We start from the raw sequence: 56,581 nt of genomic DNA on the forward strand, positions 1-56,581 counted from the left end.
GACGCCTGTGACGGGCCCACGCCGGAGATCGTCGGCGGGGCGCGGCCGGGCGACGTCCGGCACGTCGTCGCGTCACCCGCGAAGGCGTTGGAGGTGCTGGGCTTCGAGGCCCGCGTCGGGTTCGAGGACGGTGTGCGGGAGTTCGCCTCGGCCGCGCAGCGGGAGCCCGTCACCAGTTCGTGAGCACGAGGTGGTTCACCGCCAGGGCCGTGATCGCCTGGGCGGTGAGCCACCTCCTGGGGTGGTCGAGCTTCGCGGCGCCGACGAGGAGCCAGACCGCGAACGGCAGCCAGATCCGCTCGGTCTCGGCCTTGCTCAGGCCGGACAGGTCGGCGGCGAGGATCGCGACGCCCGCCGCGAGCACCCACCTGTCCCCGCGCAGTCCCTTGATCCCCGCGGGGCCGATCACCAGCGCGAGCGCGGCCAGGTTCGCCCACACCCAGTACCAGTACGGCCTGCTGTCGCCGATGCCCTGGTAGTAGCGGAGTTTCACGAGCTCGTAGCCGTCGAGCCACCAGAACCCGCTAAGGGCGAACGCCACCACGACCGCGAGCGCGCCCGCGACGGCCCAGCCGATCCTCCTGCCCACGGCGACGAGCGCGAGCGGGGCCAGCAGGACCAGGCCGTAGGACAGGAACAGGCACCAGCCCAGCACGATCCCGCCGAGCAGCGGCTTCCTGGTGAGCAGGTAGATTCCGACGGCCGCGACGCCCATGAACATGCCGTCCGCCGACGCCCCGACCCACACCGCTCCGGGGAACAGCACCAGGAACGGCAGCAACGCGGTGTTGCCGACGGTCTTGGGAATCGCGACGACGGCGAGCGAACCGACGAGGACGCAGAAGATGGACGCCGCCGCTCCCCCGCCGAGACCGACGCGGTCGAGCGCCACGAACGTGAGCAGCGCGCCCGGCGGATGGCCCGAGACGTGCGTGGTCCACGAGTCGGGCTGGAAGTCGGGGATGCGCGCGGCGAACCCCCGGATCATCGCGGGGACGTCGGTGACGCCGGGAACCTCGTGCAGGTACTCGTCGTCGGTGGTGAGCCGGGTGACGAACCTGCCCCAGCCGTCGACCATCGCCAGCGAGAAGGTGAACGCCACCGACGCCGCGTAGGCGATCGGGAAGGCGAACCGGTGCCGCGCGAGCTCCGGTCCCTTGGCCACGACGAGGAACGCGATCAGGACCGCGGCCGGGGTGCCCGGCCCCAGATGTGGTTGCCAGTCACCGAAGAGCGGCGCCGCCGCGGCGACCAGGACGCCGGGGTCGCGGAGGTTGACGACGATCCCGGTGACGACGGCGGCGACGACGAGCAGGCCCGCGATGACTAGACGCACCGCGCCCAACCTAGGGGGTCCGCCGGGTGCCCGCCGACCGCGCAAGACAATCGTAAGAACTCTTTCGTGTGTCACAATTTCGTAAGCACCACAACGCTTTCCGGTGGTCCAGGGTGGACCGATGGATGTCGTGTTGCCCTGCCTCGACGAGGCCGCCGCGCTGCCCGCGGTGCTCGCCTCCCTGCCTCCCGGACACCGCGCGATCGTCGTGGACAACGGGTCCTCCGACGGTTCGCCCGAGGTCGCCGCCGCGTGCGGTGCCCTGGTGGTGCACGAGTCCCGGCGCGGTTACGGCGCCGCCGTACACGCCGGTCTGCTCGCGGCCACGTCCGACCTCGTGGCGTTCGCCGACGCGGACGGCTCGCTGGACCTGGCCGAACTTCCCGCGATGGCCGAACTGCTCGCCGACGCCGATCTGGTCGTGGGCCGGCGACGGCCCGTCAGCGCCGCCGCCTGGCCGTGGCACGCGCGGGCGGGCAACGCCGTGATCGCGTCGTTGTTGCGGCGCAGGGGTTTGGAGGTACACGACATCGCTCCGCTGCGCGTGTGCCGGCGGGAAGCGTTGCTGGCGCTGGACGTGCGGGACCGGGCGTTCGGCTATCCGCTGGAACTGCTGGTGCGCGCGGCTTCGGCCGGATGGCGGGTGCGGGAGGTCGACGTGGCCTATCGGCCGCGTGCGGCGGGGACGAAGTCGAAGGTGTCGGGTTCGGTGCGTGGCACGCTGCGTGCGGCGCGGGACATGGCGGGGGTGCTGCGGTGAGGTTCTGCTTGCTGGTCATGGCCAAGTCACCGGTGCCGGGTCAGGTGAAGACGCGCCTGTGCCCGCCGTTGAGCCCGGAGCAGGCCGCGGACGTCGCGGCGGCGGCGTTGCTCGACACCCTGGGGGCCGCCCTGGAGACGCCCGGCGCGGTGCCCGTGGTGGCGCTGGCCGGGGTGGTGCGGCGGGAGGACGTGCGGACCGCGCTGGCGCAGTGCGTGGTGATCCCGCAGCGCGGCGAGGCGTTCGGCGACCGCCTGGCGAACGCGCACGCCGACATCGCCCGGTTCCGGATGCCCGTGCTGCAGATCGGGATGGACACGCCGCAGGTGACGCCGTCGCTGCTCCAGGCGTGCGCGGAGTTCGACGAGGCGGCGCTCGGGATGGCGGCCGACGGCGGGTGGTGGGCACTCGGCTTGCGGGACCCGCTGCGGGCCGACGCGCTGCGGGACGTGCCGATGTCACGCTCGGACACGGGCGCGTTGACGCTGGAGGCTTTGCGCTTGCGGGACGTGCGCATGCTGCCGGTCCTGTCCGATGTGGACACGATCGCCGACGCCGGCGCCGTGGCGGCCCACGTCCCGGACAGCCGGTTCGCGGCCGCTCTGGCCTCCGCCGCGGTGGTGGCGCGATGATGTTCGACCAGGCCCTGAAGGGGCGTCCGAGCTGGCTCGACCTCGTCGGCACCACCCCGCGCGAACTGTCCGTCGCCCGCTGGCACGCCGACGCCGCCGGCGGCGACTCCGTGCTCCTCGACGCCTGCACCGGCCCCACGCTGGACGTCGGCTGCGGCCCCGGCCGCCTCGTGGCCGCCCTCCTGTCGCGCCACGTCGAGGCGCTCGGCGTGGACGTGTCCCCGGAGGCGGTCCGGCGCACGACCGAACGCGGCGGCATCGCGATCCGCCGCGACGTGTTCGACCTGCTGCCCGGCGAGGGGCTGTGGCAGCACGTCCTGCTCGCCGACGGCAACATCGGCATCGGTGGCGACCCGGCCGCGCTGATGCGGCGCGTGCGGCAACTCCTCCGGCCGAGCGGCACCGTCGTCGTCGAGGTCGAGCCGCCGGGCTCCGGCCTGACGGTCGGCCAGGCGCGCGTGCGGGCCGAGGGCTTCGAGGGCCAGTGGTTCCCGTGGGCCTGGAGCGACGCCGAGTCGCTCCCCGCCGAGGGGTTCTTCCTGGTGTGGCAGCGCGAACGCGCCGGCCGCTGGTTCGCGTGTTGGGAGAGGCTGTGAAGTTCAGGGCACCCGCGCACCACGTCGGTGTGACGAGCCGGATCGGCACGTGGCTCGGCATCGCGTTCGGCCTGTGCTTCGTCACCGGCCTGCTCAGCCACGGCGTGCAGCACGACTGGCCGTGGCCGACCCGCCCGGTCGACCTCTACCGCGTCACGCAGGGCGTGCACGTGATCTCCGGCGTGGCGTCGATCCCGTTGCTGCTGGCCAAGTTGTGGAGCGTCTACCCGAAGCTCTTCGAGCGCCCGCTGGTGAAGTCCGTGCCGCACGCCCTGGAGCGCGGCTCGATCTTCGTGCTGATCGCGGCGTCGTTCTTCGAGCTCGTCACAGGCCTGTTCAACGCGGCGCAGAACTACCCGTGGTCGTTCTACTTCCCGACCGCCCACTACGCGGTGGCGTGGATCGTGGTGGGCGCGCTGCTCGTGCACATCGCGGTGAAGATCCCGCTGATCCGCCGGTCCCTCGAACCCGCGTCGACCGAGAAGACCGTGTTGTCCCGCAGGGCTTTCCTGCGCACGACGGCTCTCACGACCGGCGTCGCGGTGGTGGCGACGGCAGGCGTGACCGTGCCGTGGCTGCGGAAGGTCTCGGTGCTGGCGTGGCGGTCGTCCCAGGGGCTGCCGGTCAACCGGACCGCGCGGGCCGCGCAGGTCGTGGTGCCCCCGGACTGGCGCCTGCGGGTGGGCTCTGCGAGCTACTCGCTGGCCGAGCTCCAGGCCATGCCGCAGACCACCGTCGAGCTGCCGATCGCGTGCGTGGAGGGGTGGAGCCAGAACGCGACCTGGACCGGCGTGCGCGTGTCGGAGTTGGTGGGGCGCGGGGACGTGCGGGTGGAGTCGCTGGAGAAGGACGGGCTGTACCGGGCGTCGACGCTGCCGGAGGCGTTCGCGCAGGACCCGCTGACGTTGCTGGCGCTGCGGCTGGACGGGGAGGAGCTGACGCCGGACCACGGGTACCCGTGCCGGCTGATCGCGCCGAACAGGCCCGGGGTGTTGCAGACGAAGTGGGTCACGTCGCTGGAGGTGCGGGGATGAGGAGCCTTGGTGGGGATGACCGGGACGGAGGTCGGGTCGCGGGAGGCGGTGGGGCGAGCGTCGGTGGGGACCAGGGTCGAGACGTCGGGGGCGGCGCCGGTGCGGGCGGTGTGAGCGCGGGCAGCGACGTGGGCGGTGCGGGCGGTGGGCCGAGCGGCGTGTGGTCGGGTGGTGCCGACCCGAGCGGCGCGCAGTCAGGCAGTGCGGACCCGAGCGGCGCGCGGTCGGGCGGTGCCGACCCGAGCAGCGCGCGAGCCAGCGGTGCGGACCCGAGCGGCGCGCAGTCAGGCAGTGCCGACCCGACCGCCGTGCCCGCGGAAACGCCAAGCCGCTCCACCACCACCACCACCACCACCCTCGTGGCGCGGTTCGCCCTCGGCGCCGCCGGCACGGCCATCGGCGCCTGGGGCGCCTGGCTCCTCCTCCCCCAGGTCACCCTCGAACTCCTGCTGTGGCTGGGCGGCGGCGTGGTCCTGCACGACTTCCTGATCGCCCCGCTCGTGGGCCTCACCGGCCTGCTCGTCCGACGCCCGTCCATCGGCATCGGGCTGGTCGTCACGGGCGTGCTCACCCTCGTCGCGGTCCCGTTGCTGTGGCGGGAGCACAGCGGGCCGGTCAACCCCGGGCTGCACGACCGCGACTACCCCACCGGCGTCGCGGTCGTGCTGGCCCTCGTCTGGGCCGCGGTGGTCCTATACGAGGTCGCGGCGCACCTTCAGAAGCGTCGCCGCGCCCACGAAGACCACCGCGTAGCCGACTAGGAACAGGGCCGCCGTGGTGCCGCTCAGATCGGTGAGCACACCCGGCGCGCCCGCTCCGCCCACGGCTCCGGCGAGGTTGCCCGCGGAGCCGCCCGGCAGGACCTTCGTCAGCGACTCGACCGGGCCGAGCAGGGAACCGACGCCGCGCAGCAGGTTCTCCGTCACGATCGCCCACATCAGGCCGAGACCCACGGCGAGCGCGGGGCCCCTGGTGACGACGCCGAGGAACACGCCGAAGCCGGTCCACATGGCGGCGATCAGCACTGCCGCGCCCAACGCTTTGAAGACGCCGAGGCCCGGCAGGCTCCAGTCCCAGCCCTCCAGGGACGCGACCGTGATGGCCGCGCCGAGGTCCACCACGAACGTCAGTCCGACCAGGACCAGCACGATGATCCCCAGGGCTCCCAGCGTGCCGGCCATGGCGGAGACGCGGCGCGGCCCCGCGGTCAGGGTCGTCTTCCAGGTGCCCCAGCCGTAGCCGCTGCCCACCGCGAGGGCCGCCAGCACCAGGACGATGGCACCGCCGAACATCGGCAGGCCGCGCACGACGGCCGCGCCGACGTTCTCCGGCTGCATCGAGCTGATCAGCTGCTGCTGCGAGAGGTCGGCCCTGTTGGTGCCGCCGTTGAGCGCCAGGTGGTTGAACACGTAGCCGAACGTCAGCGTCATCACCAGCCAGACGCCGATCAGCACCCAGGTCGCCGGCCACTTCCACAGCCGCAGCAGCTCCGCCTTCACGCTGCCCATCACGCCGCTCCCGTCATCTCGAAGAAGACCTCTTCCAGCGTCCTGCGCAGCGGCCGGACCTCCCGCACGTCCACGTCGGCCGCCACCAGCACCCGCACCAGGGCGCCCGCGTCCGTCTCGCGCACGTGCAGCACGTCGCCGTGGACGGTGCTGCCCTCGATCAGCACCTGCGCCTTCTCGATCGGGTCGGCGCGGATCAGCAGCACGCTGTCGCCGCGCAGCTGCTCGACCGTGCTCTCGGCGACGAGGCGGCCCTGCGCGATCACGCCGACCCGGTCGCAGATCTCCTCGACCTCACCGAGCAGGTGGCTCGACAGCAGCACCGTCTGGCCCTGGGCCGCGAGCGCGCGCACCAGGTCGCGCATGTCGGCCATGCCCGCGGGGTCGAGGCCGTTGGTCGGCTCGTCGAGGACCAGCAGCTCCGGCCGGCCGAGCAACGCGGCGGCGACGCCGAGGCGTTGCTTCATGCCGAGCGAGTACCGGCGGAACTTCTCGCCGGCCGCCGCCACGAGGTCGACCTGCTCCAGCGCGGCCTCGACCTGCGTCCTGCCGACGCCCCGGCGGTGCGCGTGCACGCGCAGGTTGTCGCGGCCGGACAGGTACGGGTAGAAGCCGGGGCCCTCGATCAGCGACCCCACCCGGAGCAACGCCTTGGGCGCGCCCGGTGCCTCTCCCAGCACGGACGCGGTGCCGCTGGTCGGCTTCACGAGCCCCAGCAGCATGCGGATCGTGGTCGTCTTGCCCGCGCCGTTCGGACCGAGGAACCCGTAGACCTCGCCCCGCCGCACGGACAGACTGACCTCGTCCACCACGGCGCGGTCGCCGTAGCGCTTCGTCAGCTTCTCCGTCGTCACGATCATGGGACCGATCGTGGTCGCGGGACGACGCGCGGACGTCCGCCCCGGAGCGTCATGAAGATACGCACATCTGCGTACGCCCGCGGTCGTATGGTCGGCACCATGCGGATCACCTGGCAGGACGTCGCCGTGGCGGCGGCCCTGCTCGTCTTCGGCCTCGGCGGGACGAGGTTCGCCGCGCGCCTGCAGGGCGCGGAGAGCCTCGACGTGCTCGCCTACCTGCTCATCACGCTGGCGGCGGCGGGCCTGCTGTTCCGCTCGGTCCGTCCGCTGTGGACGGTCGGGGTCACGGTCGTCGCCATCTCCGCCTACCTGGCGCAGGGGTATCCGTTCGGGCCGATCCTGGTCAGCGGTGTCGCGGCGATGTACGCGGTGGCCGTGTACGCGCGCATCGAGATCGCGGCGGCCAGTGCGATCGTCTACGCCCTGGCGATCCTGCCGTGGTGGAACGACTCGACCACCTCGTGGATCACCTGGTCCGCGGGCTGGATCCTGCTGCCGGCCGCGGCGGGCGTGCTGATGAGGCTGCGGCGGAAGTCCGTTGTGGACGTTCGCGAACGGGTCGTGATCTCCGAACGCCTCAGGCTCGCCCAGGAGGTCCACGACGTCGTCGGTCACGGCCTGAGCGTGATCGCCATGCAGGCCGGGGTCGCGCTGTACGTGCTGGACCGGGATCCCGCGAAGGCGCGTGCCTCGCTCGAGGCCATCCGCGACACGGCGAAGGAGGCGCTGGACGGCCTGCGGTCCGAACTGGACACGTTGCGCGGCTCGGCGCCCCTGACCCCGGCGATCACCCTCGCGGACCTCCCGGCGCTGGCGTCGCGGATGCGCGAGGCGGGACTGGAGGTGTCGGTCGAGGTCGAGGACGTCGACCTGCCCGCGGGACACCAGCTCGCCGTCTACCGGATCGTGCAGGAGTCGCTGACCAACGTCCTGCGCCACGCCTCTCCCGGCGTCACGGCGTCCGTGCGCGTCTACACCGTGCGCGGTGACGTCGTGGCGCACGTGAGCGACACCGGCACGCCCACCGCGTTCACCGAGGGCCACGGCATCACCGGCATGCGGTCGCGGGCGGAGGCGCTCGGCGGCACGCTCGACGCCGGCGGAGCGCACGGTTTCTCGGTGATCGCCCGGATACCGTTGCCGTCATGATTCGCGTGGTGGTGGCGGACGACCAGCCGCTGGTCCGCATGGGGCTGCGAACGTTGATCGAGACCGAGGACGGCGTCCAGCTCGCCGGGGAGGCCGCCGACGGGCGCGAGGCGCTGGCGCTGATCCGGTCCACCAAACCCGACGTGGTGTTCCTCGACATCCGCATGCCGCTGATGGACGGCCTGGAGGTGCTGCGCCGGGTCAGCGCGGACCCCGCGTGCGCCGACGTCCGGGTCGTGATGCTCACGACGTTCGACCTCGACGAGTACGTGTTCGAGGCACTGCGCACCGGCGCGTCGGGGTTCCTGGTGAAGGACTCCGATCCCGCAGACCTGCTGCGCGCCGTGCACGTGGTGGCCGACGGCGGATCGCTGCTCTCGCCGTCCGTCACGCGCCGGGTGATCGACCGGTTCGCGTCCGGCGCGTCGGCGAGGCCGGTGCCGCACCTCGACAGGCTGACCGAGCGCGAGCGGGAGATCATGCGGCACGTGGCGTCCGGCGCGTCCAACGACGAGATCGCGGCGGTGCTGGTGATCTCGCCCGCGACGGTGCGCACGCACGTGTCGCGGGCGATGGTGAAGCTGGGCGCACGCGATCGCGCCCAGCTCGTCGTGTTCGCCGTGCAGTCAGGCCTGACGTGAGTCGAACGCGCCCTTGAGCCCCGCCGCGATCTCGGGCGGGATCGAGTCGTAGGACCGCGGCGGCTGCGGGTCGTATTCGATGCCGACCTGCACGGCCTGCGCGACCACCTCGCCGAACTCGGCCTCGACCAGCCGCAACGCCATGTCGATGCCCGCCGACACGCCCGCGCCGCTGACGACCTTGCCGTCGAACACGACCCGGTCGGTCGAGACCTCGACGCCGCGGACCTCCAGGTCCTCCCGCGCGGCCCAGTGCGTCGTGGCCTTCGAGACCAGACCGGCCTCGGCGAGCAGCGTCGACCCCGTGCACACCGACGTCGTCCACTTCGTCGTCGGGTGGACCTCCCGCAGCCACTCGACGAGCGCGCCGGAGTCCCGCAGCACCTCCCGCCAGTGCCCGGAACCCGGCACCACCACGACGTCGGTCGACTTCAGCGAGTCGAACGTGTCCGTCGGCGTCACGACGAGCCCGTTGTCGGACCTCACCGGGTCGAGCGTCGCGGCGACGAACCGCGCGGTGACCACCGGGACGCTGGCGATCACCTCGTACGGGCCGACGAAGTCGAGCGCCGTCATGTTCGGGTAGAGCACGAACGTGGCTTCCATCAGGCGACTCCGGTCGTCCGGAAACGGGCGCGGTAGCTGCCCGGCGACACGCCGAGCACGCGCAGGAAGGCCCTCCGCAGGGTCTCGGCCGAGCCGAACCCCGACTGGCGGGCCACGAGGTCGAGCGGGTCGCCGGTGCTCGCCAGCCGGTCGGCGGCGGCCTCGACGCGGGCCCGTTCGACGTACTGCGCGGGCGAGATGCCCGTGCTGCGCGAGAAGACGCGGGCGAAGTGCCGCACGCTCATCATCGCCTTGCGCGCCATGACCGGCACCGTCCACTCGCGCGTCGGGTCGGCGTGGATGTCGTCCAGCAACGCGCGCAGCGAGCCGTCCCGCACCGGTTTGGAGCGCGTGTGCACGCTGAACTGCGACTGGCCGCCCGACCGTTGCAGGAACACCACCAGGTACTGCGCGATCTTGCGGGCGAGCGCCGGGCCGTGGTCCTGCTCGACCATGGCGAGCGCGAGGTCGATGCCCGCCGTCACCCCTGCGGACGTGGACACCTCCCCGTCGCACACGAAGATCGCGTCCGGCTCGACCTCGACGCCGCGGTTCTCGAGCTCACCGGTGAACGCCCAGTGCGTGGTCGCCTTCTTGCCCTGCAACAACCCCGCGCTCGCGAGCACGACCGAGCCGGTGCAGACGCCCGCGACCCGGCGTGACCGGAGCGCGAGCCGCCGCAGGTTGCTCGTGAGCACCGCGTCGGACGCGGCCTCGTCGTAACCCCAGCCCCCGACCACGAGCAGCGTGTCGATCGGACGGTCGAGCGTGCGCAGGTCGGCCCCTGCCTCGACGCGCACCCCCGCCGTCGCGGTGAACGGTCCTCCCCCGAGCGTGGCGACGGTGACCTCGTACCGCGGCTCGCCGTGGTTGGCCGCCTGGAACACCTCGATCGGCCCCGCCAGGTCGAGCAAGGCCGTGCGCTCGTACCCCACCACCACTACTTCCCTCGAATTCCCCACACCTCCACTTTCCTCACCGTCGCGTGAGGCGGCAACGCCATATCCCCCTCGCATTCGGCCACCCCCGTAAACTGGGGCGCGATGCGCAAAGTGCTCTTCCTCGCGGCGATCGGCCTGCTCACGATCGTGCTGGTCGTGAGCGACCACGTGTTCCCGCCACCCTCGGCTCCGGACAGGGAGACCAGGACCGCGGTCGTGGCGCTCGGCGACAGCACGATGTCCGGTGAGGGCGCGGGCAGCTACGAGCCGGGGACCGACGGCGAGGCCGGCGGCAACTGGTGCCACCGCTCCCGCGAGGCCGAGATTGTGAAGACCTCGTTCGAGGCCGACCAGAAGATCAACCTGGCGTGCTCGGGCGCGAACTCGGAGAAGCTGCGCAACGAGCAGCTCCCCCGGCTGCGCGAGATCGCCGGGCAGAACCAGGTCACCGCGATCGTCGTGGCCATCGGCGCGAACGACGACCCGCGCTTCTCCGAGATCCTCAACAAGTGCTTCGAGGCGTGGGGCAAGCGCAGCGACTGCACGTCGTCCGTGGCGCCGGAGTGGACCAAGCGCGTGCGGCGGATGGTGCCGAAGGTCGAGAACACGCTGAACGCCATCCGCCAGACCATGCGCGACTCCGGCTACCTCGACTCCTCCTACCAGCTGGTCGTGCAGTCGTACGCGGCGCCGGTGTCGCCGAAGATGCCCCAGTCGCTGCAGAACCTGTCCGGCTGCCCGCTGCGCACGGGCGACTTGAAGTGGGTCGTCGAGGAGGCCGTGCCGGAGCTGTCGAACGGCCTGCGCGCCGCCGCCGGGAAGGTGAACGCGCGGTTCCTGGACCTCGCGCGGGCCGGTGAGGGTCACGAGGCCTGTGTAGGAGGCGACGACCCGTCCACGGAGTGGTTCACCCGGCTGTCGGTCGACTGGGACGGCCTCAGGGACGAGCGGCGCGCCTCGCACGCATTGCAGGAGTCGTTCCACCCGAACGAGCGCGGGCACGAGCAGATCGGGCGGTGCCTGACCGAGTTCCTGGCGTCGGCGAAGAGGGACGGGGCGTGCGTGCCGCGGTTGGACGGCACGCTGGGGCTGACGACCGAGGGGTGACGCGTCGCGGCTGGGCGGGACGCTCGGGCCCACGACCGAAGGCCAGCGCCTCGCACCAGCCCACCGGCGAGAACTACACCCAGCGCTTCACTTCGTCCCGCGGCCAGCCCGGATCACCCGTGCGCGCGAACTCCGCCCACGCCCGCGCGATGTCGCCGCGGAACATGTCCGGCACGTCCGCACCGTGGTGAGCGGGCGCGCGGCAGTAGACCGACCGGAACGCGCGCCCGTGCTCGTCGGCCAGCCGCGTGGTCGGCTCCTGGAACAGCTCGGCGTCCTCATCCGCCGTGTGGCACACCATCAGGTCCACGTCGTACGGGCCTTCCAGCGGACTGCGCGGCAGCGAGTCGCCGTCCACGATCGGTTGGTACAGCACGACTTGCGGGTCGGCGACCCGCTGGACCTCGACGGCCTCGTCCGGCGTGAAGAACCTCCCGGCGAGGCTGTGCACGACCGCCCGGTGGAACAGTCCCCTGGCCGACGGCATGACCATCAGGCTCGCGACGGTCTGCGCGCCGGACGACTGCCCCGCCACGGTGACGTTCGCGGGGTCTCCGCCGTAGCGGGCGATGTTGCGCCGGATCCAGCGCAGCGCCGACACGACGTCGAGCAGCCCTCGGTTGTGCGGAAAGCCTTCCAGCGCACCGTATCCGTCGAACGCGAGCCGGTAGTTGCAGCTGACGAAGACGATCCCGAGCGAGGCGAGGTGGTCTCCCGCGTACTCCGGCTGGGACGACGAGCCGACGGTGTTCGCGCCCCCGTGGACCCACAGCAGGACCGGCGCGCCCGGCTCCACCGCGGACCAGACGTTCAGCGTGTGCGCGTCGCCGAACGCGCCCGCCGGTTCGCCGTCGCGGTCCACCGGTGGGTGGAGCCGCAACGGGCCGACGGGCGGTTCCGCGTACGGGATGCCGAGGTTCAGGCCGTCACCTGGTGCGAGACCGGCAGCACGCGCAGGTTCGCCGCCGCCCGTTCCAGCTGGGAGAGCACGCTCGGCCGCAGGCCCGCGATCTCCTGGTCCGCCGCCGGTCCGGCCATCTCCTGCAGCAGCACCTGCTGCGGGTGGTCGCCCTCGGCGTCGGCCACGGCCAGCACGCGGAACGGCGTGCCGGGCGCGAAGAGCACGCGTTCCTCGGTCGCCACGGCGACGCGGTCGGCCACCTCGACCCGGCGGCCGGTGACCGACCAGATCAGGTACTCCGTGACGCCCTCGATGCGCTGGGACGGGTTCGCGACGGCGTCCAGCAGGCCGTGGTCGACCAGGACGTCGCCGCTGCGGTAGCGGCGCGGGCCGGTCGGGCCGTTGACGCCCCACACCGCCGCCACGCCGCTGTGCACGGGCAGGCGGTTGAGGCCCGAGACGATGCACGCGACGTACGGGCGCAGCCGGCCCAGGCGTCCCATGCGGAGCGTCTCGACGACCATGTCCTCGTCCTGCGACACGCACGCCAGCAACGCCGTGAGGTCGGTGACCATCGCCTCGAACGCGGCCGGGTCCTCCTCCGCGTCCGGGCGCTGGGAGAGCAGGCGCACGACCGTCGCCGCGTGCGCGCCGTAGCGTTCGCCGAGCGCACGCCGGACGGTGTCGCGTTCCGCGTCCGAACTGCTGTGGTCCCGGGAGACCGTCTCGCGCTCGCCGTTGTCCTCCGGCGGGATCTCCCACATCGCGAGCGGCTGCAGCGGCAGCGGGCCGTCGACGCGGAACCTGATCGGGGTGGAGTCCGGGTCGTCCGACGGGAACGCGGCCTCGTCCGGGTCGTCCAGCGCGTGCGACGTCACGGCCGCCATCGCCGGACCGGCGCTCATGCTCGCGTACGCGGGCCGTTCCGCCTCGGACTCGACGGGCGTGGCGGGGGTGAAGAACCCGGTGCCGCCGTCCGCGGAGTCGCGCTTCGCGTGCGCGGCCCCGCTCAGGGCCGAGACGATCTGCGCCGAGGGGGTCGGGACGGGCTCGCTCACCGGAGGGGGCGGCGGCGGTGCCGTCACCTTGGAGTCGCAGAACACCAGCCGCAGCAACTTGCGCACCTCGGGCTCGAGGCGTTCCACGAGAGCAGCGCCGTGCACCGCGACCGCACCGGGCGTGGTGCGCCCAGGCGTGCCCACGGTCAGACGTGCCCACTCCGGGTCCAACGGCTGTGTGCGCACCTCGGCCGCGTTGTACGGCTCGTCCTGCTCACGCACCCACAGACCGGAGGGCACGACCTCGAGCACGACACCGTCGCCGAGCGCGAACACGCCGGGCGAGACCTCGTTCAGGCCCTGCACCGGCGTGCGGTAACCCGACACGACGGGCACGGACTCGTTGGGCACGCACAGCACCTCGGTGACGAACGGGCGCCACGTCTGCTGCCCGCGCGGGTCCACCGCGATCACCGCGGGCCCGCCGCCGCGCACGCTGCCCACCGGCAGACCGGTGAACATCGCGATCGGCTCGCCGATCTGGTCGGCGACGCGGCTGACGATGCCCGCGTCGACGCCGTACGGGACGAGCCGCACGCGCGAGCGGGCCGCCTGGGGCAGCGCCGTCAGCAGGCGGCACACCTCGTCGATCGGGATCGACGACTGGCCGGGCCCGCCGACGACGACCGTCAGCACGTTGTCGCGGCACGGCAGCGCCACGATCGGCCGCGAGTCCTGGGAGGCCGGGTCGAACGGCGGGTTCTGCGCGCGCAGCCACAGGCCCGACGGGATGGGCTCGGAGATGCCGATCTCGCCGGTGGGCCACGGCGAGTTGGGGTCCATCGCCTCCCACTGCGGCACCGGGAAGCGGCGGCCGAACGGCATCGGGGACGCGTTCGGCTGGAACTTCACCCAGCTGCCGTAGCCCTGGGTACCCACGACGAACGCGGCACCGGGCACCGTGGTGAGCACGCCGTCCGGCGCGACGACCTCGGCCTGCAGCTGCTCGGAGAGCCACTGCGCGGGAGCGGTCGGCCGCATCGACCCGGCGTGCGAGACCGCGAGCCGGACGGGCCCGCGACCGTGCAGCGCCGTGACGACGTGCGGCCAGAAGGTGCTCTGGTCCCCGCCCGGGAAGTCGACGACGACCACGGTCCGGCCGGCGTCGGCCGGGAGCGCGCGGGCGAGGCCCTGGGCACCTTGGCTCGGGCCCTCGGGAGCGGAGACGACGAGCGTCGCCCCGACGAGGTTGGCCGCGAACGGCTGCCTCTGGGGTACCGGCTCCGGCTGCGGCGTCGCGGCCGGGGGCTGCTCGACGGGGTACGGATCCAGGTCCTGGTCCGGCGCGCTCGTGATGGTCTGCACGCCGAAACTGCTCTGGCCAGGGTTCTGGGTCTGTGTTTGCTGGTCGCCATGGGCGGCGGCACGTCGGCCCATCAAGCGCCTGATCACCTCCGTGCCATCCCGGTCACTCGCCCTTTCGGTGTAATCGGGCAACGATCGTGCACGCTATCAAGACGCGCTGCGTAACCGTTACCCAGTCGGGTTATTTGATCTCATCCGATCGAGACCCACACCGCCCGCGCTCGTCCGCACACACCGTGAGGACCGACGATCGCGGACGCGGAGTAGGCCTTGCGCCCTTCCCTGCCAAGTTCCCACGCCAGCAGCACGTGGTCCACGCCCAGTTCCACGGGTTGCTCCACCTGAGCGACGAACGTGCCGAGCACGAACGCCGGACCGCCGTCGGGCGCGACGGGTTGCGCGGACGGGCAGTCGAGCGCGGCCCACACGACCTCGGGCAGCACGGTGGTCCCGTCGTGCGGCAGCACCTCGGACGGCCGCCACACGCCGGCCCACTCGGCGCGGCCGTCGAGCGGCCCGAGCAGCGCGCCGATGCCGTCCTCCCTGGCCGGACCGCAGCCGAAGCACGTCGGGAACGGGTGCCGGTCGCGCCACGGCACCTTCGCGGACGCCTTGAGCGCCTCGTCGAGCGTCGGCGCGGCGGGAACGTCGAGGTCGAGCGCTGCCGGCTCGGCCGAGGCGATCACGGTCTCGCCGTCGAGCAGCTGTCCGTCGCGGACCTGCAGCTCGCGGTCGAGCGGGATCGGCTTGCGCAGCCGGACGCTCACGGCGGACGCGTCGACGTGCGCGGCGAGCAGACCGGCCGAGTAGCCTCCGTTGCCCGAGCCGGGAGGCCCGTTGAACCTGCTCGCGACCGTCACGGTGGCAGTCCCGGGCGTCATTCGACGCCCTCCGCGTACACCCACTGGCCGTTCTCCCTGATGAACTTGCTCCGCTCGTGCACGACGCCCCCGACGTAGTGCGCCCGGAACTCGACGACGCCTTCGTTCTGGAGCATTCCGCCGTTCTCGGTGGCCAGGACCTCGAGCTTCAGCCACCGGTCGGTCGAGTCGATCCCGGCGCTCGACGGGCGGTGCCGGGAGGCCCACGTGCGCAGCAGGTAGTCCTCATCGGACACCGCGAAAGCGCTGTAGCGGGACCGCATCAGCTGCTCGGCCGTCGCCGCCTTGCGGGCTCCGGAGTGCAGCGCACCACAGCAGTCCACATAGGACTGCCCGGTGCCACAGGGGCACAGTTTGTTCGTCACGCCGACATTGTGCCTGGTGAACCCGTTAGAACCGATGCCGCGCCCCGTACGTACCCCTTGGCAAGACTGACTCGCGGGAGGCAGAGGAGACGGCAGTGAGTGTCGACGGCAGGACCGAGCTCGTACCGCTACGCACCTGGTTCGGGCTCCGATGGCGCGGCTACGACCGCGACGAGGTGGACGACTACGTGGCCGAGCTGGAGGCCGAGCTCCGCCTGGTCACGGCCGACCGCAACGCCTCGGAGGCCCGCGCGGACGCCCTGGCCAGCAGACTCAGCTCGGTCCAGGAGGAGAACGCCGCCCTGCAGGACGGCCTGCACCGCATCTGCCTCACCCCGATCGACCTCAAGGGCCTCCCGGAACGCCTGGCCCGCATGGTCGCCCTCGCGGAGGAGGAACGCCGGGAGGTCATCAGGGACGCCCAGCTCAAGGCGTTGATGATCGTGGGCGAGGCCGAGCAGCGCGCCCGTCAGCTGGACGAGGAGGCGGCCGCGAAGCGCGAGGGGATCCGCGAGGACTTCCGCCTCGCCATGTCGGCCCGCCGCGCCGAGGCGATGCGGGCGCTGGCCGAGCTGCGCAACGTCGCCCGCGACGAGGCGGAACGCATCGTCGCGGAGGCGAAGATCCAGAACCTGCACATCGAATAGCCCTCGGGGGTGCGCTGGGCGGGAGTTCGCCCAGCGCACCGCACCCGCGGTGTCAGCGCGACCGCCTCGGCACCTGGTTCCGCGCGCCCCGCGGCGTCACGAACCCCTCCGCGATCAGGCTGTCGGCGGTGTCCACGACGGTCTCGCGCAGCGGTCGCATCGCCCACCCCAGCTCCGCCCGCGCCTTGGCCGACGTGACGAGTTCCCTGCGGTCCAGCAGGCTCAAAACCACCCGCAGAGGCGACGCGAACCGGGCCGCGAACCGCACCACGCCGCTCGGGATCGTGCTCGTCGAAACCCGGAAGCCCCGGCCGTTGTACTCGTCGGCGAGGAGCCGGGCGAGCTCGGGCATCCACGTCTCGCCGCCGGCGAGGATGTAGCGCTGCCCGGCGGCCCGCGGTGACTCGAGGGCCAGGCGGTGGCCCACAGCGAGGTCGCGGACGTCGACGACCGCCAGCGCCATGCGCAGCGGTGCGGGGATCTCGCGCGTCATCAGGCGGCGCACGACCTCGACCGTCTTGCTGGTCGCGGCGCCGTCCAGCGGGCCGAGCACCGAGCCGGGGTTGACCACGACCAGCTCGACGCGCCGCGGCGACTCCGCCACGAAGTCCCACGCGGCGCGTTCGGCCAGGGTCTTGCTCTTGGCGTAGGCGGCGCAGTGGTCGAGGTCGGACCAGTCGGCTTCCGTGTGCACCCTCGGGTCCGCACGGTCCGGGCGGATGCGGATCGCCGCGATCGACGACGTCAGCACCACCCGTTTCACCGTGCCCGACGCCTCGGCGGCGCGCAGCACCCTCAGCGTGCCGTCGACGGCGGGGCGGATCAGGTCGTTCTCGTCAGCGGGTTCGCTGGAGGGGAACGGCGACGCCACGTGCATCACGTGGTCGCAGCCGGCCACCGCCTCCGCCCAGCCGTCGTCCGACTCGAGGTCGGCCCGGACCACCTCGACGCCCTCGGCGAGTGCGGCGGTGGCGGAACGGACCGTCGCTCGCACCGCGTAGCCGTGGGCCTGCAGTTCGCGGGTGACGTGGCGGGCGATGAAGCCGGTGCCACCCGTCACGAGGACGCGTTGGGGCATTTCGGTGCTCCGGAAGTGTGATGGGCACGCGCCCGGTCAGGGCTCGTGTCGACGATGTCCTCGTACCGCCTGGGGCTTGGACCCGAGCACCCAGCGGGACATCCGGATCGGGTCGTCGACGGACGGGTCGGGACCGCGGCCGTAGCGCGCGGTGTAGTCGGCGACCGGCCGTTCGTCGATCTCCCACCCGGCCGCCCTCAGCGCACCCGCCGAGTCGGGACGGGCGCCGTCGTCGAGCAGGCTCGGCAGGTGCGAGCCGATGGCGTCCCCCGTGCCCGAGTACAGCTCGTGGTCGCGGAACTCCGGGGACTCCTGCCCGAGCACGACCTCGTAGCCGAGGTGGCTGCCGGGCGCGGACAACCGGTCGACCAGGCCGAGCACCCGTTCCTCCACGGCGCGCGGCAGGTAGGGCAGCACCCCTTCGGCGATCCAGGTCGTCGGCAGGGCGGGTGAGAAGCCGGCGTCGAGCAGGGCGACGTCCCACGCGTCGGCGAGGTCGACGACCAACCGGTCGCAGCGCACGTCCCCGCTCACGCCGACCGCGTCGAGGACCTCGGTCTTGAACGCGAGCACGTCCGCGCGGTCGATCTCGAACACCCGCACCGCGTCCGGCAGGCCGAGCCGCAGGACGCGGGTGTCGAGCCCGGCGCCGAGGAGCACGACCTGAGGGGTCGCCGCAGTCCGCACAGCGTCGTCGAAAACCCTTGTGCGCAAAGCGCAGTAGGCACCCAGACGGCCCCACACGGGATGCGCGTCGCCGCCCTCGACGTCCTCGATGCGGGTGGGCATCGCGACCCCGGAACGCGCGTGCCGGACGAAGTGCTCGGCGTACTCGTCCCGGACGAGCCCGTCCGGGCGACGGGTCTCGATCGCCCTCATGGCGGTGATCATGAGGGCGGTGGTGCTCACGCCCTCGGCCAGCACGGCATCGGTCACGACGGTTCCTCCGATCGGGAGCGCGCGCGGGCGTCGCGCGATGAACGCGACGCCCGACTCAGCCGTTTCGCCAGGTGTGGCAACGGTTTCCAGCACCGAGTCCTCTGTGGAGCGCTCGCAAGATCGACACTAGCGCCGCCCGCCACGCGGGTCAAGACCGAACGTTCTATCTCACAGCCGGGCGGTCGCGATGGCCGCGAGCAGTCCGCAGAACCCCCTGCGGGCACCCGAGGAGCTGCTCCTCCCCCGTGCCCATGACCTCGGCGCTCCCCCGGTGCGGTCACGGCCTGGCGATGCGCACGGCCAGGTCGAGCACCGCGGCCGCCGCCGTCCTCGGGTCACCGCTCGGCCGGTGCGGGTAGGTGGTGCCCGCCCGGTTCCACCGGTCGGCGTGGACGTACCAGTCGACCGGTGTGGTCGCGCCGCCGGTGAGGGTCAGCCGCACCTCGCCGAGCCAGAGCACCCAGCGGGAGCGGTAGTAGTCGCCCACCAGACCGGCCCAGGACCGGGTCGCGTACTCGGCCAGGACGGTCGAGTCCTCGTGACCCCAGGACGTGAGGAGCCGCTTGGCCTCCTCGGCGAGGTGGTCCCGCTCGTCGTCATCGCTGCCCCACGCGCGGGCGTCGGCGACCCACTTGCCCAGCAGGAAGTGCTCGTCGGTGGCGAGGACGGCGTCCTGCGCGTCGACCAGGTCGAGCAGTTGCCGCGCGGCGGCGTCGTAGGCCTCCAGGTCGCGTGCCCGTGCGGCGGCCGCGACCTTGCGCAGCGCGGTCCTGGCCACGTCTTCCGCGACCTGGCGGGCGAGGTCGACGAGGTCGTGGGCGAGGCCCGGCGTGTCGAGCCGTCCGGCGGTGCCGAGCAACGCCCGCAGCGCCGGGAACAGGGCGTCGCCCGGGTACCCGAGGGCGCGGGGGCCGAGCAGACTGGCCTGGTTCGCGTCCAGGCTCGGCACGGCCGCGATGACGGAGTCGGTGACGGCGTACTGCGACGAGTTCTCGGACATGGCGCTCTCGAGGTCGCCCAGGGCCGCGGCGAGTTCGGGCACGCCCTCGACCTCTCCCGCGTCGACGGGGAGGCCGGCGAGCGCCCTCAGGGTCTCGGCGGGGATCCCGCCCTTCCCGTCGTGCCGCCAAGGCCCGTAGGCGGTGCGCAGGAGGATCCGCCACGCCTCGTCGGCGCTCGCGTCCGCCGCGCCGTACCGCGACGCCGTCCACTCCCCCAGCCACCTGTCCAGGTCGACGGGCCCGTCCGCCCAGGTGAGGTCGTGGAAGAGGTCCCACAGGACGGGGTTGTTCGCGACGCCCTCCGCCATGTCGGTGATCCCGGTGAGGCCGGGCAGGCGCCGGTCGCCGCTCCAGTGCTGCGGGAGGGAGGCCACGTCCGCGAGGTCGCCGTACAGGCCGGTGCGGCCGCCGTAGTTGGGCAGCACGCCCAGCACCCACTCCGGGCCGCCGAACCCGTCCTCGCGGTGGTCCTCGCCGGTGAGGTCGAGGACGACGACGCGCTCGCCGGCGACCGCGTCGAGCAGTTCGCGGCGGGGGTTTCCGGCCCAGGCCTGCACGACCCAGGTGGAGTCCGGGTCGGCGGCCGTCATCGCCCGCCGCACCCCGCGGGCCGCGTCGCCGAGGTCGGTGCCCCCGGTGCTGCCGCCCTCGTGGACCAGGTCGACCGCCCACGCCCCGGTCGCGCCGAACGCGGCTCGTTGCTCGGCGTAGAAGATCTCCGCCACCTCGGCGTAGGCGTCGGTCGTGGTGTCGAGCCAGTCCGGCCGCACCGGGCCGACGACGTCCTTGAACCAGCGCCCCTGCGGGACCGTGCGGGCGCCGGGCCGGTGGGTGGTGAAGCCGGGCGGGACGGTGCCGCTGAAGCCCGGCAGGATCGGGACGACGTCGAGCTCCCGCATCCGTTCGACCACCCTGCGGGCCAGCGCCGCGCGGCCGTCGACGAGCGTCCTGCTGGTGCCGCGGCCGAAGTTCTGGATGTTGTTGAGCCACAGCCACGGCTGGTGCGACGGCGGCCCGAGCCACCGCAGCAGTTCCTCCTCGGCGTACCCGCACCGGAGGAAGGTGGTGAGGTACACCAGTTCCTGGCCGAGCGTCAGGTGCGCGGCGGTGATCCCGGAGGCCGCCAGCAGGTCGATCTCGTGCTCCCACTGCTCCCAGTCGTAGAACGGGGTCGTGTACCCGGCGACGGTGAGGTTGTAGGCGACGCGGCGGCGGACGGTCGCGTCACCCGAGACCTCCGCGCCCTCCGGCAGGGGGCGGTCGACCGGCCGGGTGCCGATGCGCGAGACGTGCCCGACGCCGGTCCTGCGCGCGAACGCGGCGTACCCGGCGACGGCGGCACCGGCACCGGACGCCGTGACCGTCAGGACTCCCCCGGCCGACCGGACCCGGAAGCCGTCCTCGACGTCCACGCCGGCGCGGACCCGGACGGCGTCCTCCGGCAACCCGCTGAGCCTGCGGATCGCGGCCACGGCGGCGTTCTCGTTCACTTGTCCTCCCAACGCCCGGACACGGCCTGCGGGCGAACGCGCAGGACCGCGAAGGAACCGATCAGTGCGATGGCGCCGCCCACGAGGAACAGCGCCGGGTACCCGCCGAGCGTCGTGACCGCGAGCGACGCGACGAACGGGGCGACGACCTGGGGCGCGGTCAGCGCGATGTGGAACACGCCGAGGTCCCGCCCCACGTCGCCGGCCTTCGGCAGCACGAGCGTCGCCAGGGCCAGATCCACCCCGAGGTAGAGGCCGAGCGCGAACCCGCTCAGCGCGGTGCTGACCAGGAACGCGGACCACGTCGGCCACAGCAGCGGCACGAACAGCGCGGCGGACAGCAGCACCGACGACACGAACACGAAGCCGCGGTGCCGTCCGACCCGGTCGACCAGCGGACCGGCGATCGCGGTGCCCACCGTCACGAACACGAGGCTGAGGGTCAGCGAGGTGGCTACACCGTCGGCGGCCGTCGTGCCCGCAGGGGGTTCGATGAAGTCCTGCAACAGGTACAGGGTGAACCCGTTGATCATGTTGTAGCCGAGGTAGAGCACGGCGCGGGAGACGAAGACCCAGCGGTAGTCGCGGAAGCGCAGGCTGCCGAACATCCGCCGCAGTTCGCCACGCGTGCCGCGGGGGTCGTGCCGCGCCTCCCGCACGAGCCACGCCGAGAGCGCGGAGGCGAGGGCGAACGCCACGGCCAGCACCGCGTACCCGAGCAGCGCGGAGTCCACGAAGAGCGCGCCGAGCTGCACGCCGACGACGCTGCCGACCGGCAGGCCCAGGCCCTGCACGGTGCTGGCGAGACCGTGCCGGTGCGGCGGGATCCGGTCGGGGATCGTCGCCAGCACGACGTTGAGGCCGACGTTCACGGTGCCCTGCACCAGGAACCAACCGGCGAGCAGCCCGGCGACCGAACCGGAGACGCCGAGCACCAGCAGCGAGGCGGCCGTCGCGAGCCCGCCGAAGAGGATCCACGGCGTCCGCCGCCCCCACCGGCTCCGGGTGCGGTCGGACAGCAGCCCCACCACCGGCGGGACGGCGAGCGAGGCGATCGCGCTGACACCCGTGACCAGGGCCAGCGCCGACGGGGCCGCGTCGCCCGCGGCGAGCCGGACCTGGGTCGGCAGCAGGACCGACAGCACACCGCCGATCGCCGCGTAGCCGGCCACGTTGATCAGGAACATCGAGGTCAGCACCGGCCAGATGCGGGCTGTTCTGGTCATCGCGCGAAAACCGCCTTGCGGGGAGGAGCGTCGAGCGGGGGCGTGCGGCGGTCCATCGAGACCGAACGTTCTATCGCTCGACCATAGCAGACGTTGTAGCGATCGATACAGACACGCCGACTGGCCTACACGAAGGCAGGAGTGCCGCACGGACCCCTTTCGTCTCACGGCAGTTGCACCGGGTGACCACTCGACGATAACGTTCCGTTCCGCATCGGAACGTTATTTGGGAGGTCGTTGTGCGCGCTGCTGTCGTGCAGGAGTCAGGGGAACTCGCCACCGCCGAGGTGGCGGACCCCGTGCCGGGGCCGGGCCAGGTGCTCGTGGACGTCGAGGCGATCGGCGCGGGTTACGTCGACGTGATGATCAGCCGCGGTGAGTACCCGGGAGCCACCGGCGGCGCGGGCACGGTGCCCGGAGTGGAGGTCGTCGGCAGGGTCCGGACCGGCGACCTCGCGGGGCGGCGCGTGCTGGCGTTCGCCGGCAGCGGCGGCTACGCGGAGCAGTTCGTCACGAGCGCCGACGCCGTCCTGCCCGTGCCGGAGGACGCCGACGCCACCGAGGTGGTCGCGCTGGGGATGAACGCCCTGGTCGCCCACCTCGCGTTGCGCCGAGCCTCGGTGGCGGCCGGGGAGAGCGTGCTCGTCCGGGGTGCGGGCGGCGGGATCGGCGTGCTGGCAACACAACTCGCGCGTGCCATCGGAGCGGACGTCACCGCCATCACCTCCTCGCAGGCCCGCGGTGAGCGCCTGCGGGAGCTGGGGGCGGCGCGGATCTTCGACCGGACCACCGCCGAGGTCCCCGGCGAGTCGTACGACGTGGTGATCGACACCGTCGCCGGGCCCGGCACCGCGCCTCACCTCGGTCTGCTCGGCGCCAACGGGAGGTACGTGCTGGCCGGCGCGGCCGGTGGCCTGCCGTCGGACGACGTCGTCGGCACGTTGCTGCGCGACTTCCACCGGTCGCCGTCGCTGTTCGCGTTCAGCCTGAACTCCGTGGCGGCGCCGGACCTGCTGCGGGCGTGGGAGGAGGTCGTCGCGCTGTGGCGGCGGGGCGACCTGACGCCGGTGGTCCACGACCGGCTGGAGCTCACCGACGCCGCGCAGGTCATCGAGCTGCTGGGACGTGGTGCGCCGTTCGGCAAGGTGGTCCTGCTGCCTCGTTAAGCTGGGCGGGATCGGGAGGTGGAATGGCACGCCGACGCGACGAGCGCATCGACCACGCCGTGCTGGACGCGGTGTCCGCTCTGGTGCGCGAGGTCGGCTACCCGGCGCTGACGATGGAGGCCATCGCCGCGAGGGCGGGCACCACCAAGCCCGCCATCCGCCGCCGCTGGCAGAGCCGTCAGCAGCTGGTCGTCGCGGCCATGGCGCGCGACCGCATCGGCCTGACGGAGATCGACACGGGCTGCCTGCACTGCGACCTCGCCGGCCACCTGGAAGCCCTGCGAGCCGGTCTGGAGGACCCCGCGTTCGGCGCGGTGATCCCGGCGCTGCTGGCCGACCTGGCCGACGATCCGGTTCTGCACAAGAAGTTCCTCGCCGTGCTGTGGGAGCCGCGGCGGCAGGCGTGCGTGACCACCCTCCGCAAGGCGCAGGACCGCGGGGAGCTGGAGCCGTCCGCCGACGTCGACCTGGTGCTCGACCTGTTCGCGGCGCCGGTCATGTTCCGGGCGTTGTTCCGCCACGCCCCGATGGGGGCCGACTTCGCGGAACTGGTCACGGGGGCGGTGCTCGACGGCGTCGGGGCAACGGCCGGGGTTCCCGGCCGTTGCCCCTCACATCACCTGCGGTAGACGCCGAACTCGTAGAGCGAGTAGCCCCAGCCGGTTCCGCGCTGGGTCGCGTGCAGCCGGACGTACCGGCCGGTCGCCGTCACGTCGATCGAGTCCACGCCGCCGTTGCCGGTCGTGGTGCCGTGGACGGAACGCCAGTTGGTGCCGTCGTCGGACACCTGGATCTCGTAGGCGCGCCCGAAAGCGCCTTCCCACACCAGTTGCACGTGCTGGAACGTCGTCACCGCGCCGAGGTCGACCCGGATCCACTGCGGGTCGGCCCAGTCGGTGGCCCAGCGGGAGCCGGCGTTGCCGTCCACCGCGTTGGACGGCGGGTACGGCGCGCCGTCACCGACCTGCTGGTACGACGAGGCCGTGGTGGGCTTGTTCAGCGCCACGTTCGTGCCCGCGGGCTGCGGTGCCACGACCCGCATCGACTTCGTCTCGATGCCGATGTTGCCGCGACCGTCCTCGGCCATCACGTACACCTTCCACACGCCGAGCCGGTCGGGTGCGGTGACGGTGAGCCGGTTCCCGTTGACCTGCACGGGAGCGTTGGCGAGACCGCCGCTGTTGTCGATGTACTTGCTGTTGAACGCCGCCGACCACGCGATCGCGTCACCGTTCGGATCGGACGCGGCCACGTCGATGTTCAGCTGGGCGCCCGCCGCGATCGTCTGCGGCAGGTTCATGGCGGTGATCACCGGCGGGGTGTTGGCCGGGGTGGCACCACCGAACGCCTGCTGCACCGAGTAGAACGACAGCCGCTTCTTGCCCGCGGGCGTCAGGTTGAACCAGACGGCGCCGAAGTCGTACTCGGTGCCGTAGTGGAACAGCGTGCCGCCGAAGGACACTCCCCTGTGGCCGATGATGCAGTTCCAGGCCTGGGTGTAGCCGTCGCGCTTCTGGACGTCCGTGGGCTCGTCCGGCACGCCGTTGGCGTCGTTGGGGACCTCCCACTCACCGGCGGGGCCGGCCTCGGTCAGGATGTACGGCTTGGTGTAGCCGCCGTCGATCCAGTCCTGGCGGACCTTGCAGACGTTGCCGTAGGAGTTGACCGAGTACAGGTCGAGGTCGGGCGTGTGGGCCTTGAGGTACACCCACGCACCGGTCCAGGCGTCCGTGTTCGTCACCGGGTGGTTCGTGTCGATGGCGTGGATCGCCTGCGCGGCCTCGTTGATGTACTTCGCGTAGGCCACGCGCTGGTTCTCGAGCTCCGTGCCGGAGTAGCAGTTCTGCAGGCCCAGAATGGACTCGTTGCCGACGTTCCACATCAGCACGCCGGGGTGGTCCTTGTAGGTCGTGACCCACTGGCGGATCTGCCCGAGCATGTCGGCCTTGTAGGCGCCGTCCGTCACGTAGTTCACGCAACCGCCGGAGCCGGGACCACCGCCGGGCTGCAACCAGAAGCCGTTGATCACGCGCAGGCCGTTGGCCGCGGCCGCGTCGAGCAGCGGGCGGGTCGTGGCGTCCGTGCCCCACGTGCGCACCGTGTTGACGCCCATGGACTTCAGCTCGGGCATGTACCGCGCCGCGTCGGCGGCGGGCGGGCCCCAGGTGAGGCCCTTGACGGTCCACGGCTGGCCGTCGACCGTGAGCTGCCAGTTGCCCTGGGAGCCGGTGACGCGCACGCCGGTGCCGGGCTGCGGGTTCGAGCCGCCCTGCTCGCCGTAGACGCGGAACTCCCACAACGAGATGCCGTAGCCGTTGGCGCGCTGGGTCGAGTGGACGCGAACGTACCGGCCGGTGCCGGTGACGTCGAAGCCCTGCCGGCCGCCGGTGCCGCCGGTGACGGAGCGGATCGACGACCAGCTGTCGCCGTTGGCCGAGACCTGGATCTCGAACGCCGTGGCGTAGGCGGACTCCCAGTCGAGTTCGACGCGGGTCACGGTCGAGGTGGCGCCGAGGTCGACCCGCAGCCACTGCGGGTCGCTCCACGTGCTGGACCACCGGGTACCGGGATCACCGTCGACCGCGGCCGAGGCGGGGGTGCCCCCGCCCTCGGTGGACGACGCGGTGGCGGGTTTGCCTTGGGAGAGCAGCGAGGGCGCGGCGCTGACCGTGCCCGGTACCACTGCCAGTCCCACGAGCACGGCGAGCACCGTGCCGACAGAGCGGAGGCGGAACATTGCGTCTCCTGCAGGGTCGAGTGAGGGGGTGAAGTGCGGGAGAGCGCTCTCACAACCCTGGCGGCGAATGTTACGAACACACCACGCTCATGTCAACGAACCCCTTGACATCGTCCCGACACGAGCGGGACATTACTTGGGAGAGCGCTCTCCCAGCCGGTTTTCCCACGTCGGCAGGAGGACACAGTTGTCCCGAAAACTCAGCGCGCTGGCCCTGGCGGCCAGCCTCGTCACGGCGGTGCTCGCGGTGGTCACGAGCGCGGCCCAGGCCGATGACTACGTGAGCCACCACGAGTTCCAAGCGAACTGCTCGTTCACCGCGGACCGCCCGGACGACCCGATCGTCTTCCCCGGTCTGCCCGGCGCGTCACACCTGCACACGTTCATCGGCAACCACTCCACCAACGCCAACAGCACCAACGACTCGCTCAAGCAGGCCACCACGAACTGCGTCACGCCCGACGACAAGTCGGCGTACTGGTTCCCGTCCGTGCTGAACGGGGACCAGGTCGTGCGGCCGGACGGCAACCAGGTCGTCTACTACAAGTCCGGCATCCTGCGGTACCAGGACGTCGTGCCGTTCCCGGCCGGCATCCGGTTCGTCGTGGGCAGCCCGACGTCGACGCAGGAGGAGTTCCGCACGCACCCCGGCGCCATCGAGGGCTGGGAGTGCGGTGACAGCTACAAGAACTGGGACATCCCGTCCTGGTGCATGCCCGGCAGCCAGCTCACGGTCCGCTTCCAGGCCCCGAGCTGCTGGAACGGCCGTGACCTCGACTCGGCGGACCACAAGTCGCACATGGCCTACCCGGACCGCGCGACCCTCGTCTGCCCGCCCAGCCACCCCGTGGCGGTGCCGATGATCGAGTTCAAGATGGCGTTCCCGGTGTCCGGCGACATGTCCCGCGTACGACTCGCCAGCGGCCGCGGGTACACCTGGCACTACGACTTCATGAACGCCTGGGACGCACCCACCCAGGCCGCGCTCGTCCGGCACTGCATCAACGGCGGGCTGCAGTGCGACCCGCGCGGATTCGACCTCTACAAGCCGCATCGAGGCGCCGCACTCGGACCGGACTACCGGTTGCCGCGGTAGACGCAGAACATCCCAGGGCGCGGGTGCGCCCTGGGATGTTCTGCGTCTCCGGCCGTTACGCGGCGGGCACCAGCACGATGGCGTTGATCTGGGGCTGCTCGACCGCGCCGCGCACCAGGTCGACGCGCACCTCGCCGTTCGCGTCCGCGGTGACGGCGAAGTCCTTCTCCACGCCGAACGCGGTGAGCGGGGCGTCCGCGCCGGCGGCGACCGCGGTCCCGATGATGTCGAAGTCGCTCAGCACGCGGCGGCCGTTCACGTCGACGTCGAAGACCCGCTGGCCAGGGCGGGTGAAGTACCAGTCGAGGAAGTACAGCCGCAGCTCGTACGACGCTCCCGCGGTCAGGCCGGTGAGCGCGTAGGACGACTCCAGGTACCGCGAGGTGTTCCAGAGCGCGCTGTCGATCCGGTTCGTGACGGTGCGGCTGAAGACCACGTTCGACCGCTTGTCCGCGGGCTTGGTCTCCGTGAGTCCCCCGACGCCGACGTCACCGGGTCCTCCCGCGTCCACCACGACGGGATCGGCGGCCAGGGAGGCCTGTGCCGTGCCGAGCAGGAGCGCGGCCGCCGCCGCGGTCGCCGTGATCACTCGAATGAAGTTGCGCATGCGTGTAGAGCACCACCTTGTTCGTTTTCAACGGGAATGCGGAGCCGGTGTGGGTGCCGCCAGGGTCGTGCCCTCGACGAACTCGCACGCCAGCAGCACCTGGGACCGCTTCTGCGGCAGCCGCGCCAGCAGGTGCACGGCACGCCGGCCGGTCTCCCACCTCGGCACGCGCAGGCCGGTGAGGCCCAGCAGGTCCTGCTCGGACAGGTCAAGTGCCAGCACGGAGAGATCTCCGGGCACCGCGAGGTTCCGGCGGCGTGCCGCGCGGACGAGCGCCGCCGCGTCGTCGGAGTGTTCCGCGATCACCGCCGTCACGCCGATGCGCAGCAGCTGGTCGAGCCAGACCGCGGGTGCGTGCAGCCCCTTGATGCCGAAAGCGCTTGCGGCGGCGCGGAACTCGTGCAGGCGTTCCACCGAGGTGGTGCCGCTCGGCAGTCCGATGTAGACGATCTGACGATGACCGAAAGCCGCGGTGCGCGCGACCAGGTCGCGCACGCCCGCGGCGTGGTCCACGTCCACGTAGGGGATCTGTCTGAGCGCACTGTCCCGCCTGCCGATCGACACGAACGGGATCTCGTGGTCGATCAGGCAGGACAGGTCGCGGTCGTCCGCGGTGCGGTCGAGCAGGACGCAGCCCGCGAGGGCCACGTCCCGGGTGTCGACGAAGTCGAGGTCGGCGCACAGGAGCAGGCCGTTGCCCGTCCTGTGCGCCGCGTGCCCGATGCCCGCCAGAGCGGGCGTGCTCTCACCGGGAAGGGTGTCCCGGGAGAGCACGCCGATCAGACTCACGGATAGTTCACCAGGTAACGGACCTGGTTGGCGGTGTTCGCCACACCACCGACGCCGTTGATGACGTTGGCGATGGTGCCCACCCCGCCGAGGGACACGGTGACCAGGTGCCGGAACCGCACACCCGACCGGTTCGGCGCCTCGAAGCCGTTGTCCGTCACGATGCTCGGATCGGCCTGGTTGAAGGCGTAGACACCGACACCGAACGCTTCGTGCGTCGTGACGTTGTCGGAGACCTTGTAGCCGGCCCAGCCGCGCTTGGAGCCGTTCATCCACGCGGCCTGGTTGGGCGGGTCGTACGGCAGCTCGTTCTGGTAGAGGTACACGCGGCCGCCGTTGCCGTTCCAGACCAGGTTGTGCTGCTGGTAGTGCTCCACGAACAACCCGTACGCCGTCACGTTGTCGCCGTTGACGACCACACCGTTCTGGCCCGGGTTGGCCGTCCAGCTCACACCGTCACCGTGGTCGGCACGCCACACCCAGGTGTGGTCGATGATCGTGTCCCGGCTGTTCACCCGCATGCTCACCGTCGCCTTGCCCGCCTGCGACCCGCCGACGCGCAGGTACACGTCGTGCAGCGAGGTGGGGTTTGCGGCGTGCGAGTTCGCCGACGAGTCACCGATCTCCAGCAGCACCGGCGAGTTCTGCACACCGGCGTCGACGAGGAACCCGGCCAGCTTGACACCGTCCACATCGGACGTCGTCAGCGCCGCCTTGCCCGTGGTCGGCGTCAGGGTCGCGAGACCCAGGCCCAGCACCACCGTGTTCGGACGGGTCACGCGGATCGTGTCGTCGAGCTGGTGGATGCCCGGCGTCAGCAGCAGGTGCTTGCCCTGGCCGAGAGCCGCGTTGATCGTCGCCGCCGGCGTGCCCGGCTTCACGATGAAGAAGTCCGCCAGCGACACCGACGAACCCGGGTTGCCGTTCTCCCAGCTCGTCCCCCGCGAGTTCTGCCGCAACGCGGGAACGAACACCCGGTACTCACCGGAGCCGTCGATGTAGAGGTACGGCTTCTCGCGCGTCACCGGCGAGGTGTCGACGGTCGTGTGCGACGGGTTCGGGAAGTTGTCCACGGGCGCGCCCTGCGTGCCGGCGAACACCATGTTCCACACCGAGCCGGACCAGCCGTTGACCAGGTTGCTGTTGCGTGTGAGGAACTGCTGCTGCGACCCGGAGATGACCGTTCCGTCGATCTTGCTGTCGACGATCAGACCACCACTGGCCCAGCCGTCGTAGCCGTTCCACAGGTGCGCCTGCCCACGCAGGTGCATGCGCCGGTAGGCCGTGGCCTGCGACACCGCCCAGCGCTCGATCTGGTTGGCCGGCAACGTCACCGACAGGTTCTCCGCACCACGCCAGAAGTTCTGCGTCGCGTTGCCGAGGTTGTTGGGGTCGTTGCCCTGCTGCAACCAGTCGGCCTCGACGCGGATGTGGCCGTTGATGTTGACGTCGTCCGGGTTCAGGCCCAGACCGGCGACCTGGGTGTAGAACCGCAGGTTCACGTCGGCGTTGTAGGTGCCGGGCTTGAACAGCACGGCGTGCCGCTGCGGCCCGAACTGGTTCGTCTTCATCTGCGCGGAGATCGCATCCAGTCGTGACTGCATCTCCGACTGCGACGAACCCGGACCGTAGACGTACACGTTCGGACCGAAGTCCGGGTTGCGCGGGTCGGTCGGCGTCACACCCGGCGTGTCCGGCGTGGTCGCGTAGACACCGAACTCCCACAACGAATAGCCGTAGCCGGTACCGCGCTGGGTGCCGTACACCCGCACGTAACGACCCGACCCGGAGACGGTGAGCGACTGGGTGCCGCCCGTGCTCGTGGTCGTCGAGTAGACGTCACGCCACGAGTTCGCGGCGGCGGTGTCGGACACCTGGACCTGGAAGGCCTTGCCGTACGCGCCTTCCCAGGCCAGGGAGACGCGGCAGACCTCCTGGGTGGAGCCGAGGTCGACCTGCAGCCACTGCGGGTCGGAGAACTGCGACGACCAGCGGGAACCCGCGTTCCCGTCCACGGCGGCGGAAGCAGGGGTCCCACCGTTCTCCGTCGACGACGCGGTCGCGGGCCTGTTGAGAGCGACGTTGGAGGTACCGCACGCTGCGGCACCCGCTTGGGTGGTAACGCTGACGGTTGTCACGAGGCACAGGGCGGAGGCCGCGAGTACGGCCGCCCTGGTCAGGGGAGAGCTCATGATCCTGCCTGACACGTTGGGGCGCGTGAGCCCAGACGATGACGTCCGTGGCACCGGACATCGGGAGAGCGCTCTCCCACAGGTTAACCCCTGGTGTCGGGCAGGTCAATCAAGCAGACGCCCGAATGACGAGTTCCGGTTCGAAGATGACGGACGTGGGTCGCTGTTCCGGGTCCTCGAGACTCGTGACCAGCACCTCGGCCATCTTCGCGGCCATCGCCTCGACGGGCTGGCGCACGGTGGTGAGCGGCGGGCGGCAGGCGAGAGCGGGTGCGCTGTCGTCGAACCCGACCACCGCGACATCCTGCGGCACGCGCAAACCGTGCTCCAGCAACACGTCCACGGCTCCCTGCGCCATCAGGTCGTTCGCCGCGAACACGCCGTCCACCTCGGGGTGCTCGACGAGCAGGCGGCCCATCGCGGCGTGCCCGCTGGCCGCGGTGAAGCCGCCCTCGACGACGGGGACGTACGGGAAACCGTTGCGCGCCATGGCCTCGCGGAACCCGGTGAGCCGGTCCTGGCTGGCGAGCACGTCGAGCGGCCCCGAGATCGCGCCGACGGTCGTGCAACCGAGCTCCATGAGCCGCGCCGCCGCGAGCCTGCCGCCCGCCTGGTGGTCGAGGTCGACGTAGCTGACGGGCAGCGGACGACCCGGCCGCGCGTACAGCACCGTGGGCACCCCGGCCGCCAGCAGCCTCTCCGGCAACGACTCCGCCGCGTGCGTGGTCACCAGCAGCGCTCCGTCCGCGCTGCCCTGCCGCAGGAACTCGACCACGTCGGCCCTGGTGCGGTCGGTGTCCGCGAGCATCAGCACCGGGTGCACCCCGCGGGTGCGCAGGAAGTCGACGACACCGGCCGTGACGCGGCCGAAGAACGGGTCCACGAAGACGTCGGACCCGCCGCCGGCACCGGAGATGACCAGCGCGACCGTGCCGGTGCGACGCGTGACGAGCGAGCGCGCGGCGTGGTTGGGCGTGTAGCCGGTCTGCTCGATCGCGTTGCGCACGGTCTCCTGGAGGTTCGGGTCGACGTTGCGCGTGCCGTTCACGACGCGGGAGACGGTCGCACGGGACACGCCCGCGATCCTCGCGACGTCCTCGAGCGTCGGGCCGACCTTCGTCATGATCCGTTTCACCACGACAGGAGAGCGTTCTCCCGCTCAAGGCGCAGACGTGTGTCACCGGCGTTGGGGCCTGCCAGCACGGTGAACGCACCGGGCTCGACCACCCATTCGCCCGCCCAGTGGCTGATGGCCCGCCGCGGGATCTCGACCACCGCCTCCACGCTCTCCCCCGGCCCTGCGGTCACGGCCGCGAACCCCGCCAGCCACCGCGCCGGTCTGACCACGGCGCTGTCCGGCCGGGACAGGTAGACCTGCACGACCTCGCGTCCGGGCCGGTGCCCGGTGTTGCGCACCCGGACTCGGACGACGTCGCGCTCGACCCGTGCTTCCTCGTAGTCCCAGGTGGTGTAGCCGAGTCCGTGGCCGAACCAGTACGCGGGCGCGACGTTCGTCGCCGCCCAAGCCCGGTAGCCGATGTCGAGACCTTCCTCGTACGGCAGCTTCTGAGCGACCGGCAGGAAGTCCTTCACCGGCACGTCTACCTCCTCGGCGGGCCACGTCGTCGGCAGCCGCCCGCCGGGTTCGCGGTCGCCGAACAGCACGTCCGCGAGACCGCCGCCGCCCTCCTGCCCCGGGAACCACGTCAGCAGCACGGCCGCGGCCTGTCCGCGCCAAGGCATCAGCACCGGACCACCCGAGTTGACCACGACCACGGTGTTCGGGTTCACCGCGCACACAGCGCCGACCAGCACGTCCTGCCCACCCGGCAACGCGAGGGTGTGCCGATCGCGCCCTTCGCTCTCGATCGCGTCCGTGGTGCTGACGACGACCACCGCGACGTCACACCTCTTCGCCGCCTCGACCGCGGCCGCGAACTCGTCGTGTGCGGGCGGCGGCGGATCGGCGGCGAGCATCGACGCCATACCGGTGTCCTCGCCCAACTCGCGGCGGGCCACCACCTCCACGACGGTCCCCTCGGTGAGCGGCACCTCGACGTCGTGGTGCGGCGGCCGAAGGTGCTTGACGGCGGGATCGTCGGTGTCGACGGGCTGCACGACGTCAAGCACCCGCACGCCGTCGACGTCCAGCGTCAGCCTCCCGTACCCCGCGACCGCGAGCCGCCACGCCCCGGTCCGCGTGACGTGCAGGGCGGTGCTGATCTCCAGCACCTCCGCGCCGGGCACCTCCCGGGTCTCGAGGATGCGGCCGGTCAGCCGGTGCTCGCGGAACAGCACCTCGTCGTCCGCGCCGAGCACGCGCACCAGCACGGGCGCGTCGACCGGCGTCGGCCGGTCGTCGATGCGGAGGCCGGGCGCGTGCACGGTCCCCGTCCGCCGGGTGAGGGCGTCGAGCAGGGAGTTCTCGGCGGACGGGTACAGGCCGGAGCTGCCGCCGCCCTGGACGCGCGCGGCGGTCGCGCCGGGGCCGATGACGGCGGTGCTCAGGCCTGGGGCGAGGGGCAGGACTCCGTTGTTGCGCAGGAGAACCGTGCTCGAGGACACCGCCTCGCGAAGGAGGCGCTCGTCGGCGCCGAGCGGCTCCACCAGGCTCGGCACGACCGCAGTCGTCCCCTCCAGCGCCCCCACCCGCGCGGCCAGCCGCAGCAGCCGGAGCACCTTGTCGTCGACCAGCGCCTCCGGCACCTCCCCGGCCTCGACCGCCGCGACCAGCCGCTCCCCCCACGGCCCCCAGGGTCCCGGCATCGACAGGTCCTGCCCGGACACGGCCGACGCGACCGTCGTCCGCACCGCACCCCAGTCCGACACCACCAGGCCGTCGAAGCCCCACTCGTCCTTCAAAGGGCTCGTGAGCATTGGACTCTCCGACATCGAGTGGCCGTTCACCGCGTTGTAGGCCGACATCACCGCCCACGCGCCCGCCTCGACGGCCGCCTCGAACGGGGCCAGGTACACCTCGCGCAGGGCTCGCTCGCCGACCAGCACGTCGTGGGTGAGGCGGTCGGTCTCGGTCTCGTTGGCGACGAAGTGCTTCGGCGTGGCCGCCACGCCGCCGGCCTGCACACCGCGCACGTACGCGACGCCCAGCCTCGCCGTGAGCAGCGGGTCCTCGGAGAAGCACTCGAAGTGGCGCCCGCCGTAGGGCGTGCGGTGCAGGTTGAGCACCGGCGCGAGCAGCACGTCCACGTCCTTGCGCCGCGCCTCGGCCGCCAGCAGGCCGCCCAGCCGCTCGACGAGGTCCTCGTCCCACGTCGCGGCGAGGGCGGACGGTGACGGCAGGGCCAGCGACGTGCGGCGTTCGTCCCAGCCGGGGCCACGCACGCCCGCCGGGCCGTCGGAGAACGTCATCGCACGCAGACCGACCAGCGGCTCGGCGCAGCTCTGCCAGACCGATCCGCCCGCCAGCAGCCGCACCTTGGCGGGCAGGTCGAGCTTGCCGACCAGGCGGACCAGCTCGTGGTCGTCGTGCACCGGGAAACCTCCTTGGAGAGCGCTCTCCAAAGAGTCGGGGTGCGGAGCGCCGCTGTCAATGCGTCGGAAGGCGGCTTCTGACGTGAGGTCGCACGCGGAGGACGGCAGCCGGTGAGGCCCTGACCTGGGCACCCAGGCGGCAGCCGCTGGTCAGCGCCCCGACCGGCGAAACCGCGTCAGAACCCCGAAACCCGCGCCGATCGCGGGTCCGCCCCGGAGTCCAGCAACGCCGCCACCGGCAACGTCGCGGCGCCCACCGCCACCGCGTCCGGCCCCGTCCGCCCCAGCTCGATCCGCACCTGCCCGTACGGGTGCCGCAGCGCGTGGTCCGCGGTGGCCGCCACGATCTCGTCCAGCTTCCGCGCCCCGAGCGCGAGGCCCGCCCAGCCGCCGAGGACGACCCGCTCCGGGTTGAACAGGTTCACCAGGTTGGCGATGCCGGCACCCAGGTAGCCCACCGACTCGTCCACCACTCGGCGGGCGACGGCCGAGCGCGACGAGAGCAGGGCCTCCAGCGCCGACTGCTGGTCGGCCTCGGGATCGTTGCGGCGCAAAGCTTCCCGGTACCGGGCGAGCATGGCCTCCGCTCCCGCGTACGCCTCCAGGCAGCCGCGCACGCCGCACCGGCAGCGCCGCCCGCCATAGACGATCGTGGTGTGGCCCCACTCCCCCGCGTTGCTGGTGGCGCCCCGGTGCACCACGCCGTCGGTCACCACGGCGACGCCGACGCCCGAGCCGACCAGCACGATCACCGCGTGGCCCGCGCCGCGGCCCGCGCCGAACCACATCTCGGCCTGCCCCTGGGTCTTCGCGCCGTTCTCGACGAACAGGGGCGGCTCGACGCCCGCCTCGCGGATCATCTTCTCCAGCGGGACGGCGTCCCAGCCGATGGTCTGCGCGTGCACGACGGCCGACGTCCCGCGCTCGACCGTGCCGGGCACCCCGACGCCGACGCCGAGCACCGAGGAGGCCGCCACCCCCGTCGCGGTGAGGACCTCGCCGACACCCGCGGCGATCAGCTCGCTGACGGCGACGGGCTCCACGAAACCGAGCGGCTGATCCACTGTGGACAGACGGGTCATGGCGAGGTCGAACAGTTCGACCTTGATCCCCGTCTCGCCGACGTCGACCCCGATGACGTGCCCGAACGCCGGGTTGACGCGCAGCAGCACGCGCGGCCTGCCGCCATCGGACTCGACCGAGCCGGCCTCGACCAGGAGGCCCTCGTCGAGCAGTTCGCCGGTGATCGTGCTGGCGGTCGCGGCGCTCAGTCCGGTGCTCGCGCTGAGCTGCTGGCGGCTCAGCGGGCCGTCGAGGAACAGCGCCGTCAGGAGCACGGAACGGTTCTGCTTGCGGAGGTCCCGGACGGTCGCCCGTGTACGCACCATGAGCGCCAAGTTACTTCGCGCCTAAAAATAAGCCTCGGTTCGTGACCTGTTCGTTATTGACTTGCCCTCGCTGACAGGCGTCTACTCTACGGCGACCAGAGGGCCACCACGGCCTCACCCGCGATGGCACGCGCGGTCAACCTCTCCCAGCGCTCACTTGATTCTTCTCGCTTTCGTTGGAGAACAAGGAGTTTCCATGAGAATGAGGCGTGTTTGCGCTGCCGTCGCCGCGACCGCCCTGGCGTTCACCGGCGCCTGTTCGGCCACGAACCCGGGCTCGGGCGGGAATTCCGCCGGGGTCCTCAACGTGGGCATGCCGAACGGACCGCAAACGGAGAACAACAACCCGTTCCTCAACTCGTCGGCGTCCTCGTCGCTCGGCTACCGGCGGTTGCTCTTCGAACCGCTCGCCATGGTGAACGAGGTCAAGGTGACCGACCAGCCGAAGCCTTGGCTGGCAACGAAGTTCACCTGGTCGGACAACTTCCACAAGCTGTCGCTCACCATTCGTGACGGCGTGACGTGGTCCGACGGCAAGCCGCTGACGGCCGAGGACGTGGCGTACACCTTCGAGCTGCTCAAGAACAACCCCGGGCTGAACATCGAAGGCGTGCCGTACCAGGACATCTCCTTCTCCGGCAGCGAGGTCACCGTCGGCTTCCCGAAGTCGCAGTTCGTCAACCAGAAGAAGATCCTCGAACAGTTCGTGGTGCCCAAGCACCAGTGGTCGACGTTCTCCAACCCGTCGACCGAGACGTTGAAGGACCCGATCGGCAGCGGGCCGTACACGCTGAAGTCGTTCACGCCGCAGACGGTCACGCTGTCGATCCGGGACAAGTACTGGCAGGAGCTCCCGAAGGTCAAGGAGCTGCGCTACACCTCCTACAGCGACAACAACGCGCAGACGAACGCTCTCGCCACCGGCGCCGCCGAGTGGAGCTTCGTGTTCATCCCCAACTACCAGGCCGCCTACACCAGCAAGGACCCGCAGAATCACAAGCTGTGGTTCCCGCCGGTGCTCGGCGTGCACGGCCTTTGGTTCAACACCAAGGCGAAGCCGTGGGACGACCCCGCGCTGCGCCGTGCCGCCAACATGGTGGTGAACCGCGACGACATCTTCATGCAGGGCGAGGCGGGCTACTTCTACCCGAAGGTCGACAACATCACCGGCATCCCCACTCCGGCCGGTGAGTCGTTCATCGCCCCGCAGTTCAAGGACAAGAAGATGTCCGTCGACGTCGAGGGCGCGAAGAAGGCGCTGACCGAGGCCGGCTACACCTTCGACGGCACCACGTTGAAGGGCAAGGACGGCGCTCCCGTCACGATCGAGCTGACCGTGCCGTCCGGCTGGTCGGACTACGTCACCGACCTCGAGATCATCAAGGACAACTTCTCCAAGATCGGCATCAACGCGACGGTCAACCTGCAGAACGCCGACGCGTGGACCAAGGCCCTCGACACCGGCGACTTCGGTGCCGCGATGCACTGGACCAACAACGGCCTGACGCTGTACGACATCTACCAGTCCATCATGGACGGTGCGCTGTACAAGCCGATCGGCGAGGCCGGTGTGAACGGCAACTACGGCCGTTTCGAGAGCCGGGCCGCGACCAAGGCGCTGGACGACTTCGCGAACGCGCCCGACGAGTCGGTGCGCAACGCGGCGCTGCAGGAGCTGCAGAAGATCTTCGTGCAGGAGATGCCCGTCATCATCACCTCCGCGGCCAACGGCGGCGGTCAGTACAGCACCAAGAACTGGATCGGCTGGCCGAGTGACCAGGACCAGTACGCTCCCGTGCAGCCCACCCTCGAAAACGCACTCGACATCGTCATGAAGCTGAGGCCTGCCTCGTGACGGCCGAGGTAGCGCCGGCGGTCTCCGGGGCGGTCTCGACAGAGATCGTCCTGGAGGCCGACGGCCTCACCAAGCACTTCCCGATCAGCAAGCCGTTCTCGCGTGACAAGAAGGCCGTGCGCGCGGTCGAGGGCGTCTCGCTCCAGCTGCGCCGCGGCAGCGTCACGGCGCTCGTCGGCGAGTCCGGTTCCGGCAAGTCGACGGTCGCGCGGCTGCTCGCCCAGCTCTACCCGCTGACGTCGGGCGAGATCCGCCTGCACGGGGAGAACGTCGCCGTGCAGAAGGGTCTCACGCGCGGGCGGAAGTTCCGCGCGTACTGCCGCCGGGTCCAGATGATCTTCCAGGACCCGTTCGCGTCGCTCAACCCCGTGCACACCATCCGCTACCACCTGACCAGGGCCCTCACGATCCACGGCAACCGCGGCGACGACCTGGAGTCCTCGCTCGCGGACCTGCTGACCCGCGTGCACCTGACGCCGGCGGAGCGGTACCTCGACCGGTACCCGCACGAGCTCTCCGGCGGGCAACGGCAGCGCGTGGCGATCGCCCGCGCGCTGGCGGCGAGCCCGGAGGTGCTGCTGGCCGACGAGCCGGTGTCCATGCTGGACGTGTCGATCCGGCTCGGTGTGCTGAACCTGTTGCGGGACCTGAAAGAGCGCCTGCACCTGTCCATCCTGTACATCACGCACGACATCGCGTCGGCGCGCTACTTCGCGGACGAGACGGTCGTGATGTACGCGGGTCAGGTCGTCGAGGGCGGCGAGAGCGAGACCGTCACGCAGAAGGCCGCGCACCCGTACACGCAGCTGCTGATCGAGTCCGCACCAGACCCCGACCGCCCGGCAGTGGAGGAGAAGGACGGCGGGGCCGGCGAACCCCCCTCCCTGATCGCACCACCGCCGGGCTGTCGGTTCCACCCCCGCTGCCCGTTCGCGATGGACGTCTGCCGCACCGAGGTCCCGCCGCGCTTCGAACTCGGCGACGGGCACTTCGCGGCGTGCTGGCTGTACCGGGAGGAGGCGTCGTGAGCTACCTCCTCAAGCGCATCGGCTTCTACCTGCTCACGGTCTGGGCCGCGGTCACGATCAACTTCTTCGTGCCGCGGATGATCCCCGGCGACCCGGTGCAGGCGCTCATCACCAAGCAACGCGGGCAGATGACGAGCGAAGCGGTCCGCTCGCTGTACGTCCTCTTCGGACTGGACAAGGACGAGAGCCTGGCGAGCCAGTACTTCTCCTACCTCGGCCAGCTCCTGCGCGGCGACCTCGGGATGTCGTTCACGTTCTTCCCGAGCCCGGTCGCGGACGTGATCGGCGACGGACTGCCGTGGACCGTCGGGCTCGTCGGCATCACGACGGTGATCGGGTTCTTCCTCGGCACCGCCGCGGGCGCCGTCGTGGGCTGGCGGCGCGGCACGTGGGCGGACTCGCTGATCCCGGTCACCACGTTCGTCTCGTCGATCCCGTACTTCTGGCTCGGCCTGGTCGCGATCGCGCTGCTCACCGGCCCGGGGAGCTTCTTCCCCGCGTCCGGCGCGTACGAGATCGGCCTGGTGCCGAACTGGGACTGGCAGTTCATCGGCAGCACCGTCCAGCACGGCCTGCTGCCCGGCTTCACGATCCTGATCTCGTCGGTCAGCGGCTGGATCCTCAGCATGCGCAACATGATGGTGACGGTGTCGTCGGACGACTACGTCACCGTCGCGCACGCCAAGGGCCTGCCGGAACGCCGGGTGATGCTCGCCTACGCCGCCCGCAACGCGTTGCTGCCCAACGTGTCCGGCTTCGCGCTGGCACTCGGGTTCATCGTCGGCGGCACCCTGCTGGTGGAGATCGTGTTCTCCTACCCCGGTCTCGGCCTGCAGCTGTTCCAGGCGGTCGGCGCCAAGGACTACCCGCTGCTGCAGGGCATCTTCCTCATCATCACGCTGTCCGTGCTGCTGGCGAACCTCCTCGCGGACGTCGCCTACCTCGCGCTGGACCCCCGCACCCGCAGGGAGGGCTGATGCGCAACAACCCCAAGGCGCTCACCGGTCTGGTCGCGCTCGGCGTCTTCGTCCTGTTCGCCGTCGTCGGTCCGTGGCTCGCGCCGTTCGACCCGTCGACGCGCAGCAACGACCTGCTGCAGCCACCGTCGTCCGCGCACTGGTTCGGCACGACCCACCTGGGCCAGGACATCTTCAGCCAGGTCCTCGTGGGCACGCGCAGCGTCATCTTCGTCGGCGCGGTGGCGGGCGTCGTCGCCACCGTGCTGTCGGTGCTGGTCGGCGTCACGGCCGGCTACCTCAGCGGGTCGGCCGGTGAGGGACTCTCCGCGCTGTCCAACGTGTTCCTGGTGATCCCGGCGCTGCCGTTGATCGTCATCATCACCTCGTCGCTGCCCGAGACCAGCAACCTCACGATCGCGCTGGTGATCGGCCTGACGTCGTGGGCGTGGAACGCGCGGGTGCTGCGCGCGCAAACGTTGTCGTTGCGCCGCAGGGACTACGTGGAGGCGGCGCGGGCGAACGGCGAGTCGACCTGGCGGATCATCCTGTTCGAGATCCTGCCGAACCTGACCGCCGTCATCGCGTCCGGTTTCGTCGGCACGGTGCTGTTCGCGGTGATCTCCGAGATCACGCTGGCGTTCATCGGCGTGTCCGACGCGGGCGGCTGGAACTGGGGCACGGTCCTGTACTGGGCCCAGTCGCAGCAGGCCCTCACCCAGGGCGCGTGGTGGTGGTTCGTCCCGGCCGGTCTGGCGATCGCGTTGCTCGGCACGGCGTTGTCGCTGGTCAACTTCGGCATCGACGAGTACGTCAACCCGCGCCTGCGCACCCGTTCGTCGACGCGGGGCGTGCGGATGCGCGTCGGCTTCACCCCCGTGCTCGCCAAGGAGACGTCATGAAGGAACGCATTCTCGAAGTGCGCGGGCTGAACGTCGACTACGGCCTCGGCCCCGAGTCGGTCCGCGCGGTCCGCGACGTCGACCTGACCCTGCACCGGGGCGAGGTCCTGGGCCTGGCCGGGGAATCCGGCAGCGGGAAGTCCACTCTGGCGTACGGCATGACCAGGCTGCTGCCCCCGCCGGGCATCGTGGCGGGCGGCGAGGTGATCTACACCCTCGACGACGGCTCGACCGTCGACCTGCTGCGGATCCGCGACGCGGACCTGCGGCGGCTGCGCTGGTCCGAGATCGCCATCGTGTTCCAGGGCGCGATCAACTCGCTCAACCCGGTGCAGCGGATCTCGACGCAGCTCGTGGACGTGCTCAAGGCGCACTCGGCCCGTTCGACGCCGAAGGCCCGGCAGGACCGCGCCCGGGAACTGCTCGGCCTGGTCGGCATCGCCTCCGACCGGCTGCACAGCTACCCGCACCAGCTCTCCGGCGGCATGCGGCAGCGGGTGATGATCGCGATGGCGCTCGCGCTGGAACCCCGAGTCGTCATCATGGACGAACCGACCACCGCGCTGGACGTCGTGGTGCAGCGCCAGATCCTGCGCACGCTCGTCGAACTGCGCGAGCGCCTCGGGTTCTCGGTCGTGTTCATCACGCACGACCTGTCGCTGCTGGTCGAGTTCTCGGACCGGATCGCGATCATGTACGCGGGCCAGGTCGTCGAGGAGGCGACGTCGGCCGACCTGTACCGCACTCCCCTGCACCCCTACAGCGACGGGTTGCTGCACTCGTTCCCGGCGCTGAAGGGCCCGAGGCGCGAGTTGTCGGGCATCGCGGGGTCGCCGCCGGACCTGCGGTCGATGCCGGGCGGGTGCCCGTTCCACCCGCGGTGCGGCCGGGCCATGGACGTCTGTGCGACGCGGACGCCGGTGCTGGGGCAGAGCACGGCGGGACGGTCGGTGGCCTGCTGGCTGCACCCGGTCTCGGTGGGCTGAGGGGAGGCAGGCGGGTCGGATCGGGTCGGGCCAGGGCGGTTGGGCCGGGTCAGGCGAGCCGGGCCGGTTCGGCCAGCCGTGTCAGGCGAGCCCGGTCACGCGAGCCGGACACGCGAGCCGGGTCGGGCGGGCCGGGTCGAGCGAGCCCGGTCAAGCGAGCCCGGTCAGGTCGGCCGGTCCCGCCAGCCAGCTCACGCCAGCCGGCTCAGCGCCCGCGACGACGGCGATCCGGGATCGGCCGTGATCAGGACGACCTCCTGGTCGTCCTCCGGCACGAGCAGGACGTCGCAGTTCAGGTGCAGCGTGCCCGCCTCCGGGTGCCGGACGGTCTTGGTGCGGTGGCCCGGGGCGTGCACGGGCCGCGTCCGCCAGATCCGCCGGAACTCCTCGCTGCCCGCGTGCAGGTCGGTGAGCAGGGCGGTCAGCCGCGCGTCGTGCGGGTAGCGGTCGGCGGCGCGGCGCAGGCGAGCGACCACGACGTGCCCGAACTCCTCGGCACTGGTGCTCTCGTACGAGCGTCCCTCGCCGAGGAAGCGCCGCCGTGCGAGGTTCGTGCCGCCGTCGAGGCCGAGCAGTGCCTCGGCCAGCGGGGTGCGGGCGACCACGTCGTACGCCGCGTCCGTGACGATTGCGGCGGTTCCGGGCAGGCGCTCGAGCATCGCGGCCACGTGCGGGCGGACGGTGCGCGGCGCGTTCCTGGCGGGTGGCGCCAGTGCTCCCGCCAGGCGGAACAGGTGGCTGCGCTCGGCACGGGTGAGATCGAACGCCCGGGACAGCCCCTCCAGGATCGTGGGCGACGGGCGCGGGCCCCGCGCCTGTTCCAGGCGCGTGTAGTAGTCGACCGACATGTGCGCGAGCGCCGCCACCTCCTCGCGGCGCAGCCCCGGCGTGCGGCGATCGGCGCCCGTCTCCGGCGGGCGCAGGGCGTTGCGGCGGTCCCGCAGGAAGCGGGCCAGTTCCTGCCTCGGCATGCCACCTCCTCCGACTGGTACAGGTTATCCCTGGCAGCGCTCCCCGCCGAGCGGGACGGTGGTGGCATGAACGATCGCACCGCCCTGGTCACCGGCGCCAACAAGGGCATCGGCAAGCACATCGCCCGGCTGCTCGTCGCCGAGGGCTTCACCGTCCACATCGGATCGCGCGACCCCGGACGCGGACGGCTGGCCGCCGAGGAGGTCGGCGGACTCCCCCTGGTCCTCGACGTGACCGACCACGACAGCATCACCCGCGCGGCGTCCCAGGTGGACGGGCTGGACGTGCTGGTCAACAACGCCGGGATCTCGCCGTCGCTCGCACCGCCCGCGGACACCGGGCTCGACGAGTTGCGGAACACGTTCGAGACCAACGTGTTCGGGGTGGTGGCGGTGACGAACGCCTTCCTGCCCGCCCTGCGCCGGTCGCCGCACCCGCGGATCGTGAACGTCTCCAGCGGCACGTCGTCGCTGGTCTGGAGCACGAACCCGAACCCGCAGTTCCCGCACGGCAACGGCAATGGGGCCGCCTACCGCTCCTCCAAGGCCGCGTTGAACGCCCTGACCGTCTTCTACGCCCAGACCCTGACCGGCTTCAAGGTCAACGCGCTGGCCCCCGGTCTGCGGGCGACCGACCTGAACGCGCGCGCCGCGACCGGCGGTGACCCGGCCGAGGCCGCAGCGGGAGCCGTCCGCCTCGCCCTGCTACCCGAGGACGGACCCACCGGGGGCTTCTTCTCCTGGGACGGCACGGCCGTGCCCTGGTGAGGCCGCGAGAAGCGCCGCCGCCTGGTCCCTGGCGTGCCCGATGGCGTCCGGGAACGTGCCGAAGCCGTTGGCCACCAACGCGCCCTCGTGCAGCAGCAGGAGGGTCTGCCCCATCCGGTCCGCGTCCGGTGTGACGTCCCGGACCAGGTCGGTGAACAGGGCGAGCATCCACTCCTTCTGCCCGATGATGATCGGGTGCGCGGGGTGGGAGGTGTCGCTGATCTCCGCGTGGGCGTTGACCATGCCGCAGCCCTTGGGGCTGTGCTGCGCCGCCCACGCGCGGGACGCGTCGAAGACGGCCAGCACGCGGGGACCCTCGGCGGCGTCGAGGTACCCGTCCAGGAACACCCGCCAGCGTTCGTCGCGGTCGGCCAGGTACTCGACGACGATCTGCTCCTTCGAGCCGAACCGGTCGTAGAGCGTCTTCTTGGTGACCCCGGCCTCGGCGGCGATCAGATCCACACCCACGGCGTGGATCCCGTGCTCGTAGAACAGCCTTCCGGCGGCCTCCAGGGCGCGGGAGGCCGCGGGCGTCATCGTGATCCGTCGTACCACCCCACCAGTATACCGATCTGTATAGTCACTCGGGTATACAGATCGGTATAGAGGAGGTGTGGTGGGTGAACTTCCTGCTCTCGGCGGCCTTCGTGCTCTGCTGGAGTTCCGGGTTCATCGGGGCCAAGCTGGGGGCGGGGAGCGCTTCCGCCGTCACGGTCCTGATGTGGCGCTTCCTGCCGCTCGCGGTCGTCCTGGTGGTCTTCGTCGTGGTCAGGAAGGCGTGGCGGGGCCTCGCACCGCGGGACCTGGGCAGGCAGGCGCTGATCGGGGTGCTGTCGCAGAGCGGCTACCTGCTCACCGTCTACCACGCGATCCAGCTCGGGGTCTCGAGCGGCACGACGGCACTGATCGACGGGGTCCAGCCGCTGGTCGCGGGCGCGCTGGCCGGACCGCTGCTGCACCAGTACGTCTCGCGCCGGCAGTGGCTCGGCCTGTGCCTGGGCGTGGCCGGCGTCGTGATCGTCACCGGGGCCGACGCGGCGGCGAGTTCCGGGGTGGCGTGGTGGGCCTACCTCATCCCGTTCCTCGGCATGTTGTCGCTGGTGGCGGCCACGTTCCTGGAGGGCCGATCACGGACGGAGGTGGCGCCCTCGGTGGCGATGACCACGCACTGCCTGACGAGTGCCGTCGTCTTCACCGCGCTCGCCGTGGGCACCGGCACCGCCGTCCCGCCCGCCGAGCCCGCGTTCTGGGGTGCGATCGCCTGGCTCGTGGTGCTGCCGACGTTCGGCGGGTACGGGCTCTACTGGATCATCCTGCGGCGTTCCGGGGTCACCCACGTGAACACGCTGATGTTCCTCATGGCTCCGGTCACGGCCGTGTGGGGAGCTTTGATGTTCGGTGAGCACTTCGGCGTTCAGACCGCCGTGGGCCTCGCGCTCGGCCTGGTGGCCGTGGTCGTCGTTCAGCGCCAATCAGTTCCCGCGCACGCGTAGGCCGTCGAACGCCACCGTGGCCACCATGTCCGCGAGGTCGGCGGCGCTGAGACCGCCCTGCGGCCGATACCACTCGATCACCGAGTTGACCATGCCGAACAGCAGCCTGGTGGTCGTCGCGGGGTTGATGTCGGGACGCAGGTCGCCCTCGGCCGCCGCGTCGGCCACCAGCGCCGTGACGATCTGGTCGAACTCGCGGCGGCGGGCCAGCGCCTCGCGCTCGGTCTCGCTGTTGCCGCGCACCCGCAGGAGCAGCGTCACGAACGGCAGCTGCTCGACCAGCACCGTGACGCTGCCGCGGACGAGGTGCTCGAGGCGCTCGACCGCCCGGCCGCCCACGGTGTCGAGCTTGGTCACCTCGGCGAACAGGCCGTCGAGCGCGCGGTCGACGGCCAGGCGCAGGAGGGCCTCCTTGCCGGAGACGTGGTGGTAGATGGCGGACTTCGTGACGCCCAGCCGGTTCGCCAGGTCCTGGATGCTGGTGCCGTCGTAGCCGCGCTCGTAGAACAGCTCGGCGGCGGCCTTGAGCAGCGTCTCCAGGTCGTAGCCCGGGCGGCCGCGGCGCCTCGTCCCGCCGTTCTCCGTCGTGGTCATGCCGTGCAGTCTCCCAGTGCCGCGCTCACCGGGCGTGGAAGACCGGCGTCTCCTTGGCCAGGAACGCCTCCACCGCGCCCCGGTGGTCCTCGGTCACCCCGAGCCGCGCCTGCGCCGCACCCTCGGCCGCGAGCACCTGCTCCCACGCGAAGGCGTTGGCGCGCTTGACCTCGGCGTACGCGAGGGTCGGGCCGGTGGCGAGCCGCTCGGCCAGCTCCAGTGCGGCGGGCAGCACCTCGGCCTGCTCCACGAGCCTGCCCGCGACGCCCCACTCGACGGCCTGCTCGGCGCTGAACGGTTCGGCGAGCAGGACCAGTTCGGAGGCGCGGGCCGAGCCGACCGCGCGGGCAAGTGACGCCGACAGGCCCGAGTCGCAGGTCAGGCCGATGCCCGTGAACGCCGTGCCGAAGCGGGCGGTGCGCGAGATGACCCGGAGGTCGCACGCCAGCGCGAAACCCAGGCCGGCGCCCACGCAGGTGCCGTTGACCGCGGCGACGACCGGTTTCGGCATGGTGGCGAGCAGGGTGACGATCGGGTTGTAGTGCTCGTCGATGGTGGCGAACGCCGTCGTGGGGTCGTGCCGCAACGCCTCGGCGTGCTCGGCCAGGTCCTGGCCGACGCAGAACGCCTTGCCGGTGCCGGTGAGCACCACGGCGCGCACCGACGGGTCGGCGGCGGCCGCGGCGAGCTCGTCGCGCAGCGCGTTCTTCGCCTCCAGGGTCAGGCTCGGACGGCTCAGCGTCACCGTCGCCACCGCGCTCATCAGGACGTCTCCTTCACCGTGCGGCTCCGGCCGCGGAACTCGGCGATCACCGTGTCGCCGCGCCTCACCGTGACGTCGTAGATGCCGGAACGGCCGCGCAGCACCACTTCCCGCGCCTCCGCGACCAGCACGTCACCGAGGCGTGCCGGTTCGAGGAAGTCGATCTGGAAGCCGGACGCGACGGTCACGCCGCCGTGGCTGTTGCACGCCACCGCGAACGTGCTGTCGGCCAGCGTGGCGATCAGGCCGCCGTGGCAGATGTCCCAGCCGTTGACCATGTCCTCGCGCACGCGCATCGAGACGCGGGCCGAACCGGGGCCGACGTCCTCGATCTCCATGCCGAGCGCCTTGCTCGCGGCGTCGGTCGCCCACATGGCGTCGGCGTGCCGGCGTGCACTCACCACTCGTAGAACCCCTCTCCGGTCTTGCGGCCGAGCTTCCCCGCCGCGACCTTGTCCCGCAACAGCCGTGGCGGGGCGAAGCGCGGGCCGAGTTCGCGTTCGAGGTGTTCGGCGATGGCGAGGCGCACGTCGAGGCCGACGATGTCGGTCGTGCGCAGCGGTCCCACCGGATGCCGGTAGCCGAGGACCATGGCGCTGTCGATGTCCTCGGCCGAGGCGACGCCCTCCTCCACCATCCGCATGGCCTCCAGCGCGATGGCGACGCCCAGGCGGCTGCTCGCGAAGCCGGGTGAGTCCCGCACGGTGATCGCGTGCTTGCCGAGGCCGCGCACCCATTCCTGCGCCCGCGCGACCAGGTCGGCGGAGGTCCGCTCCCCCACCACGACCTCGACGAGGTCGCTCGCCGGCACCGGGTTGAAGAAGTGCAGTCCGATGAGGACGGACGGGTCGGGCAGGACACCGGCCAGCACGTCGATCGACAACGAGCTGGTGTTGGTGCCGATCACGGCGTCCGGCGCGGACCGCGTGATGGTCGCGAGCACGGAGTGCTTCAGGTCGACCAGTTCCGGGACGGCCTCGACCACCAGCGGCACCCCGGCGAGCACCGCCGGGTCGGTGACCACGGTGACGGTGCCGGGGACCTCGACGCCCTTCTCGGCGGCCTTGGCGAGGCTCTTCTCCACACGGGCGCGGGCGGCGTCCGCGGCGGCCTCGGTCTCGACGACCGTCACCGCGCTCCCGGCCACCGCGAACGCGTGGGCGATGCCCGCGCCCATGCGGCCGCCGCCGTACACACCGACAGTTGCGGGAACGGTCATCGGGACTCCTTGCGGCGGTCGAGGAACGCGGTCATGCGGTCGGTCTTGTCCCGGGTCTCGAACAGGACGGCCTGGGCGAGGTCGTCGACGAACGGGTGCGCCTCGCGCGGCGCGTGGAAGACGGACTTGGTCAGGCGCAACGCCAGTGGCGCCTGCTTGAGGACCCGGTCGGCCAACCGGTGTCCCGCGGCCTCCAGGTCGTCCGCCACCTCGTTGAGCAGCCGGACGTCCAGCGCCTCCTGGGCGGTCAGGACACGGCCGGCGAGCAGGATCTCCTTGGCCAGCGGCTCGCCCACCAGCTCGCGCAGCCGCCAGCAACCCCCTGCGGCGGCGAGGATGCCGAGGCCCGGCTCGGGGTTGCCGATCTTCGTGGTGGGCGTGCCGATGCGGAAGTCGCAGGCGTACGCCAGTTCGGCGCCACCGCCCAGCGCGTAGCCGTCGACCAGCGCGATGACCGGCATCGGCAGCCGGTGCACGCGGTCGAAGACACCGGAGTTGATGCCCTGCAACGCGTCGTCGCGGCGCCGCTCGCGCAGCTGTGCGATGTCCGCGCCCGCCGCGAACGTCCCGCCTTCGCCGATGATCAACGCGAGCCGGGGGTGGCGTTCGAGCTCGGCGCAGGCCTCGTGCAGCGCCTGGACCATCGGCAGGTCGATCGCGTTGCGGACGTCCGGGCGGTTGAGCCGGAGCACGACCCGGTCGTCGTGCTCCTCCACCAGCAACGGCCCCGTCACACGCGCTCCAGCAGCAGGGCCGAGCCCTGGCCGACACCGACGCACATGGTCGCGAGACCGCGGCGGGCACCCGCGCGTTCGAGGCGGCCCAGCAACGTGACGGCGAGCCGCGTGCCCGAGCAGCCCAGCGGGTGGCCCAGCGCGATGGCGCCGCCCTCGGCGTTGACGACCTCCTCGTCGAGCCCGAGGTCCCGCACGCACGCAAGCGATTGCGACGCGAACGCCTCGTTCAGCTCGACCGCGTCGAGGTCGTCGACGGACCACCCGGCGCGCTCCAAAGCCTTGCGCGTGGCCGGAACCGGTCCGATGCCCATGATCTCCGGAGCGACCCCGGCGTTCGCACCGGCTACGAGCCGCGCCCTCGGCTGCAGGCCGTGGGCGGCCGCGTACCGCTCGCTCACCACGACCACGGCCGCCGCGCCGTCGTTGAGGGAGCTGGAGTTGCCCGCGGTGATCACGCCGCCGGGCCCGTGGATCGGCCGCAGTCCGGCGAGCTGCTCCAGGCTGGTGTCCGGACGCGGGCCCTCGTCCTCGGTGACCTCGCCGACCGCCACGATCTCGGCGGCGAACCGGCCGTTCTTGCGCGCGTCGACGGCCCGCTGGTGCGAGCGGTAGGCGAAGGCGTCCAGCTCCTCGCGGGTCAGGTTCCACCGCTGCGCCACGCGTTCGGCGGTCTGCGGCATGGACAGCGTCGTGTCGGCGTCGAAGGCCGGGTTGGTGAACCGCCAGCCGATCGAGGTGTCGAACGAGGCACCGGGCCGCGCCCAGGCCTTGCCGGGCTTCTCCGTCACCCACGGCGCGCGGGTCATCGACTCCACACCGCCGGCGATCACCACGTCCGCGTCCCCGGCGGCGATCATCTGCCGTGCCGTGGTGATGGCGGTGAGTCCCGAGGCGCACAGGCGGTTGACGGTGAAGCCGGGCACGGAGTCCGGCAGCCCGGCCAGCAGACCGGCCATGCGCGCGACGTTGCGGTTGTCCTCACCGGCCTGGTTGGCCGCGCCGAACACGATCTCGTCCACATCGGACGGATCGATGCCGGTGCGCTCGACGACGGTGCGCACGACCAGTGCGGCGAGGTCGTCGGGACGGGTCCTGGCGAGCGCGCCGCCGAACCGGCCGATCGGCGTGCGGACGCCGTCGAGGAGGAAGGCCTCGGTCACGAACTGCTCCTGGCTCTCAGGCGTCGAAGTCGACGGTCACGGTGTCGCTGACGGGGAACGTCTGGCACGTCAGCACGAAGTCCTGGGCGACCTCGCCGGGGTCGAGGGCGTAGTTGCGGACCATGTCGGCCTCGCCGTCGCAGATCTTGGCCCGGCACGTGCCGCACACACCGCCCTTGCAGGCGAACGGCAGGTCGCCGCGCACCAGCTGCGCGGAGTCGAGGATGGTGGCGTCGCGGCGCATCGGCGTGGTCGTCTTGCGCCCGTCGAGCACGACGGTGACCTCGCTCGTGTCGCCCTCGACGACGTTCTCCGCGTGGCGCAGGGCCGGCGGCGGTTCGTCCACGTAGAACAGTTCGAAGTGGACTCGTTCAGCGGGGACGCCCAGCTCGGCGAGCACCGCGCGGGCGTCGGTGAGCATCTCGAACGGCCCGCAGAGCCACACGTGGTCCATCGCGGCGACCGGCACCAGCACCGTGAGCAGCTGCCGCAACCGGTCCGCGTCGAGCCGCCCGGAGAACAGCTCGACGTCCCGGGGTTCGCGGGACAGCACGTGCACCAGGTCGAACCGGCTGGTGTGCGCGTTCTTCAGGTCCGACAGCTCTTCGGCGAACATCACGGTGTTCGTGGTCCTGTTGCCGTACAACAGGGTCACGCGCGCGTCCGGGTTGGCCAGCACCGACGACGCGATCGACAGCATCGGCGTGATGCCCGACCCGGCGGCGATGCACAGGTGACGGCCACCGGCGGCGGGGTCCGCGCGGAAGCTGCCCGAAGGCGCCTGCACCTCGACGGCGTCACCCGGCCGCACGTCCCGCACCAGCCACTGCGAGAACAGCCCGCCGGGGATCTCGCGCACGCCGATCCGCGGCGCCTGCCCGACCGGCGCGCAGATCGAGTAGGTGCGGCGGTGTTCCACGCCGTCCACGACCTTGCGCAGGGTGAGCGACTGCCCGGCCGCGAACGCGAAGACGTCCCGCAGGTCGTCCGGCACGGCGAACGTGATGGCCGCGGCGTCGTCGGTCACCCGGTCGACCGCGGACACGGCCAGCGAGTGGAACGCCATGTCAGATCTCCTTCACGTGGTCGAACGGCTCCAGGCACGCGCGGCAGCGGTACAGCGCCTTGCACGCGGTCGAGCCGAACTCCGAGGTCAGCTCCACGTCCGCGGAAGCGCAGAGCGGGCACCGGATCGCGCGGCGCGCGGGCTTGAGCGCGAGCAGCACCGGGCCCTCGCGGCGGGCCGGTCCCGGCGGGGAGATCCCGGCCTCGGTGAGCGCCGCCCGGCCGCGTTCGCTGATCCAGTCCGAGGTCCAGGCGGGGCTCAGCGCGACGCGCACCCGGACGTCGGCGAACCCCTCGCGGTGCAGGGCGTGCACGAGGTCGTCGCGCATGGTCGCCATCGCCGGGCAGCCGGAGTAGGTCGGGGTGATGTCGACGACGACGGTGCCGTCCGTGAGTGCGACGTCGCGCAGGACGCCGAGGTCGGCGAGGGTGAGCATGGGCAGTTCGGGGTCGACGACGGTCTCGGCGACCTCGCGCGCCCGAGCCAGCTCGGAGGCGAGGGCGGCCGCGCCCTCCCCGGTCTTCGTCAGCACCGTCACCACAGCCCCCTGGGGTGCGCCCGCGCCACGCTCTGCATGTCGGCCAGCAGGTCGGTCAGCGCCGCGGTGTGCCCACCTTCGCGTCCACCGTCCTCCGCCGGCGGCACCTCGGGCCGTTCCACCCGAGCCGCCGCGAACACCTGCTCCAGCACGACGTCGACCTCCGCCGGCACGTCCAGCGCGGACCACCAGGGCCACAACGCGTCCACCGCCGTCAGCACCCGCCGCCGCGACTCCTCGGTCCCCCTGGCCAGCGTCACGAACCAGCGCGCCGAGAAGTCCCGGTGGTACGACAGCTCTTTGCGCCCCTTGGCCGCGACAGCCGCCAGCACGGTGTCGGCGTGCGTGACCAGCTGCTCGAACACCTCCAGCCGCCACGTGCTGAACAGCAGCAGCCGCGTGACGGTCTCCGCGAAGTCGCCGTTCGGCAGCTCCGCCAGCACGACGTTGCGGAACTGCCCGGCGTCGCGGAAGAAGGCGAGCGCGTCCTCCGCGGGCACCGGCGAGTCCTCCGGCAGCACCGGCACGAGCGACGGGTCGGCGGCCGCGGCGCGGGCGAGCAACAGCCGCGCCTGGCCGAGGAGGTCGAGCGCGATGTTGGACAGCGCGATGTCCTCCTCCAGGTCGGGGGCGCGGCTGCACCACTCCGAAAGCCGTTGGGAGAGAACGAGGGCGTCGTCGCCGAGCATCAGGCAGCAGCGGGCGAGCCCCGCCGCGTCCACGCCCTCCGGCACGGTGGTGTCCACGCCGGCCAGCGGGTCCTCGAAACCGGTGCCGAACGCCCAGTGGGCGTCGTTCACCAGCAGATCGGCATCGTTGATCATCAAGGCCTCACATGTGCGGGACGTGCTCGGGGATGTCGTAGAACGTCGGGTGCCGGTAGACCTTGTCGCCGCTCGGGGCGAACAGCGGGTCCTTCTCGTCCGGTGACGACGCGGTGATCGCGTCGGCGCGCACGACCCAGATCGACACGCCCTCGTTGCGGCGGGTGTAGACGTCCCGCGCGTGCATCAGGGCGAGCTTGTCGTCCGGCGCGTGCAGCGACCCGACGTGCACGTGGTTGAGGCCGCGCTTGCTCCGCACGAACACCTCGTAGAGCGGCCACTCACTCACAGCTCTTCCTCCAGTCGAGCGAACGCCACGGCTGCCCCGCGCACCCACGCACCGTCGTCGTGCGCCTTGCGCCGGTGCTCGAGCCGCTCGGCGTTGCACGGCCCGTCTCCCTTGACCACGGCCCAGAACTCGTCCCAGTCGGGCTGGCCGAAGTCGTACGACCCGCGCTCGGCGTTCCACTTCAGGTCCGGGTCGGGCAGCGTCACGCCGAGCGCCTCCGCCTGCGGCACGGACATGTCGACGAACTTCTGGCGCAGGTCGTCGTTGGTGTCGCGCTTGATGCCCCACGCCATCGACTGCGCGGTGTTGGGCGAGGCGTCGTCGGGCGGGCCGAACATCATCAGCGCGGGCCACCAGAACCGGTTCACCGACTCCTGCACCATCGCGCGCTGCTCGTCGGTGCCGCGCATCATCGTCATCAGCAGCTCGTAGCCCTGCCGCTGGTGGAACGACTCCTCCTTGCAGATGCGGATCATCGCGCGGCCGTACGGGCCGAAGGAGGTGCGGCACAGCGGGACCTGGTTGCAGATCGCGGCGCCGTCGACGAGCCAGCCGATCGTGCCGACGTCGGCGTAGGACGGCGTCGGGTAGTTGAAGATCGACGAGTACTTCTGCTTGCCGGCCAGCAGCTTGTCCGTGAGCTCGCGGCGTGACGTGCCGAGCGTCTCGGCCGCCGAGTACAGGTAGAGCCCGTGGCCCGCCTCGTCCTGGACCTTCGCCAGCAGGATCGCCTTGCGCCGCAACGAGGGCGCGCACGAGATCCAGGCGCCCTCCGGCTGCATCCCGATGATCTCCGAGTGCGCGTGCTGCGCGATCTGCCTGACCAGCGTCTTGCGGTAGGCGTCGGGCATCCAGTCCCGCGGCTCGACCCGGTCGCCCCGCTGGATCGTCGCCTCGAAGTACTCCGCGAGCTCCGTCATCAAGCAGCTCCTCAACGATTTACTGACCGAACGGTCTGTTATACAGTGGCACACGAGAGCCGCGAAGTGCAACAGTCAGCGAAGGGACCCGCACAGTGACCGCACTGTTGGAGAGCTACGCCGCCGGCCGGTGGTTCCGCGCCCGGGCCGAGGGAGAACCGCTGCTCGACGCGGTCACCGGTGAAGAGGTCGCGCGGTTGTCGAGCGAGGGCCTCGACCTGCGCCAGATGACCGACCACGCCCGGCGCGTCGGTGGCCCGGCGATCCGCGAGCTGACGTTCCACCAGCGCGCCCTGCTCATCAAGGAGCTCGCCAAGCACCTCAGCGCCGACAAGGACTCGCTGTACGAGCTCTCGTACCGCACGGGTGCGACCAAGCGCGACTCGATGGTCGACATCGACGGCGGGTTCGGCACGCTGTTCAGCTTCGCCAGCAAGGGTGTGCGCGAGCTGCCGAACGACATCGTGGTGCTGGACGGCGGCCTGGAACGCCTCGGCCGTGAGGGCACGTTCCTCGGCCAGCACATCTACACCTCACGCCCCGGCGTGGCGGTGCAGATCAACGCGTTCAACTTCCCCGTGTGGGGCATGCTGGAGAAGCTCGCGCCCGCGTTCCTCGCCGGTCTGCCGAGCATCGTGAAGCCCGCGTCGCAGACCTCGTACCTGACCGAGGCCGTGGTCCGGCGGATCATCTCCTCCGGCATCCTCCCCGAGGGCTCGCTGCAGCTGCTGTCCGGCAGCCCGCGCGGTCTGCTCGACGTGCTCGACGAGCAGGACTCGGTGGCGTTCACCGGTTCCGCGCACACCGCCGGGATCCTGCGCAACCACCCGAACGTCCAGCACGGCGGCGTGCGCCTGCAGGTCGAGGCGGACTCGCTGAACTGCTCGATCCTCGGCCCCGACGTGCGGCCGGAGGACCCCGAGTTCGACCTGTTCGTCAAGGGTGTCGTCGCCGAGATGACCGTCAAGGCGGGCCAGAAGTGCACGGCGATCCGGCGCGCGATCGTGCCGGAGCAGATCGCCGGCGAGGTGACCGACGCGATCGCCGCGCGCCTGGCGAAGATCACCGTCGGCAACCCGGCCGACGAGAGCGTGCGGATGGGCGCGCTGGCGTCGCTCGGGCAGCGCGACGAGGTCCGCAAGGCCGTCGAGTCGCTGCGCAACTCCGCCGAGATCGTCTTCGGCGACCCGAACGACGTGCAGCTCGTCGACGCGGACGCCGAGCGCGGCGCGTTCCTCTCCCCCGTGCTGCTGCGCGCCCGCGCGGACGCCACCGAACCGCACGACGTCGAGCCGTTCGGCCCGGTCAGCACCGTGATCACCTACCGCACCACCGCGGAGGCCGTCGAACTCGCCGCCCGCGGCAAGGGCAGCCTGGTGGGCTCGGTCGTCACGCACGACCCCGCCGTCGCCCGCCAGGTCGTGCTGGGCGTCGCGCCGTGGCACGGCCGGATCCTGGTGCTGGACCGCGACGACGCCAAGGAGTCGACCGGGCACGGGTCCCCCCTGCCGATGCTCGTGCACGGCGGTCCCGGCCGTGCCGGTGGCGGTGAGGAGCTGGGTGGCGTGCGCGGCGTGCTGCACCACATGCAGCGCACCGCGATCCAGGCGTCGCCGGACATGCTCACCGCGATCACCGGCCGCTGGACCACCGGGTCGCAGCGCCTGGCCGACGACGTGCACCCGTTCCGCAAGTCGTTGGCGGAGTTGAAGATCGGTGACTTCGTCGAGTCGGGCACGCGGCAGGTCACGCTCGCCGACATCGACCACTTCGCGGAGTTCACCGGCGACACGTTCTACGCCCACACCGATCCCGAGGCGGCGGCCGCGAACCCGTTGTTCGGCGGGATCGTCGCGCACGGCTACCTGGTGGTGTCTCTCGCGGCCGGGCTGTTCGTGGAGCCCAACCCCGGTCCGGTGCTCGCGAACTTCGGCGTGGACGGCCTGCGGTTCCTGACGCCGGTGAAGGCGGGCGACACGATCTCGGTGACGTTGACGGTCAAGCAGATCACGCCGCGGTCCAACGCCGAGTACGGCGAGGTGCGGTGGGACGCCGTGGTGACGAACCAGGACGGGGACCCGGTCGCCACCTACGACGTCCTCACGCTGGTGGCCAAGAACTAGAACGGGAGGCCGGGGCAGCCGCAGGCCGCGGCTGCCCCGGGCCGGCCGCTCAGAACGGCAGGAGCGGCCCCGCACCGGTCGTCAGCAGGCCGTGGTTCTCGACGGTGAGGTACGAGGTGGTCTGGGCGTGCCGGGCGCCGACGTTGAGGTCCCGCCAGAACCGCTGCAACGGGTTGTCGAGGGCGAACGCGCTGGAGCCGTGCAGGTCCAGGAGCAGGTCGACGGCGCGCTGGAACTGATGGAGGACGGAGACCAGCTCCATCCGCAGGGCGGACCGCTGCACGTCGGTGACCTCCTCGCCGGGAGCCCGGTCGGTGATGCGGCCCGCCAGGGCGAGCAACCGGTCGGCACCGCTGGTCACCATGTGCTCGGCCGTGGCGAACACGTGCCTCGCCGACGCCGACTCGGCGAGGCTCTCGTACGGCGAGATCGGAGGCCTGCGCGTTGCGACGACGGCCTGCACGACGTCCAGCGCACCGCGCGCCGCCCCGGCCAGCACGGCCACGACCGCGACCGCCTGGGAGACGATGCTGAGCGGCCGGCCGAGCGTCACGTCGGGAGCGCCACCGGGGCCGGACGGGAACCGGACCACGCGTTCCGCGGGCACGAGGACGTCGTCGGCGACGACCGTGTGGCTGCCGGTGCCCTGCAACCCGGCGACCCGCCAGGTCCGGTCCACGGTCAGTTCGGACATCGGCACAAGCACACCACCCACCTGAGGCACGCCGTCGTCCCCCACGGACACCACCGACAGGAACGCCCAGTGGGCGTCCTCGGCACCGGAGGCGTAGGCCCACCGCCCGCTGACCCGCACACCGCCGGGAGCGGCGACGGCCCGGCCGGGCGTCGAACCACCACACCACCGCACGTCGGGATCGGTGTAGACCTCCGCGAGCACCTCCTCGGGGAACAGCTCGGAGAAGTGCTCCTTCGTTCCCGCCGAGATCGTCACCAGCCACGCCGAGGACGGGCAGGCGCGCCCCAGTTCGGACAGCACCCGCACCTGCGTGACCAGATCGGCGTCCGTGCCGCCGAACCCGGCGGGAGTGCCCAGCGCGAACAGGCCCGCCTCGCGCAACGCCTCACGGCTCTCCGCGGCAACGCGTCCCTGCTCGTCGGTGACGCCTGCGTGCGCGGCCAGCACCGGCACCACCGCACGAGCACGTGCGACCAGGGTCTCGGCCGCCTCCGACGTGGTACGAGCCGTCACGGTCATATCGGATCTCTTTTCTCGGCAAGGCCCGCCGTGACAGGCGGCGACCCGGGAGTGAGCGCTCGGAGTGATGTATAGAACGTTCGTTACACTCGAACCGTAGCGCCATCGCGGAGGAACGGTCAAACGTCGACCGTTGCCGGTGGCCCCTGGCCCAGGACCAGGTCCGCGGCCTTCTCACCCACCATGATCGCGGGCGCGTTGGTGTTGCAGGACGGGACGACCGGCATGATCGACGCGTCGGCCACCCGCAGTCCCTCCACACCGCGCACCCGCAGTCGTTCGTCCACAACGGACCGGTCGTCCACGCCCATCCGGCACGTGCCCACCTGGTGGTGGTACGTGCCGACGGACCGGCGCGCGAACTCGCGGATGTCGTCCCGCGTGCGGGCGTCCGGGCCGGGCGCCACCTCGCGCTTGCGCCACTCGTCGAACGCCCGCTGCCCGCCTACCTCGCGGCTCATCTCGATGGCGTCGCACAACGCTTCCAGGTCGTACGGGTCGGCGAGGATGTTCGGGTCCACGAGCGAAGGCACCGCCGGGTCGGCAGAGGCGATGCGCAACGATCCGCGGGACTTCGGCGCGACGATGCCGGCCGCGATGGTGTAGCCGTGCTCGGGCATCTCGTAGCCCTCTGCCGGGTAGACG

General features: G+C 71.6%; 56 protein-coding genes (2 of these 56 cut by a window edge). 21 read left to right on the top strand and 35 right to left on the bottom strand.

Going from position 1 to position 56,581, the window contains the following annotated elements:
• Positions 1–183: the end of an NAD-dependent epimerase/dehydratase family protein gene (locus BMY74_RS14800; RefSeq protein WP_089915956.1), read on the top strand. Its footprint begins 858 nt before the window's first position; 183 of the gene's 1,041 nt are visible here — the last part of the coding sequence; its start codon lies beyond the left edge, outside the window; it ends in the stop codon at positions 181–183.
• Here BMY74_RS14800 and BMY74_RS14805 read toward each other — a convergent pair.
• Positions 170–1,336, bottom strand: a complete 1,167-nt coding sequence (locus BMY74_RS14805) for a hypothetical protein (protein WP_245786126.1) — start codon at positions 1,334–1,336, stop codon at positions 170–172. The genes BMY74_RS14800 and BMY74_RS14805 overlap by 14 nt on opposite strands.
• Before the next feature lie 121 nt (positions 1,337–1,457).
• Between BMY74_RS14805 and BMY74_RS14810 the strand changes: the two genes are divergently transcribed.
• The 5 genes from BMY74_RS14810 to BMY74_RS14830 all read left to right on the top strand — a co-directional run bounded on the left by BMY74_RS14810 (position 1,458) and on the right by BMY74_RS14830 (position 5,119).
• Positions 1,458–2,096: a glycosyltransferase family 2 protein gene (locus BMY74_RS14810; RefSeq protein ID WP_089915962.1), complete on the top strand. Its 639-nt coding sequence runs from the start codon at positions 1,458–1,460 to the stop codon at positions 2,094–2,096.
• On the top strand, positions 2,093–2,728 hold the full coding sequence (locus tag BMY74_RS14815) for a TIGR04282 family arsenosugar biosynthesis glycosyltransferase (protein ID WP_177229749.1): 636 nt from the start codon (positions 2,093–2,095) through the stop codon (positions 2,726–2,728). Before BMY74_RS14810 ends, BMY74_RS14815 begins: the two co-directional genes overlap by 4 nt.
• A complete protein-coding gene (locus BMY74_RS14820; protein WP_089915965.1) occupies positions 2,725–3,324 on the top strand; it encodes a methyltransferase domain-containing protein in 600 nt (199 codons plus the stop codon). The genes BMY74_RS14815 and BMY74_RS14820 overlap by 4 nt, the downstream gene beginning before the upstream one ends.
• A complete protein-coding gene (locus tag BMY74_RS14825; protein ID WP_245786127.1) occupies positions 3,321–4,358 on the top strand; it encodes a molybdopterin-dependent oxidoreductase in 1,038 nt (345 codons plus the stop codon). The genes BMY74_RS14820 and BMY74_RS14825 overlap by 4 nt, the downstream gene beginning before the upstream one ends.
• A gap of 110 nt (positions 4,359–4,468) precedes the next feature.
• On the top strand, positions 4,469–5,119 hold the full coding sequence (locus BMY74_RS14830) for a hypothetical protein (RefSeq protein WP_089915968.1): 651 nt from the start codon (positions 4,469–4,471) through the stop codon (positions 5,117–5,119).
• Here BMY74_RS14830 and BMY74_RS14835 read toward each other — a convergent pair.
• Both BMY74_RS14835 and BMY74_RS14840 read right to left on the bottom strand, forming a co-directional pair.
• Positions 5,051–5,866, bottom strand: a complete 816-nt coding sequence (locus tag BMY74_RS14835; protein WP_089915972.1) for an ABC transporter permease subunit — start codon at positions 5,864–5,866, stop codon at positions 5,051–5,053. The genes BMY74_RS14830 and BMY74_RS14835 overlap by 69 nt on opposite strands.
• On the bottom strand, positions 5,866–6,726 hold the full coding sequence (locus BMY74_RS14840) for an ABC transporter ATP-binding protein (protein WP_218159626.1): 861 nt from the start codon (positions 6,724–6,726) through the stop codon (positions 5,866–5,868). The genes BMY74_RS14835 and BMY74_RS14840 overlap by 1 nt, the downstream gene beginning before the upstream one ends.
• 99 nt (positions 6,727–6,825) lie before the next feature.
• Here BMY74_RS14840 and BMY74_RS45715 point away from each other — a divergent pair, with 99 nt between their 5' ends.
• Both BMY74_RS45715 and BMY74_RS14850 read left to right on the top strand, forming a co-directional pair.
• Positions 6,826–7,875: a sensor histidine kinase gene (locus tag BMY74_RS45715; protein WP_218159627.1), complete on the top strand. Its 1,050-nt coding sequence runs from the start codon at positions 6,826–6,828 to the stop codon at positions 7,873–7,875.
• Positions 7,872–8,516, top strand: coding sequence for a response regulator (locus BMY74_RS14850; RefSeq protein WP_089915979.1), 645 nt, complete (start codon positions 7,872–7,874; stop codon positions 8,514–8,516). The genes BMY74_RS45715 and BMY74_RS14850 overlap by 4 nt, the downstream gene beginning before the upstream one ends.
• On the opposite strand, the gene BMY74_RS14855 is transcribed toward BMY74_RS14850, so the two are convergent.
• Both BMY74_RS14855 and BMY74_RS14860 read right to left on the bottom strand, forming a co-directional pair.
• Positions 8,502–9,122, bottom strand: coding sequence for a DJ-1/PfpI family protein (locus BMY74_RS14855; protein WP_089915982.1), 621 nt, complete (start codon positions 9,120–9,122; stop codon positions 8,502–8,504). The genes BMY74_RS14850 and BMY74_RS14855 overlap by 15 nt on opposite strands.
• Positions 9,122–10,057, bottom strand: coding sequence for a GlxA family transcriptional regulator (locus tag BMY74_RS14860; RefSeq protein ID WP_245786128.1), 936 nt, complete (start codon positions 10,055–10,057; stop codon positions 9,122–9,124). The genes BMY74_RS14855 and BMY74_RS14860 overlap by 1 nt, the downstream gene beginning before the upstream one ends.
• Positions 10,058–10,165: 108 nt before the next feature.
• On the opposite strand from BMY74_RS14860, the gene BMY74_RS14865 reads away from it, so the two are divergent.
• Entirely contained in the window at positions 10,166–11,170 is a 1,005-nt protein-coding gene (locus BMY74_RS14865; protein WP_089915988.1) for a GDSL-type esterase/lipase family protein, read from the top strand.
• A gap of 73 nt (positions 11,171–11,243) precedes the next feature.
• Here BMY74_RS14865 and BMY74_RS14870 read toward each other — a convergent pair whose 3' ends face one another.
• The 4 genes from BMY74_RS14870 to BMY74_RS14885 form a co-directional block, all read right to left on the bottom strand.
• Complete coding sequence (locus tag BMY74_RS14870; protein WP_218159628.1) at positions 11,244–12,050, bottom strand: carboxylesterase family protein; 807 nt, start codon at positions 12,048–12,050, stop codon at positions 11,244–11,246.
• A gap of 38 nt (positions 12,051–12,088) precedes the next feature.
• Entirely contained in the window at positions 12,089–14,434 is a 2,346-nt protein-coding gene (locus BMY74_RS45050; RefSeq protein ID WP_177229752.1) for a hypothetical protein, read from the bottom strand.
• Positions 14,435–14,625: 191 nt separating this feature from the next.
• Complete coding sequence (locus BMY74_RS14880; RefSeq protein ID WP_143091573.1) at positions 14,626–15,315, bottom strand: hypothetical protein; 690 nt, start codon at positions 15,313–15,315, stop codon at positions 14,626–14,628.
• Positions 15,312–15,680, bottom strand: a complete 369-nt coding sequence (locus tag BMY74_RS14885; RefSeq protein ID WP_089915994.1) for a YchJ family protein — start codon at positions 15,678–15,680, stop codon at positions 15,312–15,314. The genes BMY74_RS14880 and BMY74_RS14885 overlap by 4 nt, the downstream gene beginning before the upstream one ends.
• Positions 15,681–15,775: 95 nt before the next feature.
• Between BMY74_RS14885 and BMY74_RS14890 the strand changes: the two genes are divergently transcribed.
• Positions 15,776–16,327, top strand: coding sequence for a DivIVA domain-containing protein (locus tag BMY74_RS14890; RefSeq protein ID WP_089915997.1), 552 nt, complete (start codon positions 15,776–15,778; stop codon positions 16,325–16,327).
• A 52-nt stretch (positions 16,328–16,379) separates the two neighbouring features.
• Here the strand turns inward: BMY74_RS14890 and BMY74_RS14895 are convergent, their stop codons facing one another.
• The 4 genes from BMY74_RS14895 to BMY74_RS14910 form a co-directional block, all read right to left on the bottom strand.
• On the bottom strand, positions 16,380–17,405 hold the full coding sequence (locus tag BMY74_RS14895; RefSeq protein WP_089915999.1) for an SDR family oxidoreductase: 1,026 nt from the start codon (positions 17,403–17,405) through the stop codon (positions 16,380–16,382).
• Between the two features lie 36 nt (positions 17,406–17,441).
• On the bottom strand, positions 17,442–18,341 hold the full coding sequence (locus tag BMY74_RS14900) for an SAM-dependent methyltransferase (protein WP_245786129.1): 900 nt from the start codon (positions 18,339–18,341) through the stop codon (positions 17,442–17,444).
• A 280-nt stretch (positions 18,342–18,621) separates the two neighbouring features.
• Complete coding sequence (locus BMY74_RS14905) at positions 18,622–20,835, bottom strand: alpha-N-acetylglucosaminidase (protein WP_245786130.1); 2,214 nt, start codon at positions 20,833–20,835, stop codon at positions 18,622–18,624.
• Positions 20,832–22,061, bottom strand: a complete 1,230-nt coding sequence (locus tag BMY74_RS14910) for an MFS transporter (RefSeq protein WP_089916001.1) — start codon at positions 22,059–22,061, stop codon at positions 20,832–20,834. Before BMY74_RS14910 ends, BMY74_RS14905 begins: the two co-directional genes overlap by 4 nt.
• A 239-nt stretch (positions 22,062–22,300) precedes the next feature.
• Between BMY74_RS14910 and BMY74_RS14915 the strand changes: the two genes are divergently transcribed.
• Together BMY74_RS14915 and BMY74_RS14920 are read left to right on the top strand one after the other, a co-directional pair.
• Positions 22,301–23,227, top strand: coding sequence for a quinone oxidoreductase family protein (locus BMY74_RS14915; RefSeq protein ID WP_218159629.1), 927 nt, complete (start codon positions 22,301–22,303; stop codon positions 23,225–23,227).
• 23 nt (positions 23,228–23,250) lie between these two features.
• Positions 23,251–23,856, top strand: a complete 606-nt coding sequence (locus BMY74_RS14920; protein ID WP_089916004.1) for a TetR/AcrR family transcriptional regulator — start codon at positions 23,251–23,253, stop codon at positions 23,854–23,856.
• Here the strand turns inward: BMY74_RS14920 and BMY74_RS14925 are convergent.
• On the bottom strand, positions 23,844–25,964 hold the full coding sequence (locus BMY74_RS14925; protein WP_089916007.1) for a discoidin domain-containing protein: 2,121 nt from the start codon (positions 25,962–25,964) through the stop codon (positions 23,844–23,846). The genes BMY74_RS14920 and BMY74_RS14925 overlap by 13 nt on opposite strands.
• Positions 25,965–26,151: 187 nt before the next feature.
• Between BMY74_RS14925 and BMY74_RS14930 the strand changes: the two genes are divergently transcribed.
• Positions 26,152–27,060: a DUF1996 domain-containing protein gene (locus BMY74_RS14930; protein WP_218159630.1), complete on the top strand. Its 909-nt coding sequence runs from the start codon at positions 26,152–26,154 to the stop codon at positions 27,058–27,060.
• A 55-nt stretch (positions 27,061–27,115) separates the two neighbouring features.
• Here the strand turns inward: BMY74_RS14930 and BMY74_RS14935 are convergent, their stop codons facing one another.
• The 6 genes from BMY74_RS14935 to BMY74_RS14960 all read right to left on the bottom strand — a co-directional run bounded on the left by BMY74_RS14935 (position 27,116) and on the right by BMY74_RS14960 (position 35,528).
• Positions 27,116–27,667 carry a malectin domain-containing carbohydrate-binding protein gene (locus BMY74_RS14935; RefSeq protein WP_089916012.1) on the bottom strand — a complete coding sequence of 184 codons (552 nt, stop codon included), beginning with the start codon at positions 27,665–27,667 and terminating at the stop codon, positions 27,116–27,118.
• A gap of 27 nt (positions 27,668–27,694) precedes the next feature.
• Positions 27,695–28,456: a substrate-binding domain-containing protein gene (locus BMY74_RS14940; RefSeq protein ID WP_089916015.1), complete on the bottom strand. Its 762-nt coding sequence runs from the start codon at positions 28,454–28,456 to the stop codon at positions 27,695–27,697.
• Complete coding sequence (locus tag BMY74_RS14945; RefSeq protein WP_089916018.1) at positions 28,453–30,648, bottom strand: discoidin domain-containing protein; 2,196 nt, start codon at positions 30,646–30,648, stop codon at positions 28,453–28,455. Before BMY74_RS14945 ends, BMY74_RS14940 begins: the two co-directional genes overlap by 4 nt.
• A 109-nt stretch (positions 30,649–30,757) precedes the next feature.
• Entirely contained in the window at positions 30,758–31,771 is a 1,014-nt protein-coding gene (locus BMY74_RS14950; RefSeq protein ID WP_089916870.1) for a LacI family DNA-binding transcriptional regulator, read from the bottom strand.
• Positions 31,772–31,779: 8 nt separating this feature from the next.
• Complete coding sequence (locus BMY74_RS14955) at positions 31,780–34,140, bottom strand: glycoside hydrolase family 3 C-terminal domain-containing protein (protein WP_089916020.1); 2,361 nt, start codon at positions 34,138–34,140, stop codon at positions 31,780–31,782.
• A 176-nt stretch (positions 34,141–34,316) separates the two neighbouring features.
• Positions 34,317–35,528, bottom strand: a complete 1,212-nt coding sequence (locus tag BMY74_RS14960; protein WP_089916873.1) for an ROK family transcriptional regulator — start codon at positions 35,526–35,528, stop codon at positions 34,317–34,319.
• A gap of 202 nt (positions 35,529–35,730) precedes the next feature.
• Between BMY74_RS14960 and BMY74_RS14965 the strand changes: the two genes are divergently transcribed.
• Genes BMY74_RS14965 through BMY74_RS14985 form a run of 5 tightly spaced genes read left to right on the top strand, consistent with a single transcriptional unit; the run spans position 35,731 to position 41,255 of the window.
• Positions 35,731–37,383, top strand: coding sequence for an ABC transporter substrate-binding protein (locus tag BMY74_RS14965; RefSeq protein WP_245786131.1), 1,653 nt, complete (start codon positions 35,731–35,733; stop codon positions 37,381–37,383).
• Positions 37,380–38,411: an ABC transporter ATP-binding protein gene (locus tag BMY74_RS46990; RefSeq protein WP_089916024.1), complete on the top strand. Its 1,032-nt coding sequence runs from the start codon at positions 37,380–37,382 to the stop codon at positions 38,409–38,411. The genes BMY74_RS14965 and BMY74_RS46990 overlap by 4 nt, the downstream gene beginning before the upstream one ends.
• Positions 38,408–39,388 carry an ABC transporter permease gene (locus BMY74_RS14975; RefSeq protein WP_089916026.1) on the top strand — a complete coding sequence of 327 codons (981 nt, stop codon included), beginning with the start codon at positions 38,408–38,410 and terminating at the stop codon, positions 39,386–39,388. Before BMY74_RS46990 ends, BMY74_RS14975 begins: the two co-directional genes overlap by 4 nt.
• A complete protein-coding gene (locus BMY74_RS14980; RefSeq protein WP_089916028.1) occupies positions 39,388–40,269 on the top strand; it encodes an ABC transporter permease in 882 nt (293 codons plus the stop codon). Before BMY74_RS14975 ends, BMY74_RS14980 begins: the two co-directional genes overlap by 1 nt.
• Positions 40,266–41,255, top strand: coding sequence for an ABC transporter ATP-binding protein (locus BMY74_RS14985; protein WP_089916030.1), 990 nt, complete (start codon positions 40,266–40,268; stop codon positions 41,253–41,255). The genes BMY74_RS14980 and BMY74_RS14985 overlap by 4 nt, the downstream gene beginning before the upstream one ends.
• A 191-nt stretch (positions 41,256–41,446) precedes the next feature.
• Here the strand turns inward: BMY74_RS14985 and BMY74_RS14990 are convergent, their stop codons facing one another.
• A complete protein-coding gene (locus BMY74_RS14990) occupies positions 41,447–42,226 on the bottom strand; it encodes a helix-turn-helix transcriptional regulator (protein WP_089916033.1) in 780 nt (259 codons plus the stop codon).
• Between the two features lie 66 nt (positions 42,227–42,292).
• Here BMY74_RS14990 and BMY74_RS14995 point away from each other — a divergent pair, with 66 nt between their 5' ends.
• Positions 42,293–42,994, top strand: coding sequence for an SDR family oxidoreductase (locus BMY74_RS14995; RefSeq protein WP_089916035.1), 702 nt, complete (start codon positions 42,293–42,295; stop codon positions 42,992–42,994).
• Here the strand turns inward: BMY74_RS14995 and BMY74_RS15000 are convergent.
• A complete protein-coding gene (locus BMY74_RS15000) occupies positions 42,932–43,549 on the bottom strand; it encodes a TetR/AcrR family transcriptional regulator (RefSeq protein ID WP_245786132.1) in 618 nt (205 codons plus the stop codon). The genes BMY74_RS14995 and BMY74_RS15000 overlap by 63 nt on opposite strands.
• Before the next feature lie 65 nt (positions 43,550–43,614).
• On the opposite strand from BMY74_RS15000, the gene BMY74_RS15005 reads away from it, so the two are divergent.
• The gene (locus BMY74_RS15005) at positions 43,615–44,487 is read left to right on the top strand and encodes a DMT family transporter (RefSeq protein WP_089916043.1); all 873 of its coding nucleotides are present in this window, start codon (positions 43,615–43,617) and stop codon (positions 44,485–44,487) included.
• Here BMY74_RS15005 and BMY74_RS15010 read toward each other — a convergent pair.
• From BMY74_RS15010 to paaA, 11 genes are read right to left on the bottom strand one after another with little or no spacing between them, the layout of a single operon-like run.
• On the bottom strand, positions 44,467–45,081 hold the full coding sequence (locus tag BMY74_RS15010) for a TetR/AcrR family transcriptional regulator (RefSeq protein ID WP_089916048.1): 615 nt from the start codon (positions 45,079–45,081) through the stop codon (positions 44,467–44,469). The two genes, BMY74_RS15005 and BMY74_RS15010, sit on opposite strands and share 21 nt — an antisense overlap.
• Positions 45,082–45,106: 25 nt before the next feature.
• Positions 45,107–45,844 carry an enoyl-CoA hydratase/isomerase family protein gene (locus tag BMY74_RS15015; RefSeq protein WP_089916052.1) on the bottom strand — a complete coding sequence of 246 codons (738 nt, stop codon included), beginning with the start codon at positions 45,842–45,844 and terminating at the stop codon, positions 45,107–45,109.
• Complete coding sequence (gene paaI, locus BMY74_RS15020) at positions 45,844–46,218, bottom strand: hydroxyphenylacetyl-CoA thioesterase PaaI (RefSeq protein WP_089916875.1); 375 nt, start codon at positions 46,216–46,218, stop codon at positions 45,844–45,846. Before paaI ends, BMY74_RS15015 begins: the two co-directional genes overlap by 1 nt.
• A gap of 23 nt (positions 46,219–46,241) precedes the next feature.
• Entirely contained in the window at positions 46,242–47,063 is an 822-nt protein-coding gene (locus tag BMY74_RS15025; protein WP_089916055.1) for a 3-hydroxyacyl-CoA dehydrogenase family protein, read from the bottom strand.
• The gene (locus tag BMY74_RS15030) at positions 47,060–47,797 is read right to left on the bottom strand and encodes an enoyl-CoA hydratase/isomerase family protein (protein WP_089916058.1); all 738 of its coding nucleotides are present in this window, start codon (positions 47,795–47,797) and stop codon (positions 47,060–47,062) included. The genes BMY74_RS15025 and BMY74_RS15030 overlap by 4 nt, the downstream gene beginning before the upstream one ends.
• Positions 47,794–48,960, bottom strand: coding sequence for a thiolase family protein (locus BMY74_RS15035; RefSeq protein WP_089916060.1), 1,167 nt, complete (start codon positions 48,958–48,960; stop codon positions 47,794–47,796). Before BMY74_RS15035 ends, BMY74_RS15030 begins: the two co-directional genes overlap by 4 nt.
• Positions 48,961–48,976: 16 nt before the next feature.
• Complete coding sequence (gene paaE / locus BMY74_RS15040; protein ID WP_089916063.1) at positions 48,977–50,026, bottom strand: 1,2-phenylacetyl-CoA epoxidase subunit PaaE; 1,050 nt, start codon at positions 50,024–50,026, stop codon at positions 48,977–48,979.
• Position 50,027: 1 nt separating this feature from the next.
• Positions 50,028–50,513, bottom strand: coding sequence for a 1,2-phenylacetyl-CoA epoxidase subunit PaaD (paaD, locus tag BMY74_RS15045; RefSeq protein ID WP_089916879.1), 486 nt, complete (start codon positions 50,511–50,513; stop codon positions 50,028–50,030).
• A 47-nt stretch (positions 50,514–50,560) separates the two neighbouring features.
• Positions 50,561–51,388, bottom strand: coding sequence for a 1,2-phenylacetyl-CoA epoxidase subunit PaaC (gene paaC / locus BMY74_RS15050; protein ID WP_089916066.1), 828 nt, complete (start codon positions 51,386–51,388; stop codon positions 50,561–50,563).
• A 7-nt stretch (positions 51,389–51,395) separates the two neighbouring features.
• Positions 51,396–51,677, bottom strand: coding sequence for a 1,2-phenylacetyl-CoA epoxidase subunit PaaB (gene paaB, locus BMY74_RS15055; RefSeq protein WP_089916069.1), 282 nt, complete (start codon positions 51,675–51,677; stop codon positions 51,396–51,398).
• Positions 51,674–52,597 carry a 1,2-phenylacetyl-CoA epoxidase subunit PaaA gene (paaA, locus tag BMY74_RS15060; protein ID WP_089916072.1) on the bottom strand — a complete coding sequence of 308 codons (924 nt, stop codon included), beginning with the start codon at positions 52,595–52,597 and terminating at the stop codon, positions 51,674–51,676. Before paaA ends, paaB begins: the two co-directional genes overlap by 4 nt.
• A 95-nt stretch (positions 52,598–52,692) precedes the next feature.
• Between paaA and paaZ the strand changes: the two genes are divergently transcribed.
• The gene (paaZ, locus tag BMY74_RS15065; protein WP_089916074.1) at positions 52,693–54,720 is read left to right on the top strand and encodes a phenylacetic acid degradation bifunctional protein PaaZ; all 2,028 of its coding nucleotides are present in this window, start codon (positions 52,693–52,695) and stop codon (positions 54,718–54,720) included.
• A 49-nt stretch (positions 54,721–54,769) separates the two neighbouring features.
• On the opposite strand, the gene BMY74_RS15070 is transcribed toward paaZ, so the two are convergent.
• Positions 54,770–55,930: an acyl-CoA dehydrogenase family protein gene (locus tag BMY74_RS15070; RefSeq protein WP_177229753.1), complete on the bottom strand. Its 1,161-nt coding sequence runs from the start codon at positions 55,928–55,930 to the stop codon at positions 54,770–54,772.
• A gap of 125 nt (positions 55,931–56,055) precedes the next feature.
• A protein-coding gene (locus BMY74_RS15075; protein WP_089916080.1) for a GMC family oxidoreductase crosses the window boundary here: on the bottom strand, positions 56,056–56,581 show its 3' end. Its footprint extends 1,001 nt past the window's final position; the window shows 526 of its 1,527 coding nt (coding positions 1,002–1,527); its start codon lies beyond the right edge, outside the window — the gene reads right to left on this strand; the stop codon is at positions 56,056–56,058.

The sequence above is a fragment of the Lentzea albida genome, assembly GCF_900111005.1.
GTDB lineage: Bacteria > Actinomycetota > Actinomycetes > Mycobacteriales > Pseudonocardiaceae > Lentzea > Lentzea albida.

Coding starts and splice junctions, on each gene's coding strand:
- BMY74_RS14810 (WP_089915962.1), top strand. CDS start 1,458: ATGGATGTCGTGTTGCCCTGCCTCGACGAGGCCGCCGCGCTGCCCGCG.
- BMY74_RS14820 (WP_089915965.1), top strand. CDS start 2,725: ATGATGTTCGACCAGGCCCTGAAGGGGCGTCCGAGCTGGCTCGACCTC.
- BMY74_RS14835 (WP_089915972.1), bottom strand. CDS start 5,866: ATGGGCAGCGTGAAGGCGGAGCTGCTGCGGCTGTGGAAGTGGCCGGCG.
- BMY74_RS14840 (WP_218159626.1), bottom strand. CDS start 6,726: ATGATCGTGACGACGGAGAAGCTGACGAAGCGCTACGGCGACCGCGCC.
- BMY74_RS45715 (WP_218159627.1), top strand. CDS start 6,826: ATGCGGATCACCTGGCAGGACGTCGCCGTGGCGGCGGCCCTGCTCGTC.
- BMY74_RS14850 (WP_089915979.1), top strand. CDS start 7,872: ATGATTCGCGTGGTGGTGGCGGACGACCAGCCGCTGGTCCGCATGGGG.
- BMY74_RS14855 (WP_089915982.1), bottom strand. CDS start 9,122: ATGGAAGCCACGTTCGTGCTCTACCCGAACATGACGGCGCTCGACTTC.
- BMY74_RS14865 (WP_089915988.1), top strand. CDS start 10,166: ATGCGCAAAGTGCTCTTCCTCGCGGCGATCGGCCTGCTCACGATCGTG.
- BMY74_RS14880 (WP_143091573.1), bottom strand. CDS start 15,315: ATGACGCCCGGGACTGCCACCGTGACGGTCGCGAGCAGGTTCAACGGG.
- BMY74_RS14895 (WP_089915999.1), bottom strand. CDS start 17,405: ATGCCCCAACGCGTCCTCGTGACGGGTGGCACCGGCTTCATCGCCCGC.
- BMY74_RS14910 (WP_089916001.1), bottom strand. CDS start 22,061: ATGACCAGAACAGCCCGCATCTGGCCGGTGCTGACCTCGATGTTCCTG.
- BMY74_RS14920 (WP_089916004.1), top strand. CDS start 23,251: ATGGCACGCCGACGCGACGAGCGCATCGACCACGCCGTGCTGGACGCG.
- BMY74_RS14925 (WP_089916007.1), bottom strand. CDS start 25,964: ATGTTCCGCCTCCGCTCTGTCGGCACGGTGCTCGCCGTGCTCGTGGGA.
- BMY74_RS14935 (WP_089916012.1), bottom strand. CDS start 27,667: ATGCGCAACTTCATTCGAGTGATCACGGCGACCGCGGCGGCGGCCGCG.
- BMY74_RS14945 (WP_089916018.1), bottom strand. CDS start 30,648: ATGAGCTCTCCCCTGACCAGGGCGGCCGTACTCGCGGCCTCCGCCCTG.
- BMY74_RS14950 (WP_089916870.1), bottom strand. CDS start 31,771: ATGACGAAGGTCGGCCCGACGCTCGAGGACGTCGCGAGGATCGCGGGC.
- BMY74_RS14960 (WP_089916873.1), bottom strand. CDS start 35,528: ATGGTGCGTACACGGGCGACCGTCCGGGACCTCCGCAAGCAGAACCGT.
- BMY74_RS14965 (WP_245786131.1), top strand. CDS start 35,731: ATGAGGCGTGTTTGCGCTGCCGTCGCCGCGACCGCCCTGGCGTTCACC.
- BMY74_RS14980 (WP_089916028.1), top strand. CDS start 39,388: ATGCGCAACAACCCCAAGGCGCTCACCGGTCTGGTCGCGCTCGGCGTC.
- BMY74_RS14985 (WP_089916030.1), top strand. CDS start 40,266: ATGAAGGAACGCATTCTCGAAGTGCGCGGGCTGAACGTCGACTACGGC.
- BMY74_RS14990 (WP_089916033.1), bottom strand. CDS start 42,226: ATGCCGAGGCAGGAACTGGCCCGCTTCCTGCGGGACCGCCGCAACGCC.
- BMY74_RS14995 (WP_089916035.1), top strand. CDS start 42,293: ATGAACGATCGCACCGCCCTGGTCACCGGCGCCAACAAGGGCATCGGC.
- BMY74_RS15010 (WP_089916048.1), bottom strand. CDS start 45,081: ATGACCACGACGGAGAACGGCGGGACGAGGCGCCGCGGCCGCCCGGGC.
- BMY74_RS15015 (WP_089916052.1), bottom strand. CDS start 45,844: ATGAGCGCGGTGGCGACGGTGACGCTGAGCCGTCCGAGCCTGACCCTG.
- paaI (WP_089916875.1), bottom strand. CDS start 46,218: ATGTGGGCGACCGACGCCGCGAGCAAGGCGCTCGGCATGGAGATCGAG.
- BMY74_RS15025 (WP_089916055.1), bottom strand. CDS start 47,063: ATGACCGTTCCCGCAACTGTCGGTGTGTACGGCGGCGGCCGCATGGGC.
- paaE (WP_089916063.1), bottom strand. CDS start 50,026: ATGGCGTTCCACTCGCTGGCCGTGTCCGCGGTCGACCGGGTGACCGAC.
- paaC (WP_089916066.1), bottom strand. CDS start 51,388: ATGATCAACGATGCCGATCTGCTGGTGAACGACGCCCACTGGGCGTTC.
- paaA (WP_089916072.1), bottom strand. CDS start 52,597: ATGACGGAGCTCGCGGAGTACTTCGAGGCGACGATCCAGCGGGGCGAC.